Here is a 54,428-nt window from a genome sequence, read left to right as displayed (position 1 = left end):
TTCGAGCTTGTCGAGCGCGTTCACGCTGTCGAAGGCCTCGGCGTACAGCTCGATGGCGGTGAGCGCGGTGTAGCAGCCGGCGCAGCCCAGTGCGTGTTCCTTCAGGTGCGCCGGGTGCGGCGCGCTGTCGGTGCCCAGGAAGAAGCGGTCGCTGCCGCTGGTGGCCGCCTCGACCAGCGCCACGCGGTGCGTCTCGCGCTTGAGCACGGGCAGGCAGTAGTAGTGCGGGCGGATGCCGCCGGTGAAGATGGCGTTGCGGTTGTACAGCAGGTGGTGCGCCGTGATGGTGGCGGCCGTGAAGCGGTCGGCGTCGCGCACGTAGTGGGCGCCTTCCTTGGTGGTGAGGTGCTCGAACACCACCTTGAGCTCGGGGAAGTCGCGGCGCAGCGGAATCATCACGCGGTCGACGAACACGGCTTCGCGGTCGAACAGGTCGATGGCGGGGTCGGTCACCTCGCCGTGCACCAGCAGCAGCAGGCCGTGCTTCTGCATGGCCTCGAGCGTCTTGTAGGTCTTGCGGATGTCGGTCACGCCGGCATCGCTGTTGGTGGTGGCGCCGGCCGGGTAGAGCTTGAGCGCGCGCACGCCGGCAACGGCTGCCAGCGCGATTTCCTCGGGCGGCAGCTTGTCGGTCAGGTAGAGCGACATCACGGGCTCGAAGGCGATGCCTTCGGGCACGGCGGCAAGGATGCGTTCGCGATAGGCCACGGCCTGCGCGGCGGTGGTCACGGGGGGACGCAGGTTCGGCATGATCAGCGCGCGGCCGAACTGGCGGGCGCTGTGGGGAACGACGGCTTCGAGGGCGGCGCCATCGCGCACGTGCAGGTGCCAGTCGTCGGGGCGGGTGATCGTGAGGGTCGTGGGGGTGTCTGTCATGGCGGGGGGATTGTCGCATCGCCCCCCAGCAAATACTCGCGCACCAGAGCCCGCGCGCGGTGCAGCCGGCTCTTGACGGCGCCCGGCGGCTCGCCCAGCCGTTCGGCGATCTCGGCGATGGTGAGCTCCTCGAAATCGCGCAGCAGCACCACCTCGCGGTAGTGCGCGGGCAGCGACTCCAGCGCATGCGTCAGGTCCAGCCGCAGCGCGCCGTCGCTGCGGCTGGCGAGCTGGTGCTCGGCGGTTTCGTCGTCCAGCGGCTCGTGGCGGAACATGGCGCGCTGCAGCTTCAGGCACTCGCGCCGGATGACGGTGAAGAGCCACGCCGAGAACGCCGCGGCCGCCTTCAGCCCGCGCACCTTGCGCACGATCACCAGCAGCGACTCCTGCACGGCGTCGTCGACGTCGCTGGCCTGGCAATGGCGCCAGGCGTAGCGGCGCGCGTCGGTCTGGCAGGCCGCCAGCAGGCCCTCGATGGCGGCGGGGTCGCCGGTCTGCGCCGCGCGGACCAGCGCGGTGCGCTCGATGCTGGCAGCGGCGGCAGCGGCGGTCATGGGGTCAGCGCCCCTTGGCGGGCTTGCGCCCGACCATGGCGCACATCGGGCAGAAGCCGACCAGGCCGGTGAGCGCGAGCATGGCGCCCGCCAGCCCGGCGGCCACGGCGAGCGTGGAGCCCGCCGCGCCCCAGTTCATGGCGGCGAAGACCAGGCCGGCGAGGCCCATGGCGATGCGCAGCGCGCGTTCCCAGCCGGGGACATTCTTGACGTAGAGCATGGCGATTCCTTCGTTCCTTGGATGCATGAGGAAGACCCTCGGACACAAGGAGGCGTCGAACCCGCCAAACGGTTCGCGAAAAGTTCGGGGGAGCGCGAATTCTGTGCGCAGGCGAGAAACAGCTAGCGCAGGAACACCCGGCAGGTGCGCGAGCTCGCGGCCTGCACCCATTTGTAGAAATTGACCGAGCTGCGCGTGCCCTTGTTGGGCGGCCAGGGGTCGAACACGCGCAGCGTGGTGCCGCGCCCGCTCGGGTCGCTGTCGCCGCGGATGCCCGCGACCACCACCGTGTGGCCCGGCCGGCCGGCGCCTTGCGCATAACCCTTCGGGCCCCACAGCATGTCGAGCATGACCGGGCCCGCCTCCAGCGCGGCGCGCAGCGACTTGAGCGACCAGGGCGACGGCGCGCGCACCGTGAGGCCGTGCGCCTGCGCAAAGCGCTGCCCGCCGGCCATGCCGTCGTCGTGGGTATCGATGAAGGACTGCAGCGCGCCGTCGGTGGCGAGCAGGTCGCCGGGTGTGCGCGCCAGCACTGCGGCCACGGTGGAGCGGGTCATCATCGCGATGCCCGCGGCCCAGCACAGCGCGGCCTCGGGCGGCGGGATCAGCGCCACGGGGTGCAGGATGGGCGCGTCGCGCTCGCCGTCGAAGGCCACGTTCTGCGTGCACGGGCCGGCCTCGCCGTCTTCCACCAGCCAGTGCGCGGCCTGCAGGCGCAGCACGGCGGCGCGGGTGCGCGGACCGTAGTCGCCGTCGGTGACCAGCGCGGGGCTGGGCGAGAGCTTGCGGTTCAGCGCCTCCTGCAAACGGCGAACGTCGGCTCCGCGCCAACCCTGTTTCAGCATCATCAACGTGCTTTCTCTTTCTGCCGGCGCGCGCATGGCGGCCTCTGGAATTCGAGCGTCTGCATTGTCAAAACCCGGCGCCTCAGCGTCTATTCGCCGGATGGCGTAGCCGGTATGGAGGTGTACGCGGCGCCGCGGCGAACGGTTTCATCAGGGCGTCACCTTGGTCGCGCCACCTAGGTCACGCATATCGGCCACGTCATCCTCCGGCGCTAAAGTCGGCGCCGGGGTCCGCCGCGGGCCCGGGAGCCTCCATGCAGAACTGGCAAGAAGCCGACATCCTTTCCGTGCTCGACCGGTGTTGTGACCACTACGTGTTCCCGATGCTGGACAACGGCTACGTCTACCTCGCGGCCACGCGCCTGTCGCTGTACCGCTCGGCCGACGACTGGGCCATGGTCATCGAGGTGTTCGGCTTCTCGCCGAGGTCGGGCCTGCCCGACACGCACGTGCACACTTTCGCCAGCCGCCTGCACGACCGCGACACGGCCACGGCCTACGTGAACGCCGAGGCATACGCCAACTACCTGGCGAACAACCCGAACAACGAGTCGCGCTTCGTCCACCCCATCGATCCGGGCGGCTGGCTCGACGAGGACAGCGAGGAATGGGTGGCCAACGGCCCGCGCGAACTGGCGCTGCGCGGGCGCACGATGGCCGCGCCGTCGCTCGCGGACTGCGCGGCCCACGGCGTCGTTCCCATGGAAGAAGGCCGGCTGCACACCTTCGAGCTCTGCCGCATCCTCGCGGCCACGCACCGCGAGGAGGTGCTGGCCACGGAGGCCGAGCGCCGGGCCAGCGTGCGGCCGGAGATGCAGCAGATCCTGCAGCTCGAAGCGTGGCATCACCCCGACGTGGTCGACGAAGCGGCGCGGCCGGGCCATTCAGAGACGTTCCAGCAGCTGGCCCGGGTGCTGGTGACCGGCGACGCCGCGCACTACCGGCCCACGCAGGCGCCGAACACGCACTGGGAGAACTGGCCGGACGGCGGAACGCTCTAGCTAGCCCTTGCCGTCCGTGGTGTCCGTGGTGTCCGTCCAAAGCGACGGGCAGGCCTTCGGGCTCAGGCAGTTGCGCCCTTCCTGCGGCGGATCGATGCACAGGCCGGCCAGCGGACGCAGCACGGCCTCCACCGCCTGCGCCTCGCGCACGGTGCGCGCCGTCACGTCGTAAGGCTCGTCGGCATCGGCCATCGACAACTCCAGCCGGCCGGCGCGCAGCCACGCGAACACCGCCACGCCCGCGATGCGCACCTGCCCCGGTTGCCGCACCGGCAGGCCGTAGCCGTGCGCCGCGGAAACGAACTTCTTGAATTCGGTGCCGCTGTAGTGCACGCCGATCACGGGCTCGGGGTGGTCCGGCGGCAGGCGCTCCAGCGCAAGGCCCAGCCGCGCGAACACCTCGCACAGCTGCGCCTCGGACGCGACGGCCAGCGCCACGCGCAGGCAGTCGCCGTCGTTCGCATGGCCGCCGAAGGCCCGGCAGAAGCGGAAGAAGGAAAGGCTGCGTGCCCAGTCGCGCAAGGTCTCGCGCGAGTGCCGCTCGTGCAGGTACGCGTTCCAGCGTGAGTCGTCGGTGTTCATGAACCTTCGATGATCGCAGGCGCCGCCATCGCGCGGGCCAGGTCGGCCAGCCAGAGCGCATGCGCCTCGCCGCGCTGTTCGTCGGGCAGGCGCAGCAACGCCGAGGGATGCAGCGTGACGAACACCGGCAAGCCGTCGCCGCGCTCGTTCAGCCAGGCGCCGCGCTCGGCCTGCACCGCCACCGGCCGCCCGAGCAAGGCGCGCGCGGCCGTGGCGCCGAGCGCCACCAACGCCTTCGGGCGCACCAGCGAGATTTCGCTGTCGAGCCAGTGCGCGCAGGCCTCGGCCTCGCGCTGCCCTGCCGTCTTGTGGATGCGGCGCTTGCCGCGCAGTTCGTACTTGAAATGCTTGACGGCGTTGGCCAGGTACACGCTCTCGCGCGCCCAGCCCAGCTGCGCCATCGCGCGGTCGAGCAGCTGGCCGGCCGGGCCGACGAAGGGGCGGCCGGCCAGGTCCTCCTGGTCGCCGGGCTGTTCGCCCACGAGCATGTGGCCCGCGCCCAGCGGCCCCTCGCCGCACACCGCCTGCGTGGCGAACGCGCCGATGGGGCAGGCGCGGCAGGCGTGCGCCGCGGCGCGCAGCTCGCCCAGGTCGGCGGGCGCCACGCCGCCGGCCGGCAGCGGGTTCAGCAACAGGGGTGCGCGGATGCGGCGCGCGGGCGTGGCCGGCGCGTCGATCATCGATTGGCTGCGCGCGCCGGCCGCCTCGGCCAGCGGCTGGATCAGCGCGGCCTCCGGCAGGTTGTGCCAGTAGCGCCGCGGCATCTCGCGCCGCATCGTCGCGAGCTTCAGGCGCGCGGGGTTGAAGATGTTCTCGTAGTAGGTGAGCCAGAGCTGCTCGCCCGCGTCGGGCGGCGGCTTCTCGCGGCGGTCCGCGCCGTCGCGGAACGACAGCGCCTGGCCGTCCCACTCGACGCAGCGCGCCGGCGTGAGGATGGCCCAGCGCATCTGCGCGAAACGGCGCGCGAAGAACGGCGCATTGGCCTCCACGATGCGGTGATCGGGCTCGAACCACGCGACATGGCGTTCGCCGGCCTGTTCCTGTTCTGCATCCGAACCGGCCACGCGCGTGAACCGCACGAAGGCCCGCATCTTGTGGATGTCGCGGTGCACGGCCTTGGCCATCAGCTGCGCCTGCATCATGTCGGCGTCGATCGGGTCGTGGCGCAGGCCCGGCTCGTGCGCGAGCCGCCACAGCAGCCGGTACAGCAGCGCGAAGCGCTGCGCATCGCGGTGCAGGATCACGTCGGCGCACAGCGCGATGAAGGAGGCGGGCACGGGATGCCGCGCGGCGCCTGCTGCGGGAGGCAAGGGCGCGTCGCCGCCGGCCTCGCCGAACAGGTCGGCCGCGCCGCCGGGCGCACTGCCGTCGTGCCACTCGACGTGGTCCGGCGGCACTCCGGCCGCCAGCAGCTGCCGCGCGTGGCGGCGGAAGGCATCGAGGTCGATCGGGTCTTCGAGCCGCACCTGCATGACGCGTCCGTTCGGTTCAGAACAGCGAGGCCTGCGCAGCCTGTGCGGCAGCGGGTTGCGCCGCGGGCGCCGTGGCGGCCATCGCGCCCGCCGCCGGCCGGTGGCCGTCGGCCACCACGAACGGCAGCACCTTGCGCGCCGGCACGTGCAGCCGCCGCAGGTCGTCCACGCGCACCCGTCGCACGCGCCGCGCCTGCAGCAGCCGCTCGACCGCCTTCACGCCCAGCCCCGGCACGCGCAGCAGCATCTCGCGCGGCGCGTGGTTCAGGTCGACCGGAAAGCGATCGGCATGCGCCAGCGCCCAGGCCAGCTTGGGGTCGACGTCGAGCCGCAGCAGGCCGTCGGGCGCGGCCACGATCTCCTGGTGCTCGAAGCCGTAGAAGCGCATGAGCCAGTCGGCCTGGTACAGCCGGTGCTCGCGCATCAGCGGCGGCGCGGCCAGCGGCAGCGCGCGCGCCGCGTCGGGAATCGGGCTGAAGGCCGAGTAGTACACGCGCTTGAGCTTGTACGCGCCGTACAGCGTGGCGCTCGACGCGAGGATGTGGCGGTCGTCGGTGGCGTCGGCGCCCACGATCATCTGCGTGCTCTGCCCGGCGGGCGCGAACGGCGGCGGCTTCGCGGGCGCGGCCGACGCGCCGGGCAGCGCGCGAATGGGCACCACGCGGCGCGCCTCCTCGCGCGTGTCGTCGATGCGCAGGCGCAGCCGCGCCATCGAGCGGCGGATGGCGCTCTCGTCCTTCTCGGGCGCCAGCGCGCGCAGGCCTTCGGTGGTGGGCATCTCGACGTTGATGCTGAGCCGGTCGGCATAGCGCCCGGCGCGCGCGATCAGCTCGTCGCTGGCGTCGGGAATGGTCTTCAGGTGGATGTAGCCGCGAAAGTCGTGTTCCTCGCGCAGCAGGCGCGCCACCTCGACCACCTGCTCCATGGTGTGGTCGGGCGACTTGATGATGCCGCTGGACAGGAACAGGCCTTCGATGCAGTTGCGGCGGTAGAAGTCGAGCGTGAGCTGCACCACCTCCTCGACGCGAAAGCGCGCGCGCGGCACGTTGCTCGACGCGCGGTTCACGCAGTACAGGCAGTCGTACTGGCAGTGGTTGGTCAGCAGCACCTTCAGCAGCGAGATGCAGCGGCCGTCGGGCGCATAGCTGTGGCAGATGCCCGCCCCTTCGGTCGAGCCGATGCCGCGCCCGCCCAGCGAGTCGCGCGGCTGCGAGCCGCTGGACGCGCAGGAGGCGTCGTACTTGGCGGCGTCGGCCAGGATGGCGAGTTTGCGCTGGATGTCCACGGGGTTTCCTTGAGCGGAATGCTGTATGAATATACAGTCTTCGGCAAAGGCCGGGAACATGAAAAGACATACGTTTCACACGTTGCGCAGCCGCCGAACCTTGGGCTACCCTCCCCGGCAGATGTCCGACGACTCCACCGCACCCGCACCCGCCCCCGCGACCCACCGCGGCGCCACGGCACCCGCCGCCGGCCCGATGGCCGCCAACCTCGCCGACGGCGGCCTGGCCGCCAGGTTCACCACCCCCGACGGCGCGCCCGCCTTCGCGGTGCGCTGGCACGGCGCCGTGTACGCCTACCTCAACCAGTGCCCGCATGCCGGCGGCCCGCTCGACTTCGAAGGCCAGGTGCTCGAAAGCTCGGGCCGCTTCCTGATGTGCGCGCGCCACGGCGCCATCTTCGAGCCCGACACCGGCAAGTGCGTGGGCGGCCCGTGCCGCGGCGCACGGCTCACGCCGCTGGCGGTGCACGAGCAGGCGGACGGCAGCGTGTGGCTCGGCCACGCCGGATGAACTCAAGCTTTCAAGGAGATTCCATGCGCAACAAGTTCCACTCTCTCGCCCTGCCTGCAGCGGCGCTCGCCCTTGCGGGCCTCATGGCCGGCTGCGCCGGCATGCCGGCCGGCTCGGGCCCCGGCGGCAAGGCCTTCACCGGCATGCGCGTGACGTCCAGCGCCTTCGCCGACAACAGCGTCATTCCGGCCGACCACGGCGGCGCCGGCGACTGCGGCGGCAAGAACGTGTCGCTGCCCGTGGCCTGGAGCAACCTGCCGGCCAAGACCCGGTCGGTGGCCGTGCTGGTGTTCGACCCTGACGGCGCGGCCGGCCTGGGCGTGTCGCACTGGGTGGCCTACAACATCGCGGCCGATCGCGGCGAGCTCAAGGCGGGCGAAGGCCAGGCCGGCTCGAACTTCAACTTCACCATGGGCCCGAACGTGGCCGGCGCGCCCGCCTACCGCGGCATGTGCCCGCCGGTGGGCGACCGCCCGCACCACTACGTGCTGACCGTGGTCGCCTCCGACCTCGCACCGGGCGCGCTGCCGGCCGGCCTCGCGCGCGACGCGCTGCTGGCCGCGCTCAAGGGCCACGCACTGGGCGGGCAGAGCGTGGTGGGGCTGTACAGCCGCTGAGGGGGCGGTGCACCGACGCGCCCCGGGGGCCCCGAGCCCCTTTGGTGCGCACGGTTAATAGTTAAGATTCCAGCCCGCCGGCGCCCGCCGGCAATGGCCCCGCCGCTTTCCGAAAGCTCCACCGATGGTCTTGTCCGCCGCCGCGTCCGATGTCTCCCAGCCCACCGACGAGCTCGACGCCATGTTCGACCTGGCACCCGTCTCCCTCTGGATCGAGGACTACAGCGAACTCAAGCGCAAGCTCGACGGCTGGCGCGCCGAAGGCATCACCGACCTGGTGGCCTACCTGTCGGACGACCCGAAGCGCGTGAGCGACTGCATGGCGTTGCTGAAGGTGCTGCGCGTCAACCAGCACACGCTGAAGCTCTTTGCCGCCGACAGCCAGGACACCCTGCTCGGCGCGCTCGACCGCGTCTTCCGCGGCGACATGTCGGCCACCGTGGTGCACGAGCTCGACCAGCTCTGGCGCGGCGAGCTCACCTTCGAGAGCGAAACCGTCAACTACGCGCTGGACGGCCGCCGGCTCGACGTGCGCGTGCGCGCCCGCGTGCTGCCCGGCCACGAGCACGGCTGGGACCGCGTGCTGGTCTCGCTGGACGACATCACCGAGCGCGTGGCCGCGCAGCGCCTGCGCGACGAGAGCGCCATGTACGCGCGCAGCCTGTTCGACCGCTCGCCGGTGTCGCTGTGGGTGGAAGACTTCAGCGCGGTGCGCACGCTGATGCAGAACATCCGCGCGCGCGGCATCACCGACTTCGCCACCTTCATCAAGGTGCATCCCGAGTTCGTCACGCGCTGCATGCAGGAGATCCGCGTCGTCGACGTGAACCAGGAAACCCTGCGCATGTTCGGCGCGCCCGACCTGCAGACCCTGCTGGGCAACCTCTCGCGCATCTTCCGCGACGAGATGCGCGAGTCGTTCGCCGAGCAGCTGCAGGACCTGTGGAACGGCAAGACCGTGCAGCACCGCGAGGTGCTCAACTATTCGCTGTCGGGCGAAGTGCTGAACATCCACATGCAGTTCGCGGTGCAGGACGACCGGCTCGACAGCTGGGACCTGGTGCTGGTGTCGCTGGTGGACATCACCGCGCGCAAGAAGGCCGAGGCCTACCTCGAGTACCTCGGCAAGCACGACGTGCTCACGCAGCTGTGCAACCGCACCTACTACTCCGAGGAGCTCAACCGCCTGTCGCGCAAGGGCCCTTGGCCAGTGTCGATCGTGGCGATCGACCTGAACGGCCTGAAGCAGCTCAACGACCAGGAAGGCCATGCCGCCGGCGACTCGTTGCTGCGCCGCATGGGCGAGGTGCTCGACAAGGCCGTCGACCCGCCGGCCTGGCCCGCGCGCATCGGCGGCGACGAGTTCGCGGTGCTGCTGCCGCTGACCGACGAGCGCGGCGCCGAAGCCATGCGCGAGCGCATCCTCGCGCTGCTCGAGATGAACAACCAGTTCCACGCCGGGCAGAGCGGCCACGCGCTGAGCCTGGCGATCGGGCTCGCCACCTGCCATGCGGGGGAAACGCTGGAGTCGGCGCTGCAACGGGCCGACCGGGCCATGTACGACGACAAGGCGCGGTATTACGAGGCCGAGGGGAAAGAGCGTCGCGGAGCCTGAGGCGTGGGCTAATCTGCGGGACTGTCCACCCTGAAGCGAATCGATGCCACTTGACGCCCTTGCAGAAGCGCTGATCCGTCCCGTCGCCGAAGTCGTGCTGCAGCCCATCGCGGAGTGCGTGGCGCACGTGGCCGGTTACCTCACCGGCGTGGTGATCGTCCCGGTGGCCACGCTGGGCCACATGTTCGTCAAGCATCCCAAGGGAGAGTTCGACCTGCCGCCCGGGCGAAACTGGGCCCGGACACCCAACGGCCGCATCGTGCTGAGCGAGGATTGGGGCACTCTCGCAGGCATGTTCACCTGACTGCTGATCGGCGCGGCGGCACTCCTTGTCTACTGCACATCGGGCCCCTGAGCCGGCGCGTCGCCCGGCCCCCGCACCCGCTCCAGCACGAAGTCGATGAACGTCCGGATCGCCCGCGTGTGCTGGCGGTTCGGCATGTACAGCATGAACATCTGCGTGCCGAAGATGCTCAGGCGCCAGTCGTCCAGCGTGGTCACCACGTCGCCTTTGCGCACGTCTTCCTGCACCACGTAGTCGGGCACCAGCCCGATGCCCAGGCCCGCGAGGATGGCCTGGCGCAGGAATAGAAAGTTTTCCGAAATCAGCGTTGGCTCCAGGATCACCTCTCTTCGTGTCTCGCCCTGGTAGGCCGACACGCGCAGCTGCCGGCCGATGACGGCGGCCGTGACCACCGGCGCGCCCTGCAGCGCGTCGAGCTGCGTGGGCAGCGGGTGCTTCGCCGCGTAACCGGTCGAGGCGCAGGCCACGTAGCGCACCGGCCCCATCTCGCGCGCCACCAGGTTCTGCGGCGGCTCGGGAATCACGCGGATGGCGATGTCGACCTCGTCGCGCAGCAGGTCCTCGATGCGGTTCTCGAACACCACGTCGAGCACGATGCCGGGGAACTGGCGCTTGAAGTCGATCAGCCAGTCGGCCATCACCAGCTGCCCGTAGCCGCTGGGCACGCTCAGCCGCACGCGGCCCTGCAGGCCCTGGCCCAGCTCGGTGACCGATTCGCGCGCCGCCAGCAGCTCGCCCTGGATCGCCACGCCGTGCTGGTACAGCCGCAGGCCGATCTCGGTCGGCTCGGCGCGCCGGGTGGTGCGGCGCACCAGCTGCGCGCCCACCGAGCGCTCCAGCTGGTTCAGGTGGTAGCTGACGTTGGCGCGGGTCATCTTGAGCCGGCGGGCCGCCGCGCTCAGGTTGCCCGCATCGAGGATTTCCACCAGCAGGGTGAGCGATTGCAGGTCCATGCCAGCGATTGTGTCAAAAATTCTTTGACAGTCTGTCAACCGTCTATGCAATTGTCAAAGCCGGGCTACGGGCAAAGAATGCGGGGTTCACCCCCAGAGCCTCGGACCCCTCCCCTCGCATTCGCGCTGCAGGGTCCGCCACGCAAGAGACAAGCACATGGCCAACACAACCCCTAGCCCTTCCACGTCTTCCGGTCCCGTCACCTTCGAGCGTCACGGCGACGTGTTCGTGGTGACCATCGACAACCCGCCCGTCAACGCCCTGGGCGTGGACGTGCGCCGCGGCCTCGTGGCCGCCATCGACGCGGCGGAAGCCGACAGCGCCGCCCGTGCGGTGCTGATCGTCGGCGCCGGCCGCAACTTCATCGCCGGCGCGGACATCCGCGAGTTCGGCCAGACGCCGCAGCCGCCCTCGCTGCCCGAGGCCTGCCTGAAGATCGAGAACTGCAGCAAGCCGGTGATCGCCGCCATCCACGGCGCCGCGCTGGGCGGCGGGCTCGAAGTGGCGCTGGCGGCGCACTACCGCCTGGCCTCGCCCACCGCCAAGCTGGGCCTGCCCGAAGTGACGCTCGGCCTGCTGCCCGGCTCGGGCGGCACGCAGCGCACGCCGCGCCTGATCGGCGTGAAGCCCGCGCTCGAACTCATGCTGAGCGGGCGCCATGCGCTCGCCAAGGAAGCGCTGTCGCTCGGCCTCGTCGACCGCCTGGGCACCGACGCCGACGCGCGCGCCGAAGGCCTGGCCTATGCGAACGAGCTGATCGCCGCCAACGCCCCGGTGCGCCGCTCGCGCGAAGCCACCGGCCTGGCCGACACCGAAGCCAGCCGCGCCGCCCTGGAGGCCGCGCGCGCCGACACCGCCAAGAAGAGCCGCGGCCTGTTCTCGCCGATGAAGATCATCGAAGCCGTCGAAGGCGCGCTCACGCTGCCCTTCGACGAAGGCATGGCACTGGAGCGCAAGCTGTTCCTGCAGTGCATCGACAGCCCGCAGCGCGCCGGCCTGATCCACGCCTTCTTCGCAGAGCGCGAAGTGCTCAAGGCGCCCGAGACCCGCAGCGCCAAGCCGCGCAAGCTCGAAGCGGCCGGCATCGTCGGCGGCGGCACCATGGGCGCGGGCATTGCCGTGGCCATGCTGGACGCGGGCATGCCCGTGACCATGATCGAGCGCGACGAGCCCAGCCTGGCGCGCGGCCGCGCGCACGTGGAGAAGGTGTACGACGGCCTCATCGCCAAGGGCCGCATGACGCCCGAGGCCAAGGCGGCCGTGATGTCGCGCTTCAACGGCTCGACCTCTTACGACGCGCTCGCCAGCGTCGACATCGTGGTCGAGGCGGTGTTCGAAGAAATGGGTGTGAAGAAGGCCGTGTTCGCCGAGCTCGACCGCGTGTGCAAGCCCGGCGCCGTGCTGGCCACCAACACCTCGTACCTGGACATCGACGAAATCGCGGCCAGCGTCTCGCGCCCGCAGGACGTGGTGGGCCTGCACTTCTTCTCGCCGGCCAACATCATGAAGCTGCTGGAGATCGTGGTGCCCGCCAAGGTGAGCGCCGACGTGGTCGCCACCGGCTTCGAGCTCGCCAAGAAGCTCAAGAAGGTGCCGGTGCGCGCCGGCGTGTGCGACGGCTTCATCGGCAACCGCATCCTGGCCGTGTACCGCCAGGCCGCCGACCACATGATGGAAGACGGCGCCTCGCCGTACGAGATCGACGCGGCCGTGCGCAACTTCGGCTACCCGATGGGCCCGTTCCAGGTGTCCGACCTGGCCGGCGGCGACATCGGCTGGGCCACGCGCAAGCGCAAGGCCGCCACGCGCGACCCGCAGGCGCGCTACGTGCAGGTGGCCGACCGCATCTGCGAGCGCGGCTGGTTCGGCCAGAAGACGCAGCGCGGCTACTACCTGTACCCCGAAGGCGCGCGCGCCGGCCAGCCCGACCCCGAGGTGCTGGCCATCATCGACGCCGAGCGCGAGCGCGCCGGCATCACGCCGCGCAAGTTCACCGAAGAAGAAATCATGCGCCGCTACATGGCCGCCATGGTCAACGAAGGCGCCAACGTGGTGCTGCAGCGCATCGCGCTGCGCCCGCTCGACGTGGACGTGACCTTCCTCTACGGCTACGGCTTCCCGCGTTTTCGCGGCGGCCCCATGAAGTACGCCGACACGGTGGGCCTGCCCCAGGTGCTGGCCGACATCCGCGAGTTCGCCAAGGAAGACCCGATCTTCTGGAAGCCGTCGCCGCTGCTGGTCGAGCTGGTCGGGCGCGGCGCCGACTTCGCCAGCCTGAACCAATCCGAGTAATCCAACGTCAGCCGTCCAGGAGATATTCCCATGCGCGAAGCCGTCATCGTTTCCACCGCCCGCACCCCGCTCACCAAGGCGCACCGCGGCGAATTCAACATCACCTCCGGCGCCACGCTGGCGGCCTTCGCCGTGAAGGCGGCCGTGGAACGCTCGGGCCTCGACCCGGCGCTGATCGAGGACGCGATCCTCGGCTGCGGCTACCCCGAGGGCACCACGGGCCGCAACATCGCGCGCCAGAGCATCATCCGCGCGGGCCTGCCCATCAGCATCGCCGGCACCACGGTGAACCGCTTCTGCGCCTCGGGCCTGCAGGCCATCGCCATGGCGGCGGGCCGCATCGTGGTGGACGGCGCGCCGGCCATGATCGCGGGCGGCGTGGAGAGCATCTCGCAGATCCGCGGCCGCAGCCCCGGCGATGGCGGCGACCTCAGCCTGGACCCGTGGATCGTCGAGCACAAGCCCGAGCTCTACATGGCGATGATCGACACCGCCGACATCGTGGCCAAGCGCTACAACATCAGCCGCGAGGCGCAGGACCGCTTCTCGGCCGAAAGCCAGCGCAAGACCGAAGAAGCGCAACTGGCCGGGCGCTACAAGGACGAGATCGTGGCCTGCACCACCACGATGGCCGTGACCGACAAGGAAACGAAGGAAGTCACCCACCGCGAAGTCACCGCCACGGAAGACAACTGCAACCGCCGCGGCACCACCTACGAGGCACTGGCCAAGCTGAAGCCGGTGATGGGCGAGGACAAGTTCGTGACCGCCGGCAACGCCTCGCAGCTGTCCGACGGCGCATCGGCCTGCGTGCTGATGGAAGCCAAGGACGCCGAGCGCGCCAACCTCAAGCCGCTGGGTGCCTTCCGCGGCCTCGCGCTGGCCGGCTGCGAACCCGACGAGATGGGCATCGGCCCGGTCTTCGCGGTGCCCAAGCTGCTCGCGCGCCACGGCCTGACGGTCGACGACATCGACCTGTGGGAACTCAACGAAGCCTTCGCCTCGCAGTCGATCTACTGCCAGGACAAGCTGGGCATTCCGTCGGAACGCCTGAACGTGAACGGCGGCGCGATCTCCATCGGCCACCCCTTCGGCATGACCGGCGCGCGCCTCACGGGCCACGTGCTCATCGAAGGCAAGCGCCGCGGCGCCAAGTACGCCGTGGTCACGATGTGCATCGCCGGCGGCATGGGCGCCGCGGGCCTGTTCGAAATCTATTGAGGAGCGCGCGATGGACCTGAACTTCACGACCGAAGAAGAAGCCTTCCGCAGCGAAGTGCGCGCCTTCCTGGCCGACAAGCTGCCGGTGCGGCTGTCCGAGAAAGTGCGCGGCGGCAAGATCCTCGAGAAGGCCGACATGCAGGAATGGCACGCCATCCTGAATGCGCGCGGCTGGCTCGCCAACCACTGGCCCGAGCAGTACGGCGGGCCGGGCTGGACGGCGGTCGAGAAGTTCATCTTCGAGCACGAATGCGCGCTGGCGTTCGCGCCGCGCATCGTGCCCTTCGGCGTGAACATGCTCGGGCCGGTGCTCATCAAGTACGGCAACGAGACGCAGAAGAGCTACTGGCTGCCGCGCATCCTGGACGGCGCCGACTGGTGGTGCCAGGGCTACTCGGAACCCGGCGCGGGCTCCGACCTGGCCGCGGTGAAGACCTCGGCCGTGCGCGGCATCGACGCGCAGGGCGACCACTACATCGTGAACGGCCAGAAGACCTGGACCACGCTGGGCCAGCACGCCAACATGATCTTCTGCCTGGTGCGCACCAACCGCGAGGCGAAGAAGCAGGAAGGCATCAGCTTCCTGCTGATCGACATGACCTCGCCCGGCGTGGAAGTGCGCCCGATCATCACGCTCGACGGCGAGCACGAGGTGAACGAGGTGTTCTTCTCCGACGTGCGCGTGCCGGCCGAGAACCTCGTGGGCGAAGAGAACAAGGGCTGGACCTGCGCCAAGTTCCTGCTGACCTACGAGCGCACCAACATCGCGGGCGTGGGCTTCTCGGTGGCCGCGCTCGAACAACTCAAGGGCATTGCCGCCACGCAGACGAAAAACGGCAAGCCGCTGGCCGACGACCCGGCCTTCGCGGCGCGCCTGGCGCGCGTGGAGATCGACCTGGAGAACATGAAGACCACCAACCTGCGCGTGATCGCGGCGGTGGCCGGTGGCGGCGTGCCGGGCGCGGAGAGCTCGATGCTCAAGATCCGCGGCACCGAGATCCGCCAGGAAATCTCGTCGCTCGCGCGCCGCGCCATGGGCGTGTACGGCCGCCCCTTCATCGCCGAGGCGCTGAAGGACGGCTACACGGGAGAGACCTTCGGCCCCGGCTACGCGTCGGCCGCCGCCTCGCGCTACTTCAACAACCGCAAGCTGTCGATCTTCGGCGGCTCGAACGAAATCCAGAAGAACATCATCAGCAAGATGATCCTGGGCCTGTAAGGAGACATGCAATGAACTTCGAACACACCGAAGACCGGCGCATGCTCGCCGACAGCCTGAACCGCTTCATCAGCGAGCAGTACGCGTTCGACGCGCGCGACCGCATCGCGAAATCCGAGCACGGGTTCAGCAAGGAAATCTTCCAGCAGTTCGCCGAACTCGGCGTCATCGGCGCGCTGTTCAGCGAGGCCGACGGCGGCTTCGGCGGCGGCGGCTTCGACGTGGCCGTGGTCTTCGAGGCGCTGGGCCGCGGCCTGGTGATCGAGCCGCTGCTGGGCGCGGTGATGGTGGGCGAGGCGCTCGTCGTGGCCGGCAACGGCGCGCAGAAAGAGAAGCTCGGCGACATCATCAACGGCGTGAGCGTTGTGGCCTTCGCGCACGACGAAGCCGACACGCACTACGAACGCACGCGCGTGCAGACCCAAGCCGAGCGCAACGGCGATGGGTGGGTGCTGCACGGCGCCAAGGCCGTGGTGCCACAAGGCGAGCAGGCCGACCTGTTCCTGGTGTCGGCCCGCACCTCGGGCAACGTGGACGACGAGGCCGGCATCTCGCTGTTTCTCGTGCCCGCCAAGACCGCGGGCCTCATGGTGCGCGGCTGCCCGTCCATCGACGGCGGCCGCGTGGCCGAACTCGCGTTCGACGGCATGAAGCTGGGCGCCGACGCCTTGCTGGGCACCGAAGGCCAGGGCCACGCCACACTGGAACGCGCCATCGGCCGCGGCGTGCTGGCCCTGTGCGCCGAAGCGCTGGGCGCGATGGAAGCCGCCAAGGCCGCCACGCTGGAGTACCTGCGCACGCGCAAGCAGTTCGGCATTCTCATCGGCAGCTTCCAGGCCCTGCAGCACCGCATGGCCGACCTGCTGCTCGAAATCGAACAGGCGCGCTCGGCCGTCATCAACGCCGCGGCCGCCATCGACACCGGCGACCGCGTGACGCGCGAGCGCGCGCTGTCGGCAGCCAAGTTCAGCATCGGGCGCATCGGCGCGCTGGTGGCCGAGGAAAGCATCCAGATGCACGGCGGCATCGGCATGACCTGGGAGCTGCCCCTGCCCCACTACGCCAAGCGCCTCGTGATGATCGACCACCAGCTGGGCGACGAAGACCACCATCTGCAGCGCTACATCGCCCTGGGCAAGGAATCCGGCAAGGAGGTGGCGGCATGAGCGAAACCACCGCGAACAAGACCGTGCTGATCTCGCAGGAAGGCGCCGTGCGCATCCTGACCAACAGCAACCCCGGCGCACGCAACGCGATCACGCCCACGCTGTACGCCGAGCTGAGCGCCGCGCTGGCCGACGCCGAGCAAGACCCCGAAGTGGGCGCCATCGTCTTCACCGGCGCGGGCGACTTCTTCTGCTCCGGCGGCGACCTGAACCTGCTGGCCAAGCGCCGCGAGCTGCCGATGGCCGAGCGCCGCCAGATCCTGGAAGGCCTCAACAACCTGATTCGCGCGCTGCGCGATTGCGGCAAGCCCGTGATCGCGGCCGTCGAAGGCGGCGCGGCCGGCGCCGGCCTGTCGATGGCGCTGGCCTGCGACATGCTGGTGTCGGCGCGCGATGCGTTCTTCACCGTGGCCTACGTGAAGGTCGGCCTCACGCCCGACGGCGGCGCCACCGCCTTCCTGGCCGAGTTCGTCTCGCGCCAGGTGCTGACCGAGCTGTGCCTCACCGGCGACCGCATGACGGCCGAGCGCCTGAACCAGCTGGGCGCCGTGAACCGCCTGACCGACAAGGGCGCGGCGCTGGCCGAAGCCGTTGCGCTGGCGGCCAAGGTGGCCACCGGACCGCAACGCGCGACCACGCGCATCAAGACGCTGTGCCGCCAGGCGCACCACGCCACGCTCGAAGAGCAGCTCGACGCCGAGGCCGTGTTCATGGTCGAGTCGCAGGGCGATGCCGAGGCGGCCGAAGGCATCGGTGCGTTCCTGGGCAAGCGCAAGGCCGACTTCGTGGCGCTGCGTCACCAGGGCCACGAGGCCAAGGACGCGTCCTGACGCGGGCCCTGCCGCCTTTCTCCCATGCCTCGCACGCCGTGCGGGGCTTTCTCGTTTTCCGGAAGTCCTCGCCATGCCTTTGCTGAACTCCTCGCTGCCGCTTGCCGGCGTGCGCGTCCTCGATCTGTCCCGCATCCTGGCGGGCCCCTGGTGCGGCATGGTGCTGGCCGACATGGGCGCCGAGGTGATCAAGGTCGAGCACCCGGGCCGCGGCGACGACACGCGCGACTGGGGCCTGCGCGTGGGCAAGACCGAGACCGCCTACTTCAACAGCGTGAACCGCAACAAGCGCTCGGTCACGCTCGACCTGCAGACGCCCGAGGGCCAGCAGATCGCGCGCGACCTCGCCAAGCAGTGCGACGTGGTGATCCAGAACTTCAAGTTCGGCGGCATCGACAAGCTGGGCCTGGGCTACGAGCAGCTCAGCAAGGAGCAGCCGGGCCTCATCTACTGCTCGATTTCGGGCTACGACCGCACCGGCGCCGAAGCCGCGCGCCCGGGCTACGACCTGGTGGTGCAGGGCGAAGCGGGCCTGATGGCGCTGAACGGCGAGGCCGACCAGCCGCCGCTGAAGTTCGGCGTGGCCGTGGTCGACCTGTTCACCGGCATGTACTCGGCGCAGGCCGTCCTGGCGGCGCTGTACCAGCGCGAGAAGACCGGCAAGGGCCGGCACGTGGAGATGGCGCTGTTCGACTGCGGCCTGATGATCACCGCCTACTACGGCCTGGAAGCGCTGCTGATGGGCGAAGACCCGCCGCGCTACGGCAACTCGCACCCGTCGATCGTGCCCTACGGCGTGTTCGACGCGGCCGACGGCCCGCTGGTGATCACCGTGGGCAACAACGCGCAGTTCGCGCGCTTCTGCACCGAGGTGATCGAGCGGCCCGACCTCGCGGCCGACGAGCGCTTCAAGACCAACATCCTGCGTTCGGCCAACCGCGCGGCACTGCTGCCCGAGCTGCAGGCCGAGCTCGCCAGGCGCCCGCGCGACGGCCTGCTCGAGAAGCTCACCGCCTCGGGCATTCCCTGCGGCGAGGTGCTGGGCCTGCTGGAGGCGCTGAACTCGAAGCGCGCCACCGACGCCGGCCTTGTCACCACGCAGCCGCACCCGGTGGCCGGCACGGTCAATGTGCTGGCGCCGCCCTACCGTTTCGATGGCGAGCGCCTGCCGGTGCGCAGCGCGCCGCCCACCCTGGGCGAAGGCACGCACGACGTGCTGCAGTCCCTGCTCGGCCTGTCGGATGAAAAGCTGGCCGCGCTGAAAACAAGTGGCGTGGTCTGAAGCAAAGACGCGCCTGTCTGTCCGTTTGTGTATCCCTGAATGAAGAAGTCCATGGCCTCCCCCGTTTTCCGTTCCCTCCGCAATCCCGTTCGCCGTGCACTCCTTGCCCTGGCTCTTCCACTCATCGCCGGCGGCGCGTTCGCGCAAGCCTGGCCCAGCAAGCCGATCACGCTGATCGTGCCCTTCCCGCCCGGCGGCCCGACCGACGTGGCCTCGCGCATCGTGGCGCAGAAGATGTCCACCGCGCTCAAGCAGAACATCGTGATCGACAACCGCAGCGGCGCCTCGGGCACCGTGGGCGCGGCCACCGCGGCGCGCGCGCCGGCCGACGGCTACACCTTCGTGATGCTGGCCACGCCCACGCTGCTGGCCTCGCACCTGTACGGTCCCACCGGCGGCTACGACATCTTCAAGAGCTTCACGCCCGTGGGCTCGGTGTACGACCTGCCCATCGTGCTGGTGGTCAACCCCAAGTCGCTGCCTGAAGTGACGAGCCTGCAGGGCCTGATCGCCAAGGCCAAGGCCGAGGGCGGCAAGCTCAACTACACCACCGCCGGCGCCGGCAGCTTCGGCCACCTGACGACCGAGCAGCTGAAGACCATCGGCAAGTTCGACATGCAGCACGTGCCCTACCGCGGCAGCGCGCCGGCCGTGACCGACCTGATCGGCGGCCAGGTGCCCGCGATGTTCTCCGACCTCGTGGCCGTGATCCCGCACATCCGCGCGGGCAAGCTGACCGCCATCGCGGTGGGCTCGGGCAAGCGCGTGAGCCTGCTGCCCGAGGTGAAGACGGTGGCCGAGCAAGGCTTCCCGGGCTTCGACGCGACCTCGTGGGGCGGCCTGCTGGCACCCGCGGGCACGCCCAAGGACATCGTCGAGCGCATGAGCGCCGAGCTGAAGAAGGCACTGGCCGACAAGGAAGTGCAGGACAAGCTCGAGAGCGTGGGCTCCTTTGCCGCCTACCGCACGCCCGAGCAGACCGGCGAGCGCATGCGCCAGGACTTCGAGCGCTGGGGCAAGGTCATTCGCGACAACCACATCACGAACCAGTAAAACAGCAGGCGGCCCGGCCGCGCACCACCGGCATCAAGGAGACAGACATGACAGACACGCAGAGCCACAAGAACAACTACAAGACGCCGGTCGGCGCGCCGTTTCGCCCCGCATCCCCGGTTCGCAGCCTGGCGGACATCCACCGGCTCGAGGAGACGCCGTTGGCGCAGGCGCTCATGGTGCGCAGCACCTACGAGATCTTTCGCAACGCGGGCCATGCCTTCGGCGACAAGACCGCGCTGACCTTCCTGCGCACCGGCAACCCGGCCGACGCGCCCATCCGCTGGTCGTACGCCGAACTGCTCGCGCGGCTGCACCAGACCGCGAACATGCTGCACACGCTGGGCGTGGGGCCCGGCGACGCGGTGGCCGTGCTGCTGCCCGGTTGCCTCGAGTACCACCTGGCGCTGTGGGGTGGCGAGGCGGCCGGCATCGTGCAGCCGCTGAACCCGCTGCTGACCGACGAGAAGCTGGTGGCGCTGATGACCGCGGCGCGCGCCAAGGTGCTGATCGCCTACGGCTCTGACAGCGAGTCGGGCATGTGGTCGAAGGCGATGCGCCTGCGCGGCCAGGTACCCTCGCTGACCACCGTGCTGCGCGTGGCGCCGCACGACGAGGCGCCCGGCGCGGCCGGCGCGCTGCCCGAAGGGGTGGCCGAATTCGACGTGCTGCGCGCGGCGCAACCCGACGACCGGCTGGTGAGCGGCCGCGACATCGCGCCCGCCGACATCGCGGCCTACTTCCACACCGGCGGCACCACGGGTGCGCCCAAGCTCGCGCGCCACAGCCACGGCGCGCAGGTGTTCACCGCCTGGGCCAGCGTGCAGGTGGCGGGCATGAACGAGAACGGCATCTCCATCAACGGCTACCCGCTGTTCCATGTGGCGGGCGTGCTGCCGGCCTCGCTGGCTTCGCTGTCGGCGGGCGTGGAGGTGATCATTCCCACGCCCTCGCTGCTGCGCAACAAGGAGGTGCTGGCCAACTACTGGAAGCTGGTGGCGAAGTACCGGCCGACCTCGCTGTCGGCGGTGCCCACCATCCTCGCCGCGCTGGCCAACGTGCCGCTGGAGGGCGCGGACATCTCGTCGATCACCTACTGCCGCACCGGCGCGGCCGTGCTCTCGCCCGAACTCGCCGCGCGCTTCGAGCGCCTGTTCGGCCTGCACGTGCACGAGAGCCTGGGCATGACCGAGATGGCCGGCATCTCGACCATCACGCCGCCCGGCGTGGACGGGCCCGCGGGCTGCGTGGGCTTCAGGCTGCCGTACATGCAGATGCGCGTGGTGGCGCTCGACGAGAACGGCAATGCGAGCGACCGCGAAGTGGCGCCCGGCGAACAGGGCATGGTGCTGTTCAAGTCGCCCAACGTGTTCTCGGGCTTCGTGGACCCGGCCGACAACGCCAAGGCCTTCACGGCCGACGGCTGGCTCGCCACCGGCGACCTGGGCTGGATCGACAGCCAGGAGCGGCTCAACCTCACGGGCCGCTCGAAGGACCTGATCATCCGCAGCGGCCACAACATCGACCCCAAGACCATCGAGGACGCGCTGGGCGCGCACCCGGCCGTGCAGCTGTGCGCCGCCGTGGGCGCACCCGACGCCTATGCGGGCGAGCTGCCGGTGATCTTCGCGACGCTGGTGCCCGGCGCCTCGGCCACCGAGGAAGAACTGCTGGCCTTCACCGCCGCGCGCGTCGACGAGGCGCCGGCCAAGCCCAAGTGGGTGTCGGTGATCGAGACCATGCCGATGACCAACGTCGGAAAGATCTACAAGCCCGAGCTGCGGGCCATGGCCGCGCGCCAGGTGGTGGCCGCGACGGTGGCCGAGGTGTGCGCGGAACTCGGCGTGGCCGAAGGTGCGCGGCCGGTCGTGAAGACCGACGGCGAAAGCCTGGTGCGCGTGCTGATCGACGGCGCCGCCGCGGACCCGCTGGCCGCAGCGCTGCAGGAGCGGCTGCAGAAGGCGCTGGAGCCGCTGCCCTTCAAGACGCGCATCGCAGCGCAGTGACCTTTTTGAAACCTAGAAGCAGAGACAGAGACAAGCCATGACCTTGCGCCTTTCGAACCGCCGCGCCGTGCTGTGCGCCACCGCTTCGCTGGCCGCGCTGTGCGTGTTGCCCACCGCACAGGCGCAGAACACCTACCCGAACAAGCCGATCCGCATGGTCGTGCCCTTCGCCGCGGGCGGCGCCACCGACGTGCTGGCGCGCGTGCTGGGCCAGAAGATGTCGGCCGGCCTGGGCCAGCCCATCGTCATCGACAACAAGCCCGGCGCGGCCGGCATCATCGGCACCGACGCGGTGGCCAAGTCGCCGGCCGACGGCTACACCGTGGTGCTGTCGCTGAGCAACTCGCTGATGACCAACGAGTTCCTCTACGACAAGCTGCCCTACGACTCGCAGCGCGACCTCACGCTGGTCTACCAGATCGCGATGGCGCCGCTGGTGCTGGTGGTGCACCCCGGCGTGCCGGTGAAGACCGGCCCCGAGCTGCTGAAGCACGCCGCCGCCAACAAGGGCAAGCTGGCCTACGGCTCGTACGGCGTGGGCGCGTACCCGCACCTGGCCGGCGCGCACATGAGCCTGGCCACGCAGTCCGACATGAACCACGTCGCCTACAAGGGCGAGGCGCCGATGGTGCAGGACCTGATCGGCGGCCAGATCCAGATGGCCTACGCCAGCGCGCTGGTGGCCAAGCCGCACATCGAGTCCGGCAAGCTGCGCGCCGTGGGCGTGACTGGCGAACGCCGCATGAGCACGCTGCCCAACGTGCCCACGCTGGCCGAGCAAGGCCTGAAGGACGAGGCCTACCGCGTGACCGGCTGGCTCGCCATCGCGGTGCCCGCCAACACGCCCAAGCCCATCGTCAACCGCCTGGCGGAAGAGGTGCGCAAGGCCACGCAGCAACCCGACGTGCAACAGCGCGTCGCGGCCATGGGCTTCGAGCTGAAAGACAGCTCGCCCGAACTCTTCGCCGCCGCCTACAAGGCGGAACGGCCGGTGTGGGAGCGCCTGATCAAGCAGTCGGGCGCGCGCCTCGAATAAACCTCATCCATTCAATTTTTCATTCGTCATTCGAAGGAACAACCATGAAGATTCTTGTACCTGTCAAACGGGTCGTCGACTACAACGTGAAGGTGCGCGTGAAGAGCGACGGCACCGGGGTGGACATTGCCAACGTGAAGATGAGCATGAACCCCTTCGACGAGATCGCTGTCGAAGAAGCGGTTCGCCTGAAGGAAAAGGGCGTGGTCACGGAAGTGATCGCGGTTTCCTGCGGCGATGCGAAGTGCCAGGAAACGCTGCGCACGGCGATGGCCATCGGTGCCGATCGCGGCATCCTGGTCGAGACGACCGAAGAGCTGCAGCCCCTGGCGGTCGCCAAGCTGCTCAAGGCGCTGGTCGACAAGGAACAGCCCTCGCTGATCATCCTGGGCAAGCAAGCCATCGACGACGACGCCAACCAGACCGGCCAGATGCTGGCTGCATTGGCTGATCTGCCGCAAGCCACTTTCGCCTCCAAGGTCGAAGTCGCTGGCGACAAGGTCACCGTCTCTCGCGAAGTCGACGGCGGCATGGAAACGCTGAGCCTCACGCTGCCGGCCGTCATCACGACCGACCTGCGCCTGAACGAGCCGCGCTACGTCACCTTGCCCAACATCATGAAGGCCAAGAAGAAGCAGCTGGATGTCTTCAAGCCCGAAGACCTCGGCGTGGACGTCAAGCCCCGCCTGAAGACCCTCAAGGTCGCAGAGCCTCCGAAGCGCGGCGCCGGCATCAAGGTGCCCGACGTTGCAGCGCTGGTGGACAAACTGAAGAACGAAGCGAAGGTGATCTGAACATGACCGCACTTGTATCCCTCGTCGTGGCCGAACACGACCACGCCAGCATCAAGCCGGCCACTCTCAATACCGTGACCGCAGCACTGGCTTGCGGTGGTGAAGTTCATGTGCTGGTTGCAGGCGCGAACGCAGCAGAAGCCGCCAAGGCCGCAGCCCAGATCGCAGGCGTGACCAAGGTCATCGCTGCAGACAGCCCGAGCCTCGCTGAAAACCTCGCCGAGAACGTCGCAGCCCAAGTGCTGGCGATTGCGTCGAACTACAGCCACATCCTGTTCCCCTCGACCGCCAACGGCAAGAACGTGGCCCCCCGCGTGGCTGCCAAGCTGGACGTGGCCCAGATCAGCGACATCACCAAGGTCGACAGCCCCGACACGTTCGAGCGCCCGATCTACGCCGGCAACGCGATTGCCACGGTGCAGAGCAGTGACGCCACCAAGGTGATCACGGTCCGCACGACCGGCTTCGACGCCGCATCGGCCACCGGTGGCAGCGCAGCGATCGAAACCGCTGAAGGCGTCGCGGACAGCGGCAAGAGCGCCTTCGTCGGCCGCGAAGTCACGAAGAGCGAACGCCCCGAACTGACCGCCGCCAAGATCATCGTCTCCGGTGGCCGAGCCCTGGGCAGCGCCGAGAAGTTCACCGAAGTGATGGCGCCGCTGGCCGACAAGCTCAACGCAGGCCTCGGTGCCAGCCGCGCTGCGGTGGACGCGGGCTACGCCCCGAACGACTGGCAAGTGGGCCAGACGGGCAAGATCGTCGCCCCTCAGCTGTACATCGCCGCAGGCATCTCGGGCGCGATCCAGCATTTGGCCGGCATGAAGGACTCGAAGGTCATCGTCGCGATCAACAAGGACGAAGAAGCGCCGATCTTCTCGGTGGCCGACTACGGCCTCGTCGCCGACCTGTTCGTGGCCGTGCCCGAACTGGTCAAGGCGCTGTAAGCGGCACCGGTCCATGAAGACCCGCATCACCGAACTGCTGGGCATTCGCTACCCGATCATCCAGGGCGGCATGCAATGGGTGGGCCGCGCCGAGCTGGCGGCGGCCGTGTCGAACGCCGGGGGCCTGGGCGTGCTCACGGCGCTGACGCAGCCCACGCCCGACGACCTGCGCCAGGAAATCGCGCGCATGCGCACGATGACCGACAAGCCCTTCGGCGTGAACCTCACGATCCTGCCGTCGGTGAAGCCGCCGCCGTACGCCGAGTACGTGCAGGCCATCATCGACAGCGGCGTGAAGATCGTGGAGACCGCGGGCAACAGCCCGAAGGACTTCATCGAAGCGCTGAAGCGCCATGACGTGAAGATCGTGCACAAGTGCACCTCGGTGCGCCATGCGCTGTCGGCGGAACGCAATGGCGTCGATGCCGTGTCGGTCGACGGCTTCGAGTGCGCCGGCCATCCGGGCGAGGACGACGTGCCCGGCCTGGTGCTGTTGCCGATTGCGGCGCGCAAGCTGCGCATTCCGATCATCGCGTCGGGCGGCATTGCCGACGGACGCGGCATGGCGGCCGCGCTGGCGTTGGGCGCCGAGGGCATCAACATGGGCACGCGCTTCTGCGTGACCCAGGAGGCGCCGATCCACGAGAACATCAAGCAGGCGCTGGTCGACGCGACCGAGCGCGACACCAAGCTGATGTTCCGCACCATGCGCAACACCGCGCGCGTGTTCCGCAACGCCATCTCCGAAGAGGTGGTGGCCACGGAGAACCGGCCCGGCGGCTGCGAGTTCGAAGAGGTGCGCCCGCTGGTGGCGGGTGCGCGTGGACGTGCCGCGCTGGAGTCTGGCGAGGTGCACAACGGCGTGGTCTCGGCCGGCCAGTGCATCGGGCTGATCGACGACATTCCGACTTGTGCGGAACTGCTCGAGCGCATGGTGCGCGAGTGCCGCGAGCACCTGGACCGGGCGCGGTCCTGGATGGACTGAGTCTTTCTGCTCGCTTCCGGGGGGCGTTCACGCCGACGGGGTACCTTGCTCCGCGAATGTCCCCCGGGGCTGCGCCCCTCCTCCTTTATTTGGCTGCGCAAGGCACCCCATCGGCCTGAGCGTTCAGCGCAGTTGCGCACTGCACCGCACGGACCATGAGTCACGCGCGCGGCGCATTGCGGAAGCTGCATTTGTTGGCGATTGCCGAGACTTCCTGCGGCATGAAGCGGCTACTGCGCCAGCGCTCTTCTCTGAAGCGGATGCCCCTTTGCGCCCGCGGCAACGTGCTGCCTCTCGTGCTGCGCGAGCGTCCTGGAGCCATGTGCGTTCGCGCGGCTTGCAAGCTGCATGCGCGATGGTTCACCCTATGCTGTTAGCCTTGCATGGTCAGCAGGTCCTCTGCCGCGCCAACTCCGGCCATCGTGCCCAATCTAAAAGTGAATTCACCATGACCAGCCCGCTGTACAACGCCTCCGTTCCCGTCATGCAGCAGATGCTGCGCGCCCTGTCCGACGTGCTCAAGAAGGCCGAAGACCACGCGACGCAAAAAAATATCGATCCAAATGCGCTGCTGCAGACGCGGTTGTTTCCCGACATGTTTCCGCTGATACGCCAGGTCCAGATCGCCGCAGACTTCTCCAAGGGCATTGCCTCCCGCCTGGCTGGCGCCGAGGTGCCGTCTTGGCCCGACACCGAGGTCAGCTTCGCCGACCTGCAAGCGCTGATCGCCAAAGCTCTGGCCCATATCGGCTCCTTCGAGGCCGGGCAATTTGATTCAAGCGAGAGCCGCGAGATCGTCTTGCGCCCCGGCACTCCCAAGGAAAAGAAGCTGACCGCCAGCGCATATCTTCTGCACTACGGCCTGCCGCAGTTTTTCTTCCACGTGACCACCGCCTATGCCCTCTTGCGCCACAACGGCATTGAGATCGGCAAGCGCGACTACATGGGTGCCTACTGACCCAGGACTCACAGGAGTTCAGCCACTCGGGCCACTGCCGCCCGATGGCAACCAGAGCCTTCGTCGCTGCGCGATTTCAGCCGACTGTGGATGGAGGCTTTGTCTGCCCTGATTTTCTTGGCGCCTGGTCAAAGCTGACCACATGTCTGCTGCGTCGGTCTGTGAATCACACAGTCGACCCGTTGCGGGCGTTCGGCGTTGGTTTTCTGATGGCGGCCATGCAGCGGTTGCGGCCGGTGATGTCGGCCTGCTGGGTTCACGGTCTTGGTCACGCAGCGGTCATTCATGCGCCAGTGTCATCTCGACCCCGTGGCCTCTTTCAGGTACTGCCGACCTTGCCAGCCAGCCGGTACGTTCGCGACGCCTGCACGTCTGCCGACCTCGGCCAATTCGGCGTGAACCTGCTTGCGGCCTAAAGAACCCGCAGCACCTCGAACTGCTGTCGGATCGGAGCGGCCTGCATCGACACCTCATCGCCCTCGCACTTGCCCAGCATTGCCCTGGCCAAAGGGGCTTCGCTGCTGATGACCTGAACAAGCCGAGCGCCGCTGACCAACTTCATGCTGCCCCCATCCGGGCCGAGAAAGAGATGTTGCTGCTTGTCGTCGGCATCGACCAGGCAGACCAGCGAGCCGAGTTGTATGCCTTTGATGGCGTCGTAGGGACGCGGGTGGAATCGGCGCCAATTGGCCATCGCCTGGCGTATGGCTTCGGCGCGCCGAGCTTGGCCGGTGGCCAGGTAGGCGGCTTCGAGTCCCAATGTGTCGTATTTATTTTCGGCGATGTTTTCTTCGTGAGTCGCCGTTTCATGGGCTGCCCGCACGGCCTGTTCGGCTTGCAGCAGGTCTTCGGCGAGCCGTTCCAGCACCTGCTGTTGAAGCAAGAATTTATCCATGGCGAAAGGTCGGCATCTCGAACAAGCGGGGGGCGGGTTTTGATTATGAAGGGCTCCAGAAGCCTTCGACGCTGCTGTTGGCTGCAGGTCAACTTCAGCCATGGGCCCATCAGCGCCGTTCGCCGCCTGGTGTCGACCGGCAGCAGACAGTCTGAAGCGAACATCGAACGCAGCCACACCAAGGTCGACCGCAGCCGACACCAGCCCTTCGGACTTCTGCTTATCCACCGCCCGTCTCTCACGAAAGCTCAGTAGCACGCCCCCGCACATCCATCTGCAATCCGCCAGAGCGGTCGACCCGCCAACCCCACAGCCGCACTCATCGTGCGCAGGGCGTCGGGTGCTCCCCGCAGCGAAATAAAGGAGGAGCCCGAAGGGCGGGGGACATTCGCGGAGGGGAGTACCCGGCGGCCTGTGCACCCGCCCTGAAAGCCGCTCAGGAAAGCCCCGCCAGCTAAGGAAACCCCCGATGCATGAGTGGTCATCGACCCCCTAGCATCGGTCACAGTTTCCCTGTCGAGGTGTACGGAACGCGTCCCGGCGTCCGCCCGGTGACATGGCGTCCTGCCTCACTGACCTTCCGCGATGACAACTCCACCCGAGTCCGGCCCCACGCTGGACGCCGCAAGCCCCCTCCCCCCCGACATTCCAGCCGCCGACGAACCCACCAAGGTTCCCCTTGCCATCGAGGACTGGCTCACCGTCCTCATCATGGGCGCGCTGGCGCTCATCACCTTCGCCAACGTGCTGGTGCGCTACTTCACCGACTCGTCCTTCGCGTGGACCGAAGAGTTCTCGGTCTTCCTCATGATCATGCTGGCCATGGTCGCGGGCTGCGGCGCGGTGGCACGCGACCGGCACATCCGCATCGAGTACTTCTCGGAGAGCGGCTCCATGGCACGGCGCAAGCGGCTCGCGCAGTTCGGCGCACTCATGATCGCCATCCTGTTCCTGCTGATCGGCACGCTCAGCCTGCGCATGGTGTGGGACGACTACCGCTTCGAGGAGACCACGCCGGGCATCGGGCTGCCGGCCTGGTGGTACTCGATCTGGCTGCCGATCGTGTCCTATGCGATTGCACTGCGCGCCGTGGGCCTCATGGTGCGCCGCGGCCGCAAGACCAACTACGCCTCGGACAGCAAAGGCGCCGCCAAGTGATCGCCACCCTGCTCTTCGTTGCCTTCGTCGCCATGATGCTGGTGGGCGTGCCCATCGGCGCCGCGCTGGGCCTGGCGGGCGCGGCCTGCATCGCGCTGGCCAACGGCGATGCCCAGTGGTTCGGCCTGCTGGCCGTGCCGCAGAACTTCTACGCCGGCCTGGGCAAGTACCCGCTGCTGGCCATTCCGATGTTCGTGCTGGTCGGCTCCATCTTCGACCGCTCGGGCGTGGCACTGCGGCTGGTGAACTTCGCCATTGCCATCGTGGGGCGCGGCCCGGGCATGCTGCCGCTGGTGACCATTGCGGTGGCGATGTTCATGGGCGGCATCTCGGGCTCGGGTCCGGCCACGGCCGCCGCGGTGGGCGGCGTGATGATCGCGGCCATGGCGCGCGCGGGCTACCCGAAGCCTTTCGCGGCCAGCGTGGTGGGCGCCGCCGCGGCAACCGACATCCTGATCCCGCCCTCGGTGGCCTTCATCGTCTACTCGGTGCTGGTGCCCAATGCTTCGGTGCCCGCGCTGTTCGCGGCCGGCATGATCCCGGGCATCCTGGCCGGCCTCGCGCTCATGGTTCCGGCCGTGTGGCTGGCGCGCAAGCACCACATGGGCACGCTCGAAGCCGCGCTGCCGCGCCCGCCGTTCTGGAGGAGCCTGCGCGAAGCCAGCTGGGGCCTGGCGGCGCCGGTGCTCATTCTGGGCGGCATGCGCCTGGGCTGGTTCACGCCCACCGAGGCGGCCGTGGTGGCGGTGTTCTACGGGCTGTTCGTGGGCATGGTGGTGCACCGCACGATCAAGGTCCGCGACCTGTTCGTGATCCTGCGCGAGTCGGGCGAGCTGTCGGCCGTGATCCTGATCGTGGTGTCGCTCGCGGGCATCTTCGCGTACTCGCTGTCGACGCTGGGCGTGATCGATCCGGTGGCCCATGCCATCGTGAACTCGGGCCTGGGCGAATACGGGGTGCTGGCGCTGCTGATCCTGCTGCTGATCACGGTCGGCATGTTCCTGGACGGCGTGTCGATCTTCCTGATCTTCGTGCCGCTGCTGTGGCCGATCGTGCAGTACTACAAGTGGGACCCGGTGTGGTTCGGCGTGATCCTCACGCTGAAGGTGGCGCTGGGCCAGTTCACGCCGCCGCTCGCGGTGAACCTCATGGTGTCGTGCCGCATCGCCGGCGTGCGCATGGAGGAGACCGTGCGCTGGGTCGGCTGGCTGCTGTTCTCGATGTTCGTGGTGATGGTGCTGGTCATCGCCTTTCCGCAACTCGCGCTGTGGCTGCCGCACAAGCTCGGCTACTGATCCGTTTCTGTCCGCTCTTCAAAAAACCACCAGGAGACCTCTCATGAAATTCCGCCGCACCCTGCTCGGCCTCGCTGCCGCAGCCACCGCCCTGGGCATGTTCTCGTCCGGCGCCATGGCACAGGCCGCCTACAAGCCCGAATACAAGATGTCGCTGGTGCTCGGCCCGCCCACGCCCTGGGGCCAGGCCGGGAAGATCTGGGCCGACATGGTGAAGGAGCGCACGCAGGGCCGCATCAACATCAAGCTGTACCCGGGCGTGTCGCTCATTCAGGGCGACCAGACGCGCGAGTTCAGCGCGCTGCGCCAGGGCGTGATCGACATGGCCGTGGGCTCGACCATCAACTGGTCGCCGCAGGTCAAGCAGCTCAACTTGTTCTCCATGCCCTTCCTGATGCCCGACTACGCGGCCATCGATGCGCTCACGCAGGGCGAGGTCGGCAAGGACATGTTCAAGACCCTCGACAAGGCCGGCGTGGTGCCGCTCGCCTGGGGCGAGAACGGCTTCCGCGAGATCACCAACTCCAAGCGGCCGATCAAGTCGCCGGCCGACGTCAAGGGCATGAAGATCCGCGTGGTCGGCTCGCCCATCTACTCCGACATGTTCACCGCGCTGGGCGCCAATCCCACGCAGATGAGCTGGGCCGATGCGCAGCCCGCGCTCGCCAGCGGCGCGGTCGACGGCCAGGAGAACCCGCTGTTCCTTTTCACGGTGCTGAAGATGCAGAACGTGGGCCAGAAGTTCGTCACCACCTGGGGCTACGTGGCCGACCCGCTGGTGTTCGTGGTGAACAAGGAAATCTGGGCCTCGTGGACGCCGGCCGACCAGGCCATCGTGCGCCAGGCCGCCGTCGACGCGGGCAAGGAAGAAATCGCCATCGCGCGCAAGGGCCTGGTGGAAGCCGACAAGCCCGTGCTCAAGGACATTGCCGGCATGGGCGTGACCGTGACCAGCCTCACGCCGGCCGAGCGCGACGCGTTCGTGAAGGCCACGCGCCCGGTGTACGACAAGTGGAAGCCGACCGTGGGCGCCGACCTGGTGGCCAAGGCCGAGCAGGCGATCGCCGCGCGCAAGAAGTAAGCGGGAACCGCGAACCGCGGGCGCCTCAGTGGCCCTGGCCCCGGTAACGGCTGGGGTTGGCGCCCGCCATCTTCTTCATCAGCCGCCGCAGCGCCGTGGCGTCCTGGTAGCCCACGGCGCCGGCCACCTGCTCGACCGTCATGCGGCTGGTTTCGAGCAGCGCGCGGGCCCGCCGCAGCCGCACGCCCTGCACCAAGGCCTGCGTGCTCTTGCCGGTGGCCTTCTCGATGTGGCGCGCGAGCGTTCGCTGCGACATGCAGAACTCGCGCGCCAGCACGCTCACCGAAGGCGCGTCCGGCAAGGCCGACTCCACCCGCGCGGTGAGCCGCGCCACCAGTTCGTTGCCGTTGGCCAGCACCTCCGTCACGATGAACGGCGACTGCGCTTGGCGCCCGTCGATCAGCAGCATGCGCGAGACCAGGTCGGTGAGCGCGCTGCCGCAGCGCTCGCGCAGCAGGTGCAGCATCAGGTCGGTCTGCGCGAACGCGGCGCCCGCCGTGACCACGGGGCCGTCGGCGCACACCATGCGGTCGGCATCGACCGTGCAGCCCGGCGCCATGCGCGCGAGCAGCGGCGCGTACCACCACGACGTGGTCGCGCGCCGGCCCTGAAGCAGCCCCGCGGCGTTCAGCAGGAACACGGCCGAGCATGAAGCCGCGACCTGCCCACCCGCCTTGGCGTGGCGCACGAGGCCCGCAATGGCCTTGGCCGCGTCGTCGGTCTCCAGGCACTGGCGGATCTCGCCGGGCGTGTTGAGGCCGAGCCCCGGCACCACCCACGTCGAGCGGTCGTCGCGCGGGCGCACCGGCAGGCGCGTGGTGTCGAGCGTCATGCCGGCCTGCAGCTTCACCGGGCCGCCCTGCACCGAGCACAGCCGCCACCGCGGCGGCGCAACGCCCGCACGCGCGGCCACGGCCCGTGCGGCGCCGAGAATGTCGAGCGTGACCGCGACGCTGGAGTTGAAGGCGCCGGGGAGCACCAGGACGGTGAAATCGTGCATGTCGATGGTTGTCCGATAACGCCCTGAAACAGTCAAATTGGACACTGTCATTCTGGCGATGCGAGCGGCCCAATACAAGCCTCTCAGTTTCCATCGGGCCGCCAAGGCCGAGCGCACATGCCCACCCTCTTCGTGAAGATTCCCCAAGGCTCGTTTCCCGGCGAGAGCCGCTCCACCCTGGTCCGCAAGCTCAACGACGCAGCGGCCGCCGCCGAGCAGATGCCCGACGATCCCCGTGCGCGCGCCATGTGCTGGGTGCTCGTCGACGAAGCCGCCGCCGGCGCATGGACCTGCGGCGGCGTGGACCTGAGCGCGCAACTGCTGCCGTGCACCGTGCTCGCGCACCTGCCCGCCGGTGTGCTCGACGATGCATCGCGCAGCCGCTTCACCGCCCATGTGCACGCCGCGTTCCAAGAGGCGCTGCCGGCGGACGACAAGCGCCGCCTCGCCACCTCGGTGGTGATGAGCGAAGTGCCCGACGGCGCCTGGGGCGTGGGCGGCGAGGTCTGGCGGCTGCCCGACTTCGCGCGCGCCGCGGGCTATGCGCATCTGCAGCATCTCGTCCACCCGGCGCCGGCGCTCTGAACGACGAAGGAGACACCCATGGCACCCACGCGTTCCCTGGACCAGGACGACCCGCTCGAGGACTTCACCCCGCGCCAGATCACCCTCGACGGCATCGGGAAGAAGGTTCATGTCACCGGCCATGGCCCCGCGGTGGTCGTGATGACCGAGATGCCCGGCATCAGCCCGCACGTCGCGCGCTTCGCCCGCTGGGTGCGCGACGCCGGCTTCACGGTCTACATGCCCTCGCTGTTCGGGCGCGACGGCGCGGTGCCCGGCGCCGAGGAAGGCACCCTGGTGTTCAGGCGCGCCTGCGTGAGCGCCGAGTTCCGCGCCTTCGCATCGAACGCGTCGAGCCCCGTGACGCGATGGCTGCGCGCGCTCGCGCGGCTCGCGCACGAGGAATGCGGCGGGCCGGGCGTGGGCGCCATCGGCATGTGCTTCACCGGCAACTTCGCGCTCTCGATGATGATGGAGCCGGCCATGCTCGCGCCGGTGGTGTGCCAGCCTTCGCTGCCGCTGGACGACCCCGCCGGCATGAACGTGGCGGCCGACGAACTGGCCGCCGTGCGCCAGCGCCTGGAGCGCGAAGACCTGACGGTGATGGCCTACCGCTTCGACGGCGACAGGTTCTGCAAGGCCGAGCGCTTCGCGGCCTTCTCGCAGGCACTGGGCGAACGCTTCGTCGCGCGCGTGCTGCCCGACAGCGCGGCCAACCCGAACACGCCGCCCTTCTTCGCGCAGGTGGTGGCCAGCCCGCACAGCGTGGTCACGGCGCACCTGATCGACGAAGCGGGGCAGCCGACGCTGGCGGCGCGCGACGAGATCCTGGCGTTCTTCGCGCGGCGGCTGGTGGGCGCACCGTTGTAAGCCCGTGCCTCACCGCCGACAATGCACCCGCGATCCGATGCCCGCGCCGCGCGATGCACTGGCTTCGCGTTCTTTTCTTCGGTTCTTCTCGTTGGACTCGCCCTCTTGACCGCCAGCTTCATTGCCTCGAAAGCCCATGCCGCCGACGCCACCGCACCCGGCGGCGGCACGGTGCACACGCTGATCATCGACACCGACCCCGGTGCCGACGACGTGATCGCGCTGCTCTTCGCCATGGCCTCGCCCGAGCAACTGAAGATCCAGGCACTGACCACCGTGGCCGGCAACGTGCCGCTGGCCAAGACCTCGCGCAATGCGCGGCTCGCGCGCGAGTGGGCCGGGCGGCCCGACATTCCGGTCTATGCCGGCGCGCCGCGGCCCCTGCTGCGCACGCCGATCCATGCGGCCGACATCCACGGCAGCGAAGGCATCACCGGCGTCAAGGTGCACGCGCCGAGCCAGCCGCTGGCGGACGGCAATGCGGTCGACTACCTGATCCGAACGCTGCGCGCGGCGCCCGAAAAAAGCGTGACGCTCGCCATGCTCGGGCCCGAGACCAACCTCGCGCTGGCGCTGACGCAGGCCCCCGACATCACGCGCGGCCTGCGCGAGCTGGTGCTCATGGGCGGCGCGCACTTCAACGGCGGCAACATCACGCCGACCGCGGAGTTCAATGTCTTCGCCGACCCGCATGCGGCCGAGATCGTGCTGAAGAGCGGCGTGCCGATCACCATGCTGCCGCTCGATCTGACGCACAAGGTGCTGACCAGCCCCGAGCGCATCGCGACGCTGCGCGGCATCGGCAACCAGGCCGGCCGGACGGTGGCCGACATCCTCGACGCCTACGTGCAGCACGACATGCAGTACTACGGCCTGACCGGCGGCCCGGTGCACGACGCCACCGTGGTCGCCTACCTGCTGCAGCCCTCGCTGTTCAAGGGCCGGAAGGTGAACGTGGAGGTCGACAGCCGCGAGGGCCTCGGCTTCGGCCAGACGGTGGTCGACTGGTACGGCGGCCTGAAGAAGCCCGCCAACGTGACCTGGATCGCCGAGGGCGACGCGCAGGGGTTCTTCGATCTGCTGACGCAGCGCATCGCCCGCCTGCTCTGAGCCGCGTCGCCTTTGGGGGGACGTTGACGGGGACGGCATGCGCGGCGCACCATCGCGTATCCGTCACCTGCGCTGCGCCAGGCGGCGGACTCGCCGGGGAGACATGGCCCGCTCTGGGAAGGGTGCGGCAGCACGCCGCCCAGCGCCTTCGAGGAGGTCTCTCTCATGGCTGAAAGCGACAAGCTGTTCTCGGGCTCGATCCCGAAGTTCTACGACACGCTGATGGTCCCGCTGATCTTCGCGGGCTATGCCACCGACATGGCGGCGCTCGTCGCGGCCTCCTCGCCCGGCTCGGTGCTGGAGACGGCGGCCGGCAGCGGCGTGGTCACGCGGGCGCTGGCGCCCCTGCTCGGCGCCAACGCGCGCTACGTGGTGAGCGACCTCAACCAGCCCATGCTCGACTATGCCGCCACCCGACTGGGGTCTGACAGCCGCATCGAATGGCGGCAGGCGGACGCGCTGCAGCTGCCATTCGAGGATGCCTCGTTCGATGTGGTCTGCTGCCAGTTCGGCGCGATGTTCTTCCCCGACCGGGTCGCCGGCTACGCCGAGGCGCGCCGGGTGCTGAGGCCCGGTGGGCGCTTCGTCTTCAGTGTCTGGGACCGCATCGAAGAGAACGCCTTCGCCGACGAGGTCACCCATGCCGTCGCCACGGTGTTTCCGCACGACCCGCCGCGGTTCCTCGCCCGCACACCGCACGGCTACCACGACATCGCGTTGATCCGCGCGGATGTGGGCCGCGCAGGGTTCGCCAGCATCGGGATCGAGACGCACGAGAAAGTGAGCCGCGCGCCCTCGGCACGTGAGGTCGCCACCGCCTATTGCCAGGGAACGCCGCTGCGCGGCGAAATCGAGGCGCGCGACGCCGGCTTGCTTCAGCTCGCCACGGACCGCGCAACGGAGGCGATCGCCGGTCGCCATGGCGAAGGCCCGGTCGCCGGCAAAATCCAGGCGCATGTGATCGTGGCGACGGGATAGCGGAGCCCGGCGCACGCGCGTCATGCGGTCATTTCGCGCCGCCTTTCGCGCACTTCATCGCATCCACATGGACCTTGCGGCGGCGCGCGGCAACCATGCGCACTCCACCGACCCCGTCCAGGAGATCCGCGATGCGCACCGTTTTCCGCCAGGTCCTGCTGCTCGCCTCGGGCTTGCTGCTGTCGTTCCAGCTCATGGCCGCCGAAGCCGGCTGGCGCTCATTGAGTCTTCCGGGCGGGGCACCGGACGCCGCGCCCACCATGGTCGCGCTCTACTACCCGACACAGGCCGCCGCCCGCGCCATTCCGATGGGACCGTTCACGGTACGCGTGGCCATCCAGGCGCCGCCCGAGGAGCGCTTCAAGGGACTGATCGTGTTGAGCCATGGCGTCGGCGGCACCGAACTGGGCCACACCAGCCTGGCCGAAGCGCTCGCGCGGAGCGGCTACCTGGTCGCGGCCATCCGCCATCCGGGGGACAACTGGCAGGACGGCGCACTGCTGCAGCAAGGCGCGGCGGCCTACTTCACGCAACGGCCGCGGCAGATCTCCCACGTGATCGACGTGCTGTTGAAAGACCCGCTGTGGAAGGACAGGATCGCCGGCGACGCACAAGGCCCTCGCATCGGCGCATTGGGTCATTCGGCCGGCGGCTACACGGTGCTGGCGCTCGCCGGCGGGCAGGTCGACCTGTCGCGCATCGCCGGCCATTGCGCGAGCGAGCGCGCCGCCGACCCGATCTTTTGCGGCGTCGGGCGCAATGCCGGCGCGCCAGCCAGCACGGCGACGGCCCCGATGTCGCCAATGCTGTTGCCTTCGCTGCGCGACCCCCGGGTCCGGGCGATCGTGGCGATGGCCCCGGCCGGCGCACCCTTCACGGCCGCTTCGCTCGCGGACATCCGCGTGCCCACGCGGATCTACGAGGCGCAGCAGGACCGCTTTCTCGTTCCGCGCTTCCATGCCGAATGGGTCGCGCAGAACATGCCCGACGCCGAACTCCAGCGGATTCCCGACGCCTGGCATTTCGCCTTCATGGACACTCCCTCCAGTGCGATCCCGACCGACGACGGGGATGTCCGGGCCGATCCGCCGGGCTTCGACCGCAAGGCGCTGCTGGTGCGGCTGGGCAGCGAGATTCCGGCGTTCTTCGACAAGGTGCTTGCGGCGGGCCCCGGCACGAAATAGATCGCGTGCACAGCGCCCGCCACCAATGAAAAAGGGGCCGCGCTCTTGAAGCGCGGCCCCTTTTGACCGAACCCGGCAGCGGCTCGTCAGTGCTGCAGGATCTTGTTCAGGAAGTCCTTGGTGCGCGGCTGGCGGTTCTCGGGATGGTTGAAGAACTCGTCCTTCGGGCAGTCTTCCAGGATCTTGCCGCCCACGTCGATGAAGATCACGCGGCTCGCCACCTTGCGGGCGAAGGCCATTTCGTGCGTGACCACCATCATGGTCATGCCTTCCTTGGCCAGGCTCACCATCACGTCGAGCACTTCGCCGACCATCTCGGGGTCGAGCGCCGAGGTGGGTTCGTCGAACAGCATCACCATCGGGTCCATCGACAGGGCACGGGCGATGGCCACGCGCTGCTGCTGGCCGCCGGACAGCTGGCCGGGGAACTTGTCCTTGTGCGCCATCAGGCCCACGCGGTCGAGCATCTTCATGCCGCGGGTCTTGGCTTCCTCGGGCGAGCGGCCCAGCACCTTGATCTGAGCGATCGTGAGGTTCTCGGTCACCGACAGGTGCGGGAACAGCTCGAAGTGCTGGAACACCATGCCGACCTTGGAGCGCAGCTTGGGCAGGTTGGTCTTGGGGTCGTGCAGCGGGATGCCATTGACGGTGATCTCGCCCTTCTGGAAGGGCTCGAGCGCGTTCACGGTCTTGATGAGGGTGGACTTGCCCGAGCCCGAAGGCCCGCACACCACCACCACGTCGCCCTTGGAGATGCTCACCGAACAATCGTTGAGCACCTGCACCGGGCCGTACCACTTCGATACGTTCTTGATTTCAATCATTTTTTCGGACATTTCTTTCTCTCCGGTTCAGCACGCGGGTCAGCGAATGATGGCGATTTTCTTGTGCAGGCGCTTCACCAGCCAGGAAAGGGCGTAGCACATGACAAAGTAGACGACGGCCGCCAGCAGGTAGGCCTCGATGGGGCGGCCGAAGTTCTTGCCGGCCGTCTCGAAGCCCTTGAGCATGTCGTAGGCGCCGATGGCGTAGACCAGCGAGGTGTCCTGGAACAGGATGATGGTCTGCGTGAGCAGCACCGGCAGCATGTTGCGGAACGCCTGCGGCAGCACCACGAGACGCATGTTCTGGCCGTAGGTCATGCCCACGGCCTGGCCGGCGTTGACCTGGCCGCGCGGGATCGACTGGATGCCCGCGCGCATGATCTCGCTGAAGTAGGCCGCCTCGAACGCGACGAAGGTGATCACGGCCGAGATTTCGGAACGGTAGTTGGAGCCCACCGAGCCGAACAGCGAATAGAACGACGCCGGCACCAGCAGGAAGAACCACAGGATCACCATCACCAGCGGGATGCTTCGCATGCCGTTGACGTACAGGGCCGCGGGCGCATCGAGCCACTTCTTGCCCGACAGGCGCATGAGCGCCAGCAGGGTGCCGAAGATCACGCCGCCGATCGTGGCCACCACCGTCAGCATGATGCTGAAGTAGAAGCCCTTGACGACGAAGTTGCTGATGACGTCCCAGTTGTAGAAGGACAGGTCCAGATTCATGTCAGTGTCCTCCGCCGCCGGCGCTGGCCGAGACGATGAAGCCCGGCACGCGGGTCTTCTTCTCGATGTAGGCCATGAGCCGGTTGATGATGAGCGCCGACACCACGTAGCACGCCGTCACCGCAAGGTAGACCTCGATGCCGCGCGAGGTTTCTTCCTGCGCCTGCATGGCGAACATGGTGAGTTCGGTGACCGACACGGCGAACGCGACGGACGAATTCTTGAAGATGTTCATCGTCTCGCTCGTGAGAGGCGGCAGGATGATGCGGTACGCCATGGGCAGGATCACGTAGCGGTAGTACTGTGGCGTGGTGAACCCCACCGCCATGCCCGCGTAGCGCTGGCCCTTGGGCAGCGCCTGGATGCCCGAGCGCACCTGCTCGGCAATGCGTGCGGAAGTGAAGAAGCCCAGCGCCAGCACCACGAGGATGAAGCTCGGCACGCCCTTCATGACGGGAATCAGCGCCGGAATCACGTGGTACCAGAGGAAGATCTGCACCAGCAGCGGGATGTTGCGGAACAGCTCCACCCAGGCGTTGCCCAGGCGCACCAGCCACGGGCTGTCGGGCAGCGTGCGGATGATGCCGACCAGCGAGCCGAGTACCAGCGCGACGATCAGCGCCAGCAATGCAACCGACACCGTCCAGCCCCAGGCCGACAGCATCCATTGCAGGTAAGTCGGGTAATCCCCCCCGGGGTCTTGCAGGAAGACCTGCCAATCCCAGTTGCCCATGTTCATTCACTCCTTCAGCACTTAGAAAACCTGTCCCTTGAAAAGAAACGCCCACCGTGAAAGGTGGGCGTCATTCACGCAGCGACGCGCCGCTTATTCCTTGGTGACGTACTCTTCAGCCGGCTTGTCGTTCGGGTTGGCCCAAGCGTTCTTGGTGGCTTCGCCCAGCGGCAGGTTGATGGTCACGCCAGCGGGCGGGATCGGCTTGAGGAACCACTTGTCGTACAGCTTGGTCAGCTCGCCCGACTTGGCCTGTGCCTTGATGCTGTCGTCCACGGCCTTCTTGAAGGCCGGGTCGTCCTTGCGGATCATGATGCCGATGGGCTCGACGGCCAGCACGTCCGACAGGATCTTGTAGTCCTTGGGCGACTTCGACTTGGCGGCCAGGGCAGCCAGGATCGAGCCGTCCATCACGAAGGCGTCGGCGCGGCCGGTTTCCAGCAGCAGGAAGCTGTCGGAGTGGTCCTTGCCGTAGACCTCCTTGAAGGTCAGGTTCTCGGCACGCTTTTGCTTGCGCACGGTCTGCAGCGGCGTGGTGCCGGTGGTGGTGGCGACCGTCTTGTCCTTCAGGTCGGCCAGCGAGTTGATGCCCGAGTTGGCCTTGACGACGATCTTGGTTTCTTCGACGTAGGTGGTCACGCCGAAAGCCACGTCCTTCTGGCGGGTGGCGTTGTTGGTGGTCGAGCCGCACTCGATGTCCACGGTGCCGTTCTGCACGAGCGGAATGCGGTTCTGCGAGGTCACGGGCTGGTACTTGACTTCGAGCTTCTTGCCGGCGGCCTTCTCGAGGTCCTTGATGATGTTGGCGCAGACGTCGTAGTGGAAGCCGGTGTACTGGCCGTTGCCCAGCGTGTAGGACAGGCCGGAGGATTCGCGCACGCCTTCAGTGATGACGCCCGAGGCCTTGATCTTGGCCAGGGTGTCATTGGCCTGAGCCATCGCGCCGCCGGCGGCCAGTGCCGCAATTGCCAATGCCAATACTTGTTTTTTCATACGTAAGACTCCTGAGGGTGACTGAAACAGATACAACTAAATTCTAGACATTCACATTTTGCGTGATACCCGGACCAACCCGGTGCATCTGCGCGCGCACTGCACCGCGACGGCGCATGAGGGCGCCAGCCTGGTGCGATCCTGCCTCCTGGCATTGTCCGACTTTCACTAAGCAGCCTTTGTGCCCGGGGCAGCGCCCGACGGCTCGGCGGCCGGTGGAACCGGCGCGGCCGTGAGGCGCACCGGCTGGGTGAGATTCTCCGGCACGAGCAGCGCCTCCATCTCGGCGCGCGTCATGATGCCCAGCGACTCGGCCACGAGATCGATCGGGCCGCCCGTGGCCAGCGCGGTCTTGGCGATGAGCGCGGCCTTTTCGTAGCCGATGAGCGGATTGAGCGCGGTGACCAGCGTGACCGACTCGCGCACCCTCTTGGCGAGGAACTCCCGGTTGGCCTCGATGCCTTCGACGCAGTTCTTCTGCAGCGTGTTGCAGGCCTTGCCCAGGTGCTGGATGCTCTTGAACAGGCTCCAGCCCATGATCGGCTCGAAGGCATTGAGCTGCAGCTGGCCGGCCTCCGAAGCCATCGTGACGGTGATGTCGTTGCCGATGACCTCGAACGCCACCTGGTTCATCACCTCCGGGATCACCGGATTGACCTTGCCCGGCATGATCGACGAGCCCGCCTGCCGCGCCGGCAGCCTGATTTCGCCGAAGCCGGCCTGCGGGCCGCTGGACAGCAGGCGCAGGTCGTTGCAGGTCTTGCTGAGCTTGGTGGCCACGCGCTTGAGAACGCCCGACAGCTGCACGAAGGCCCCCGTGTCCTGGGTGGCTTCGATGAGGTTGGCGGCCTGCTTGAGCGGCACGCCGGTCTGCTCGGCAAGGTACTGGCAGGCCAGGTTGGCATAGCCGAGCGGCGCGTTGATGCCGGTGCCGATGGCGGTGGCGCCGAGGTTGATTTCCTCGATCAGCGCGCGCGCCTCGCCCAGGCGGGCCTCGTCCTCGCCGATCATGATCGCGTAGGTCAGGAACTCCTGGCCCAGCGTCATGGGCACGGCGTCCTGCAGCTGGGTGCGGCCGATCTTCAGGATGTCCTTGAACTCCAGCGCCTTGGCCTCGAAGCTCTTGCGCAGCGAGGCCATGGCCTCGAGCAGCCGCCCGATGGCGAACCACAGCGCCAGCCGCACCGCCGTGGGGTACACGTCGTTGGTGCTCTGCGAGGCGTTGACGTGGTCGTTGGGGTGCAGCACGTCGTAGCGCGCCTTCTCGTGGCCCAGCTTTTCCAGCGCGAGGTTGCAGATGACCTCGTTGGCGTTCATGTTGGTCGAGGTGCCCGCGCCGCCCTGGATGACGTCGACCACGAACTCGTCGAGCAGCTTGCCGTCGATGATGTCCTCGCAGGCCAGGATGATGGCCGCCGCGCGGTCGCGGTCGATGGCGCCCAGGTCGGCGTTGGCGCGCGTGGCGGCCTTCTTCACGTAGGCCAGCGCGCGCACCAGGTCGGGCATGGCCGAGATGCGCGTGCCGGAGATGGCGAAGTTCTCGACGGCCCGCGCCGTGTGCACGCCCCAGTAGGCGATGGCGGGGATCTGCTTCTCGCCGAGGAAGTCGTGCTCTGTCCTGAAATTGGCGCTCATACAGGTTCCTCGGCTAAAAAAAAGCACGCGATTGACGCGTGCCGAAGATGTTGCTTGTGACAGCGGCGAAAAAGCAGCCGCGACTGTAGTGGCGCCCGGCTCGGGGCGCCAATGCCGTATGCGGGGAGGGCCATGCGCGGCATTTATAGATTGTGCGGTGCACAAATTCTGGACCATCAGCCCGGCGGCTGGGTGCCCACCAGGTACGACCACAGCGCATCGGCCGTGCGCTTGGGCTGCAGGGCGCCGTCCACCGGCACGGTCTTGGCGGCGGCGCGGCCGGTGCCGGTCTTCACGGGGGCCGGCGCGGTGGGGCGCTCGCGGTAGGCGCGGATTTCCATCGTCGCCTCCAGGCTGTCGATCTCGGGCGGCAGCGCGCTCACAAGCTTGCGCGCCTTGATTTCCTTGCGCACCGCGCTCTGCGGCAGGAAGGCGATGCCATGGCCTTCGAGCGCCATCACCTTCAGGCCTTCGGCCATGTCGGTCTCGTACACGCGGTCGAGGTGGATGGCGGTGCCCGACTCCTTGAGCAACTGGTCGACCACGCGGCCCAGGTAGGCGCCCGGCGCATAGCCCAGGTACGGCAGCGGCTGGCCGGGGCGGCCCGGCAGCCGGTAGCGCGGCGCGCCGTCGGCATCGGCCTTGACCCAGGGCGCCACGGTTTCCTCGCCCAGGCTGACCATCTCGTACTTGTTGGCGTCCAGCTGCAGCGGCTGCGAGGGGTGGTGGTAGGCAATGAGCAGGTCGCAGCTGCCTTCGACCAGCCGCAGCACCGCGTCGTGCACGTTGAGCGCGATGAGCCGGCTCTTCATGGGCCCGAAGTGCTCGCGCAGCGTGGTGACCCAGGCCGGGAAGAAGGTGAAGGCCAGCGTGTGCGGCACGGCGAACTCGATCACGTCCTGCCCCGCGGCCGAGTGCCCGCGCAGCATGGCGCGCGTGCTCTGCAGCGACTGCAGCATCTCGATGGCCTGGCTGTAGAGCGTCTGCCCCGCCGGCGTGAGCCGCGTCGGGTACGAACTGCGGTCGACCAGGTCGGTGCCGGCCCAGCCTTCGAGCGCCTGGATGCGGCGCGAGAACGCCGGCTGGGTCACATGCCTCAATTGAGCCGAGCGGCTGAAGCTGCGGGTCTCAGCCAGGCTGATGAAGTCTTCTAGCCACTTTGTTTCCATACGCGGCGATTATGCGAGCGCCGCGCCATACTGGGTGCCCCTCCCTTTTCCGCACGCGCCGCCCCTGCCATGCCCTCAGCCGACGACCTGCTTGCGCTCAGCGCCACCGAACTCTCCCGCCGCATCGCCTCGCGCGACGTCTCCTGCCGCGAAGTGATGCAGGCCTCGCTGGCCCGCATCGAGGCGCTGAACCCGCGCTTCAACGCCATCGTCTCGCTGCGCGACACGGCGCAGGTGCTGGCCGAAGCCGGCGAGCGCGACGCCGAACTGGCGCGCGGCGAGCGGCGCGGCTGGATGCACGGCTTTCCGCTGGCCGTGAAGGACCTGAGCCACGCCGCCGGCCTGCCGACCTCGATGGGTTCGCCGCTGTCGCCGCGTTCGCCGGCGCGCACCGACAGCCTGCACGCGGCGCGCGCCAGGGCGGCCGGCGCCGTCGTCATCGGCAAGACCAACACGCCCGAGTTCGGGCTGGGCTCGCACACCTACAACACCGTGTTCGGCATCACGCGCAACGCCTATGCGCCCGAGCGCAGCGCGGGCGGCAGCAGCGGCGGCGCGGCCGTGGCGCTGGCCCTGGGCATGCTGCCCGTGGCGGACGGCAGCGACATGATGGGCTCGCTGCGCAACCCGGCGGCCTTCAACAACGTGATCGGCATGCGGCCTTCGCGCGGGCGCGTGCCGGGCAACCCCGACGACGAGCTGTTCTTCCAGCAACTGGCCACCGACGGCCCGATGGCGCGCACCGTCGAAGACGCGGCGCGGCTGCTGGCGGTGCAGTCAGGCTTCGACGCGCGCGTGCCGCTGTCGTCCGAGCACGCCCTGCCCTCGCCCGACACGCTGCAGCTGGAAGGCGACGGCAAGGGCCTGCGCATCGGCTGGCTGGGCAGCATCTGGCCCGACCTGCCGCTGGCGCCCGGCGTGCGCGAGCTCGGCGAGAAGGCGCTCGACACCTTCCGCACCATCGGCTGCAGCGTGGAGCCCTGCACGCTCGACGTGCCGCGCGAGCACAACTGGAGTGCCTGGCTGCGGCTGCGGCAACTGCTGGTGGGCGGCAAGCTGGGCGCCTACATGAGCGACCCGAAGCTGTTCGCGCAGCTCAAGCCCGAGGCGCAATGGGAAATCGAGCAGAGCCGGCACCTCGACGCGGCCTCGCTGTACCAGGCGTCGCTGTACCGCTCGAACGTGTACCGCGCGTTCGTGAAACTGTTCGAGCGCTTCGACTTCGTGGTGGCGCCCACGGCGCAGGTGTTCCCGTTCGACGCCGAGCTGCACTGGCCCGACGAAGTCGCGGGCGTGAAGAGCGACACCTACCACCGCTGGATGGAGATCGTCACGCCGTTCACGCTGGCGGGGTTGCCGACCTTGAATGTGCGCGCGGGGTTCGGTGAAGGCGGCCTGCCGATGGGGCTGCAGCTGGCGGGGCCGATCCATGCGGACCTCGATGTGCTGCGGCTCGGGCATGCGTACGACCAGGCGTGCGGCTGGGCCTCGCACCGTCCACCAGTATTGGCTTGACTCCCTCCCCTCCCGGGGGAGGGCGGGGGTGGGCGCAAGCGGCGCGTCCATCGGGCGCCCTGCCCGCCCCCGTCCCAGCCTTCCCCAAAGAGGGGAAGGAGAAGGGAAAAGGCGCAAGCCCGTCAGATCGGCGTAACGACGCCGCGCCCCGCGAAGTGCCCTTCGGCATTCGCGAGGAAGTGGTCGACCGACTTCTGCGTGGCCTCGGGCGACCAGCCCGCCACGTGCGGCGTCAGCAGCACGTTGTCCAGCCCGACCAGCGGCTCGGGGCGCTTCGGTTCGCTCTCGTACACGTCGACGCCCGCGCCCGCGATGCGCTTCTCGCGCAGCGCCGCGGCCAGCGCCTCGGTGTCGACCACGCTGCCGCGGCCGATGCTCACCAGGTAGCCGCGCGGCCCCAGCGCGTCGAGCACTTCGGCATTCACCATGTGCCGGGTCGCCGGTCCGCCCGGCGCGACCAGCACCAGAAAGTCGGCCCAGGCCGCGAGCGACTTCAGGTCGCCGAAGTAGCGGTGCGCCGAGCCTTCGCGCGGCTTGCGGTTGTGATAGCCGACCTCCATGTCGAAGGCCGCCGCCCGCTTGGCGATCTTCTGGCCGATGGTGCCCAGCCCCAGGATGCCCAGCTTCTTGCCCGACACGTTCGCCGGCTGCTCGATGGCGTCGCGCCACACGCCTTCGCGGCAGATCCGGTCGAGCATGCGGAAGTCGCGCACGATGCCGATCAGCAGGCCGAAGGCGTGGTCGGCCACGCAGTCGTCGTTGGTGCCCGCGCCGTTGGCCGTGGCGATGCCGCGCGCACGCGTCGCCTCCAGCGGCACGCCTTCGTAGCCCGCGCCCATGCAGCAGATCAGCTCCAGCGCGGGCATGGCCGCGATTTCCTCGGGCGTGATGCCGATCACGCCGATGGTCAGCACCGCGCGGAATTTCTTGCCGTGCTCGGCGATGGCGGCGGCGCGCTCGGCGGGGCCGAAGGCATAGGTCATGTCGTAGACCTCGGCAATCTGGGCCTGGTGGGCGCTCGACAGGCCGTTGAGCACCAGCAGGGGAATCTTGGTCGACACGTGAGAGCTCCTGGAATCGATGAAAAAGAATTGAATGATCGCGCTAGAGAAGCGGCGCCGCTTCGCTCTTCTGCAAAGCCCACATCTGGGCGTAGCGGCCCTGCCGGGCCAGCAGCTCGGCATGCGTGCCGCGCTCGACGATCACGCCGCTTTCGAGCACCAGGATCTCGTGCGCGTCGACCACCGTCGACAGCCGGTGCGCAATGACCAGCGTGGTCTTGTCCTGCGCGGCGCTCTTCAGTTCCGACTGGATGGCGCGCTCGTTAGCCGAGTCGAGCGCCGAGGTGGCCTCGTCGAAGATCACGATGGGCGGGTTCTTCAGCAGCGTGCGCGCAATGGCCACGCGCTGCTTCTCGCCGCCGGAGAGCTTCAGGCCGCGCTCGCCCACCGTGGTGTCGTAGCCCCTGGGCGTGGCCGAGATGAAGTCGTGGATGCGCGCGGCGCGCGCGGCGTTTTCCACCTCGTCGCGCGTGGCGCCCGGGCGGCCGTAGGCGATGTTGTATTCGACCGTGTCGTTGAACAGCACCGTGTCCTGCGGCACGATGCCGATGGCACGCCGCACGCTGGACTGCTGCACCTCGCGGATGTCTTCGCCGCCGATGGTGATGCGGCCTTGCTGCACGTCGTAGAAGCGGTAGAGCAGCCGCGCCAGCGTCGACTTGCCCGAGCCCGAGGGGCCGACCACGGCCACCGTCTTGCCGGCCGGGATCTCGAAGCTCACGTGCTTCAGGATCGGCCGGGCGGGTTCGTAGGCAAAGCTCACGTCCTCGAAGCGCACGGTGGCGTCGGTGCCGGCCAGCGGCTGCGCGCCGGGCGCATCGCGCACCTCGCGGTCTTTCTCCATCAGCACGAACATCTTGTCGAGGTCGGTCAGGCTCTGCTTGATCTCGCGGTAGATCACGCCCAGGAAGTTCAGCGGAATGTAGAGCTGGATCATGAAGGCGTTGACCATCACCAGGTCGCCCAGCGTCATGCGCCCCTCGACCACGCCCGAGGTGGCGCGCCACAGCATCAGCACCAGGCTCACGGCAATCAGCGCCTGCTGGCCGGTGTTGAGCATGCTCAGCGTGCGCTGGCTCTTGATGGCGGCCTTGCGGTAGCGGTCGAGGCTGGCGTCGTAGCGTTTGGCCTCGAAGTCCTCGTTGTTGAAGTACTTGACGGTTTCGTAGTTCAGCAGCGAATCGACCGCGCGGCTCTGCGCCACCGAGTCGAGCTCGTTCATGGTCTTGCGGAACTGGGTGCGCCACTCGGTCACCGTGACGGTGAAGCCGATGTACAGCACCAGCGCGGCCGCGGTGATCCAGACGAACAGCGAGTCGAACTTCACGCCCAGGATGGTGAGCACCAGCACCAGCTCGATGATGGTGGGCACGATGCTGTAGAGCGACATCGAGATCAGCGAGTGCACGCCGCGCGTGCCGCGCTCGATGTCGCGCGTCATGCCGCCGGTCTGGCGCTCCAGGTGAAAGCGCAGGCTCAGCGAGTGCAGGTGCTGGAACACCTCCAGCGCAATGCGCCGCGCCGTGCCCTCGGTGGCCTTGGCGAAGATCAGCTCGCGCAGCTCGCCGAACAGCGAGGTCGAGAAGCGCAGCAGGCCGTAGGCCAGCAGCAGCCCGAGGGGCACGATGAGCAGCGCCTGGGCCAAGTCGGGAGCACCCGGCTTTGGCGTCATCGTGTCGACCAGGTTCTTCAGCAGCACCGGCACGCCCACGTTGGCCACCTTGGCGCCCACCATGAAGGCCAGCGCGGCCGCCACGCGCCATTTGTATTGCCAGAGGTAAGGAAACAGGCGCCGCAGCGTCGCCCAGTCGGAGCGGTCGCCGCGCTCCGGCGGGTGGCCGGACACGGTGTGGGAAGGGACGGGCGTGGGGGGGAGGGCTTCGCCGCTGCGGCGCATGGAGGACAATCGTGGTTGCTTGTTTGTTCCAGATTGTGCCCATGTCAGATACTTCCAGTGCCGCCGCCGCTGCCACCCTCAAGAGCCTGCCCACCGACATGGAGCTGGTGCTCAAGGTCATCCCGATGCCGGCGGACTGCAACGTCAACGGCGACATCTTCGGCGGCTGGGTCATGGCGCAGTGCGACCTGGCCGGCTCGGTGATCCCGGCGCGCTACGCCAAGGGCCGCCAGGCCACGGTGGCCGTCAACGAATTCATCTTCAAGCAGCCGGTGCGCCTGGGCGACATTCTTTCGTTCTATTCGAAGCTGGTGCGCATCGGCCGCACCTCGGTCACGGTCACGGTCGAGGTGTTCGCTGAGCGCTTCCGGGCGCAGGGCGAGTACATCAAGGTGACGCAGGCGACCTTCACCTACGTGGCGATCGACGACAGCGGCCGTCCGCGGCCGATCGAGAAGCCGGCCGAACAGCCCGGCGAGTAAGCAGTTGAGCGGCTCGGCGGCCGAGCGACTGAGCAGCCGCCCCGTCAAACGCCCGGGTCGCGCACCCGCTCGAAGCGCTCGAATTCCCGGTTGATCCAGCGCCCGTTGCGGCGCTCCACGCGGCGGATGTACACCGTCTGCACCACGTCGCGGGTGTGGGCGTCGATCTCGAGCGGGCCGCGCGGGCTGTCCAGCGCCAGGCCGCGGAAGGCGTCCACCAGCCTGTCGCCACTGGCCCCGCGCGCCGCCGGCGAGCTCCATGCCGCGTCGATGGCGGCCAGCGCATCGTGCGCCGCCACCGCGAAATAGCCCGGGCGCAGGTGATTGCCGTACTCCGTCTGGAAGGCGCTCGTGAAGCGGCGGTTGGCCGGCGCGTCGTGCGCAAACGAATAGTGGTGGCTGGTGACCAGCCCGTCGGCCAGCTCGCCCATGCCTTCGAGGTAGTTGTCGTCGGTGGCGTCGCCGGTGGCCAGCAGGCGGATGCCGGTGTCGGCCATGCCACGGTCGCGCCAGAACTTGAGGAAGCTCGCCGGCATCTGCCCCGAAGGCAGGAAGAAGAACACCGCCTGCGGCTTCAGCTCGCGCAGCCGCAGCATGTAGGCCGAGTAGTCGAGCGTGGCCAGCGGCACCCGCAGCATCGCGCCGACCCGGCCGCCGCCCGCGGTGATGCCCGAGACGAAGGCGCTCTCGGCATCGACGCCCGAGGCGTAGTCGGCCACCACCGTGCAGACGTCGCGCAGCCCCTGCTGGAGCGCCCAGCGCGCCAGCGGCAGCGTGACCTGGCCGATGGTGAACGACACCCGCACCGCGAACGGGCAGCGCGCCGTGATGCCCGAGGAGGCCGCGTTCATCACCACGAGCGGGAGCCTGGCCTGCGCGGCGACGGCGCCCACCGCGTAGGCGTTGGAGCTGAAATCCAGGCCCGTCAGCAGGTCGACGCGCTCGCCTTCGACCAGCTCCTGCGCATGGCGGCGCGCCTGCTCGGGCGCGCTGCCGGCCACGTCGCGCCGCAGCAGCTCGACCGGCCGGCCCGCGACATGCTGGTTGTGCGCCGCCAGCCAGACAGCCATGCCCGCATCGAACTGCCGGCCGCCGCCCGCATAAGGCCCGCTCCACGAACCGATGACGCCGATGCGCAAGGGGCGCACGCGCGCCAGCGACAGCGCGGGCACCATGGCGGCGCCCGCAAGAAAACCCAAAGTACGCCGGCGCGTGAACTCGCTTGCTACTTTTTCAGTAGCAGCACTCGCCCGTTGGCCGGGCGTTGCAGACGTTTTATTCTCGAAAACTTGCACGCCGGCCAGTGTAAGCGCGCGAGCTTGCGCTCGCTTTCCTTTGCTTCTCTCGCGCGCGGAACGCTCAGACCTTCGAGAAATCGGGCTTGCGCTTTTCCATGAATGCGCCGAAAGCCTCGCGCGCCGCGGGTTCGCGCAGCATGCGGCCGAAGCTCGCGCCCTCCTCGCCCATGCGTTCCAGCACGGCGGGCATCTGCGCCTTCTTCAGCAGGCGCTTGGTTTCGACCAGCGCGGTCAGCGGCTTGGCGGCCAGCTTGCGTGCCTGGATCTGTGCAATGGCATTGGCCTCGGTCGGCGGCACCACGCGGTTGACCAGGCCCACCTCGAGCGCGGCCTCGGCCATGAAGGGTTCGCCCAGCAGCAGCGCCTCGGCCGCGCGGTGGTAACCCAGCATCTGCGGCACCAGCAGGCTCGAAGCGGCTTCGGGGCACAGGCCCAGGTTCACGAAAGGCATCGAGAAGGCGGCGTTGTCGCCCGCGTAGACCAGGTCGCAATGGAACAGCATGGTGGTGCCGATGCCCACGGCCGGGCCGCACACCGACGCGACGATGGGCTTGGGAAAGGTCGCGATGCCGCGCAAAAAGCGGAACACCGGCGAATCCTGCGTCGACGGCGGGCCGTTGAGGAAGTCGCCGATGTCGTTGCCGGCGCTGAAGATGGTCGGGTCGCCCTGCAGCAGCACGCAGCGCACGGCGGCATCGCCCTCGGCGGTGGCCAGCGCGTCGGCCAGCTCGCCGTACATGCTGCTGGTGATCGAGTTCTTCTTGTCGACGCGGTTGAAAGTGATGGTCATCACACCGGCTTCGGTGTGGACGAGGATGTCGCTCATGGGAAAGGTCCTTGGGTAAAACGGGTGGCGCCGCTCAGGCGGAAAGTGCTTCGCGCACGAAATCGAGGCGGTCCTGGCCCCAGAACATGTCGCCGCCGACGAACATGGTGGGCGCGCCGAACACGCCGCGCTCCACGGCTTCCTGCGTGACGGCCTTCAGGCGGTCCTTGGTGTCCTGCGCGCCGGCCAGCGCGAGCAGGCCCGCGGCGTCGAAGCCCGCATTCTGCAAGACCGCGCCGACCGTCGCCGGGTCGTTCATGTTTTTCGGCTCGACCCACATCGCATGGAACACCGCGTCCACGTACGCGCCGAAGCGTGCCGGCTCGCTCATCTGGAGGCCGGTGGCGCCACGCATCAGCAGCAGCGTGTTGACCGGAAAGTGCGGGTTGTGCACGAAGGGCACGCCGTAGCGCCTGGCGAAGCGCTGCAGGTCGGCGTTCATGTACGGGCCCTTGGGCTTGATGTCGGCCGGCGAGTGGTTGCCCGTGGCCTGGAACACGCCGCCCAGCAGCATCGGCTTCCAGACCAGCTCGGCGCCGGTGTCGGCGCACACGTGCGGCAGCTGCGCGGCGGCCAGGTAGGCGGCGGGGCTGCCGAAGTCGAAATAGAAGTCCACGAATTTGGTCACGGGCGTTGTCTCCTGCTCGGTGTTTTCTTCAGAACTTCTCGGACCACGGGCGCAGGTCGATCTCGTGCGTCCAGGCGTCGCGCGGCTGCGAATGCAGCATCCAGTAGGTGTCGGCGATGTGGTCGGGGTTCAGGATGCCGTCGCTCTCCTTCAGCGCATAGCGCTCGGGGAAGTTGCTGCGGATGAACTCGGTGTCGATGGCGCCGTCGACCACCACGTGCGCGACGTGGATGCCCTGCGGCCCGAGCTCGCGCGCCATCGACTGGGCCAGCGCGCGCAGGGCCATCTTGGCGCCGGAGAAGGCGCCGAAGTTCGCCGCGCCGCGCAGCGAGGCCGTGGCGCCCGTGAAGACGATCGTGCCGCGATGGCCGCCGTTCGGCAGTTCGCGCGCCACCATCCGCTTGGCCACTTCGCGCCCGTTGAGAAAGCCCGAGAAGCAGGCCATTTCCCACACCTTGAAGTACTTGCGCGCGCTCTCCGTGAGGATGCTCTCGGGCACGTTGGCGCCGATGTTGAACACCAGCACCTCGATCGGCCCGATGGTCGACTCGATCTGCTCGACCAGCGCGACCACTTCTTCCTCCTTGCGCGCGTCGCAGGCGAAGGCATGCGCCTTGCCGCCGTCGGCCTCGATCTGCGCCACCAGCGGCTGCAGCTTGTCGAGGCTGCGCCGGGTCACGCAGGTGGCATAGCCTTCGCGTGCGAAGCGCCGGGCAATGGCGCCGCCGGTGGCATCGCCCGCGCCGACGATCAGTGCGGCCTTGGTCTGCGCCATGACGCTCACTCCTTGTAGTAGACGATCTGGTTCGACGTGGCGAGCAGCATGCCGCTCTCGCTCCACAGCTGCGCCGCCTGATCGAAGAAGCCGTTGCTGAACTGCTGCCCCGTGGCGCTGCCCAGCAGGTAGCCCGTGCCCACCTCGGCCAGCTGCGCCGCGTTGGCGTGGAAGTAGGTGGTGATCGACACCGTGCCCGCCGGCACCGGCGTGGCGCGGCGCAGCCACACTCGCGGGTAGAACAGGTCGCTCATGGCCGCGAGCGAGGTGAAGTCCAGCGCCCGGGGTTGCGCGTCGCGCAGCCAGAGCCGGCTTTCGCTGTGGTGGCCGCTGCCGTCCCACTTCGAGGGAATGCTGCCGCTGACCGGGCGCATCTCGTACTGGCGCACCCAGGCCACGCCCGACGGGCCGATGGTGATCCGCTCGACCGCCTCGGCCCTGGGCACCTCGGGCATCGGCAGGTCGTTCTCGCCCCAGGTCTCGCGGCGCACCGCGGTGATCACGGTGGCGGTGGTCGTCATGTGGGGCGCGCCGCTGGCGCCGGCCTGCGTGATCTGCACCGTCCAGTGCTGCGTCGAGCGGTTGGTGCGCACGGCCGTGGCCTGGATGTCGAACGCGCCGGCCTCGAGCGCCGCCGCGTAGTTCACCGTGAGCGCGATCGGCGCGCCCAGCAGGTCGGGATGCCTCAGCACCGCCTGCAGCGCGAGCGCCGCCGTGGTGCCGCCGAAGGGCCCGACCATGTTCCAGTAGTCGGGGCTGGTCATGCCCGTGAAGTGCCCCACGCGGATGTCGCTGTGGTGGAGCTCCAGGGCTTTGTCGAAGGGGTGCGTGGGGGTCATGGTCGGCAGTGTGCCTTCGGTGGTCGCGCTCGGGCAGTCGTGTGCGGGACGCCGGCGTGCTGCACTGCAGTACGCGCGGCGAGCATGCTCAGACGCGCTCGAAGATGCCGGCCGCGCCCTGCCCCATGCCCACGCACATCGTGACCATGCCGTACTTCAGGTTCTCGCGGCGCAGCGCGTGCACCACGGTGGCCGCGCGGATGGCACCGGTCGCACCCAGCGGGTGGCCCAGCGCAATGGCGCCACCCATCGGGTTGACCTTCGACGGATCGAGCCCCAGCGTGTTGATGACGGCGAGCGACTGCGCGGCGAAGGCTTCGTTGAGCTCGAACCAGTCGATGTCCTCGTGCTTCAGCCCGGCGTAGCGCAGCGCGGCCGGAATGGCCTCGATCGGGCCGATGCCCATGATCTCGGGCGGCACGCCCTTGCTGGCGAAGCTCACGAAGCGCGCGAGCGGCGTGAGACCGTACTGCTTCACGGCCTTCTCGCTCGCCAGGATCAGCGCGCCGGCGCCGTCCGAGGTCTGCGAGCTGTTGCCGGCCGTGACCGTGCCGCGCGCGGCGAACACGGTGCGCAGCTTGGCCAGGCCCTCGATGCTGGTGTCGGGGCGCGCGCCTTCGTCGAGGTTGACGGTGCGCGTCTTGGCGATCGACTCGCCGGTCTCCAGGTTCGGCGTGCGGTCGGTCACTTCGATCGGCGTGATCTCGTCGGCGAACTTGCCGGCCTTCTGCGCGGCCAGCGCCTTCTGGTGCGAAGCCAGCGCGAATTCGTCCTGCGCCTCGCGGCTCACCTTCCACTGCTGCGCGACCTTCTCGGCCGTGAGGCCCATGCCGTAGGCAATGCCCACGTCGCCTTCGCGCTCGAAGATCGAGGGCGAGAGCGAAGGCGAATTGCCCATCATGGGCACCATGCTCATGCTCTCGACACCGGCCGCGATCATCACGTCGGCCTCGCCCACGCGGATGCGGTCGGCGGCCATCTGCACGGCCGAGAGGCCGGATGCGCAGAAGCGGTTGACGGTGATGCCGCCGACGCTGGTCGGCAGGCCCGCGAGCACGGCGCCGATGCGCGCCACGTTCAGGCCTTGCTGCGACTCGGGAATGGCGCAGCCGCAGATGATGTCTTCGATGGCCTTGGGGTCGAGGCTGGGCACGGCGGCCAGCGCGGCGCGCAGCGTGGTGGCCAGCAGGTCGTCGGGGCGGTAGTTGCGGAAGTAGCCGCGGTGCGACTTGCCGATGGGCGTGCGGGTGGCGGAGACGATGTAGGCGTCTTGGACTTGTTTCATGGCTTGAGATTCCTGGTGTCTTGTATGGCTCGTTCGTCCGATGGGACGGCGGCTTGCTGTCTTGCCCCCTCTCCCGCTTGCGGGAGAGGGTTGGGGTGAGGGCTGTCTTCCTGCAGCGCCCGCAGGATCCGCTCCCGCACCGCGTCTGTCTGCGTCAGCACTTCGTGGTTCCAGAATCGCAACACGCGATAGCCCTGGGCTTCGATGAAACGTGTGCGGTTCTCGTCGTGGGCAGCTGCGTCCACATGCTGGCCACCGTCCAGCTCCACGACCAGCTTTGCTTCGAGGCAGGCGAAGTCCGCAAAGTACGGGCCGATCGGGCGCTGGCGCCGGAACTTGTGTTCGGCGAGACGGCGGTCGCGCAGGTGGTACCAGAGCAGGGCCTCGGCGTCGGTCGGGGTTTCGCGAAGGCTGCGTGCCCTCACCCTAACCCTCTCCCGCAAGCGGGAGAGGGGACCGGCAGCGCCTTGGTCTTCGCTCATGGTCCTTGCAAGCGTCAGTTGCGAACGGGCTTCCCCGTGCTCAACATCCCCATGATCCGCTCCTGCGTCTTCGGATGCACGATCAACGAGCAGAACGCCTTGCGCTCCAGCGTCATCAGGTACTCCTCGGTCACGAGCGAGCCCGCGTCCACGTCGCCGCCCGTCACCACGTTGGCGATCAGGCTCGCAATGTGGAAGTCGTGCGCGCTGATGAAGCCGCCGTCGCGCATGTTCACCAGCTGCCCCTTGATCGTCGCGGCACCGCTGCGCCCCGCCACGCGGAAGGTGCGGCGCAGCGGCGGGCGGTAGCCGGCGTCGGCCATGGCCTTGGCCTGCTGCAGCGCCACGTACAGCAGCTCGTCTTTGTTCGCCACGATCACGTCGCTGTCGAGCAGGTAGCCGAGCTTCTTCGAGTCGAGCGCGCCGGTGCCCACCTTGGCCATCGCGGCGGCGGTGAAGCCTTCGGTCAGGAACGGCAGCAGGTCGGTGCCCGTCGAAGCCGC

55 protein-coding genes (2 of these 55 running past the window's edge) are annotated in these 54,428 nt (G+C 68.6%); 29 read left to right on the top strand and 26 right to left on the bottom strand.

The window, feature by feature from the left end; translation table 11 throughout:
• From pyrC to BM004_RS00930, 4 genes are all read right to left on the bottom strand, one after another.
• Positions 1–876 carry the 5' portion of a dihydroorotase gene (pyrC, locus tag BM004_RS00945; protein WP_093210711.1) on the bottom strand. The gene continues 165 nt to the left of window position 1, outside the view, so 876 of the gene's 1,041 nt are visible here — the first part of the coding sequence; the start codon lies at positions 874–876; the stop codon falls past the left edge of the window.
• The gene (locus BM004_RS00940; protein WP_093210709.1) at positions 873–1,430 is read right to left on the bottom strand and encodes an RNA polymerase sigma factor; all 558 of its coding nucleotides are present in this window, start codon (positions 1,428–1,430) and stop codon (positions 873–875) included. Before BM004_RS00940 ends, pyrC begins: the two co-directional genes overlap by 4 nt.
• 4 nt (positions 1,431–1,434) lie before the next feature.
• Positions 1,435–1,650: a YgaP family membrane protein gene (locus tag BM004_RS00935; RefSeq protein ID WP_093126302.1), complete on the bottom strand. Its 216-nt coding sequence runs from the start codon at positions 1,648–1,650 to the stop codon at positions 1,435–1,437.
• Positions 1,651–1,772: 122 nt separating this feature from the next.
• Positions 1,773–2,498, bottom strand: coding sequence for a peptidoglycan-binding protein (locus BM004_RS00930; protein ID WP_177206302.1), 726 nt, complete (start codon positions 2,496–2,498; stop codon positions 1,773–1,775).
• A 251-nt stretch (positions 2,499–2,749) separates the two neighbouring features.
• Between BM004_RS00930 and BM004_RS00925 the strand changes: the two genes are divergently transcribed.
• Positions 2,750–3,496, top strand: a complete 747-nt coding sequence (locus tag BM004_RS00925) for a DUF7003 family protein (RefSeq protein WP_093210705.1) — start codon at positions 2,750–2,752, stop codon at positions 3,494–3,496.
• Here the strand turns inward: BM004_RS00925 and BM004_RS00920 are convergent, their stop codons facing one another.
• From BM004_RS00920 to BM004_RS00910, 3 genes are read right to left on the bottom strand one after another with little or no spacing between them, the layout of a single operon-like run.
• Positions 3,497–4,078 (bottom strand): hypothetical protein, encoded by a 582-nt coding sequence (locus BM004_RS00920; protein ID WP_093210703.1) that lies wholly within the window; start codon positions 4,076–4,078, stop codon positions 3,497–3,499. It abuts the gene before it with no gap.
• The gene (locus tag BM004_RS00915) at positions 4,075–5,550 is read right to left on the bottom strand and encodes a UdgX family uracil-DNA binding protein (protein WP_093210701.1); all 1,476 of its coding nucleotides are present in this window, start codon (positions 5,548–5,550) and stop codon (positions 4,075–4,077) included. Before BM004_RS00915 ends, BM004_RS00920 begins: the two co-directional genes overlap by 4 nt.
• A gap of 16 nt (positions 5,551–5,566) precedes the next feature.
• Positions 5,567–6,835, bottom strand: coding sequence for a putative DNA modification/repair radical SAM protein (locus tag BM004_RS00910; RefSeq protein WP_093210699.1), 1,269 nt, complete (start codon positions 6,833–6,835; stop codon positions 5,567–5,569).
• 121 nt (positions 6,836–6,956) lie between these two features.
• Between BM004_RS00910 and BM004_RS00905 the strand changes: the two genes are divergently transcribed.
• From BM004_RS00905 to BM004_RS00890, 4 genes are all read left to right on the top strand, one after another.
• Positions 6,957–7,346: a Rieske (2Fe-2S) protein gene (locus tag BM004_RS00905; protein ID WP_371268827.1), complete on the top strand. Its 390-nt coding sequence runs from the start codon at positions 6,957–6,959 to the stop codon at positions 7,344–7,346.
• 23 nt (positions 7,347–7,369) lie between these two features.
• Complete coding sequence (locus tag BM004_RS00900; RefSeq protein WP_093126321.1) at positions 7,370–7,963, top strand: YbhB/YbcL family Raf kinase inhibitor-like protein; 594 nt, start codon at positions 7,370–7,372, stop codon at positions 7,961–7,963.
• 124 nt (positions 7,964–8,087) lie between these two features.
• A complete protein-coding gene (locus BM004_RS00895) occupies positions 8,088–9,578 on the top strand; it encodes a sensor domain-containing diguanylate cyclase (protein ID WP_177206293.1) in 1,491 nt (496 codons plus the stop codon).
• 43 nt (positions 9,579–9,621) lie between these two features.
• On the top strand, positions 9,622–9,882 hold the full coding sequence (locus tag BM004_RS00890) for a hypothetical protein (protein WP_093210697.1): 261 nt from the start codon (positions 9,622–9,624) through the stop codon (positions 9,880–9,882).
• Positions 9,883–9,911: 29 nt separating this feature from the next.
• On the opposite strand, the gene BM004_RS00885 is transcribed toward BM004_RS00890, so the two are convergent.
• Complete coding sequence (locus BM004_RS00885) at positions 9,912–10,835, bottom strand: LysR family transcriptional regulator (protein WP_093126326.1); 924 nt, start codon at positions 10,833–10,835, stop codon at positions 9,912–9,914.
• A 157-nt stretch (positions 10,836–10,992) separates the two neighbouring features.
• Here BM004_RS00885 and BM004_RS00880 point away from each other — a divergent pair, with 157 nt between their 5' ends.
• From BM004_RS00880 to BM004_RS40540, 14 genes are all read left to right on the top strand, one after another.
• A complete protein-coding gene (locus BM004_RS00880; protein ID WP_093210695.1) occupies positions 10,993–13,128 on the top strand; it encodes a 3-hydroxyacyl-CoA dehydrogenase NAD-binding domain-containing protein in 2,136 nt (711 codons plus the stop codon).
• Between the two features lie 30 nt (positions 13,129–13,158).
• Positions 13,159–14,349, top strand: coding sequence for an acetyl-CoA C-acyltransferase (locus tag BM004_RS00875; protein WP_093210693.1), 1,191 nt, complete (start codon positions 13,159–13,161; stop codon positions 14,347–14,349).
• A gap of 10 nt (positions 14,350–14,359) precedes the next feature.
• Positions 14,360–15,568, top strand: coding sequence for an acyl-CoA dehydrogenase family protein (locus BM004_RS00870; protein WP_093210691.1), 1,209 nt, complete (start codon positions 14,360–14,362; stop codon positions 15,566–15,568).
• 11 nt (positions 15,569–15,579) lie between these two features.
• A complete protein-coding gene (locus BM004_RS00865; RefSeq protein WP_093210689.1) occupies positions 15,580–16,734 on the top strand; it encodes an acyl-CoA dehydrogenase family protein in 1,155 nt (384 codons plus the stop codon).
• Entirely contained in the window at positions 16,731–17,564 is an 834-nt protein-coding gene (locus BM004_RS00860; protein ID WP_093126340.1) for an oxepin-CoA hydrolase, alternative type, read from the top strand. Before BM004_RS00865 ends, BM004_RS00860 begins: the two co-directional genes overlap by 4 nt.
• A gap of 73 nt (positions 17,565–17,637) precedes the next feature.
• On the top strand, positions 17,638–18,846 hold the full coding sequence (locus BM004_RS00855) for a CaiB/BaiF CoA transferase family protein (RefSeq protein ID WP_093210687.1): 1,209 nt from the start codon (positions 17,638–17,640) through the stop codon (positions 18,844–18,846).
• Between the two features lie 51 nt (positions 18,847–18,897).
• Positions 18,898–19,899 (top strand): Bug family tripartite tricarboxylate transporter substrate binding protein, encoded by a 1,002-nt coding sequence (locus BM004_RS00850; RefSeq protein ID WP_093126345.1) that lies wholly within the window; start codon positions 18,898–18,900, stop codon positions 19,897–19,899.
• Between the two features lie 47 nt (positions 19,900–19,946).
• The gene (locus BM004_RS00845) at positions 19,947–21,905 is read left to right on the top strand and encodes an acyl-CoA synthetase (RefSeq protein ID WP_093210685.1); all 1,959 of its coding nucleotides are present in this window, start codon (positions 19,947–19,949) and stop codon (positions 21,903–21,905) included.
• 37 nt (positions 21,906–21,942) lie between these two features.
• Entirely contained in the window at positions 21,943–22,941 is a 999-nt protein-coding gene (locus BM004_RS00840; protein WP_093210683.1) for a Bug family tripartite tricarboxylate transporter substrate binding protein, read from the top strand.
• 44 nt (positions 22,942–22,985) lie between these two features.
• Positions 22,986–23,735 (top strand): electron transfer flavoprotein subunit beta/FixA family protein, encoded by a 750-nt coding sequence (locus tag BM004_RS00835; RefSeq protein ID WP_093130120.1) that lies wholly within the window; start codon positions 22,986–22,988, stop codon positions 23,733–23,735.
• A 2-nt stretch (positions 23,736–23,737) separates the two neighbouring features.
• Complete coding sequence (locus BM004_RS00830) at positions 23,738–24,679, top strand: electron transfer flavoprotein subunit alpha/FixB family protein (RefSeq protein ID WP_093210681.1); 942 nt, start codon at positions 23,738–23,740, stop codon at positions 24,677–24,679.
• A 13-nt stretch (positions 24,680–24,692) separates the two neighbouring features.
• Entirely contained in the window at positions 24,693–25,664 is a 972-nt protein-coding gene (locus BM004_RS00825) for an NAD(P)H-dependent flavin oxidoreductase (RefSeq protein ID WP_093210679.1), read from the top strand.
• A 448-nt stretch (positions 25,665–26,112) separates the two neighbouring features.
• Positions 26,113–26,622: a DUF1993 domain-containing protein gene (locus BM004_RS00820; protein ID WP_093126362.1), complete on the top strand. Its 510-nt coding sequence runs from the start codon at positions 26,113–26,115 to the stop codon at positions 26,620–26,622.
• A gap of 44 nt (positions 26,623–26,666) precedes the next feature.
• Positions 26,667–27,038, top strand: a complete 372-nt coding sequence (locus BM004_RS40540; protein WP_143072388.1) for a hypothetical protein — start codon at positions 26,667–26,669, stop codon at positions 27,036–27,038.
• On the opposite strand, the gene BM004_RS00815 is transcribed toward BM004_RS40540, so the two are convergent.
• Positions 27,035–27,517 carry a GreA/GreB family elongation factor gene (locus BM004_RS00815; protein WP_093210677.1) on the bottom strand — a complete coding sequence of 161 codons (483 nt, stop codon included), beginning with the start codon at positions 27,515–27,517 and terminating at the stop codon, positions 27,035–27,037. The two genes, BM004_RS40540 and BM004_RS00815, sit on opposite strands and share 4 nt — an antisense overlap.
• 585 nt (positions 27,518–28,102) lie before the next feature.
• Here BM004_RS00815 and BM004_RS00810 point away from each other — a divergent pair.
• Genes BM004_RS00810 through BM004_RS00800 form a run of 3 tightly spaced genes read left to right on the top strand, consistent with a single transcriptional unit; the run spans position 28,103 to position 31,051 of the window.
• On the top strand, positions 28,103–28,675 hold the full coding sequence (locus BM004_RS00810) for a TRAP transporter small permease (protein ID WP_093210675.1): 573 nt from the start codon (positions 28,103–28,105) through the stop codon (positions 28,673–28,675).
• Entirely contained in the window at positions 28,672–29,970 is a 1,299-nt protein-coding gene (locus tag BM004_RS00805; RefSeq protein ID WP_093210673.1) for a TRAP transporter large permease, read from the top strand. Before BM004_RS00810 ends, BM004_RS00805 begins: the two co-directional genes overlap by 4 nt.
• Before the next feature lie 43 nt (positions 29,971–30,013).
• Complete coding sequence (locus BM004_RS00800) at positions 30,014–31,051, top strand: DctP family TRAP transporter solute-binding subunit (protein WP_093210671.1); 1,038 nt, start codon at positions 30,014–30,016, stop codon at positions 31,049–31,051.
• A gap of 25 nt (positions 31,052–31,076) precedes the next feature.
• Here BM004_RS00800 and BM004_RS00795 read toward each other — a convergent pair whose 3' ends face one another.
• On the bottom strand, positions 31,077–32,051 hold the full coding sequence (locus BM004_RS00795; RefSeq protein WP_093210669.1) for a GlxA family transcriptional regulator: 975 nt from the start codon (positions 32,049–32,051) through the stop codon (positions 31,077–31,079).
• Between the two features lie 117 nt (positions 32,052–32,168).
• Between BM004_RS00795 and BM004_RS00790 the strand changes: the two genes are divergently transcribed.
• From BM004_RS00790 to BM004_RS00770, 5 genes are all read left to right on the top strand, one after another.
• Positions 32,169–32,636: a tautomerase family protein gene (locus tag BM004_RS00790; RefSeq protein WP_093210667.1), complete on the top strand. Its 468-nt coding sequence runs from the start codon at positions 32,169–32,171 to the stop codon at positions 32,634–32,636.
• Between the two features lie 18 nt (positions 32,637–32,654).
• The gene (locus tag BM004_RS00785) at positions 32,655–33,485 is read left to right on the top strand and encodes a dienelactone hydrolase family protein (RefSeq protein ID WP_093210665.1); all 831 of its coding nucleotides are present in this window, start codon (positions 32,655–32,657) and stop codon (positions 33,483–33,485) included.
• Between the two features lie 21 nt (positions 33,486–33,506).
• A complete protein-coding gene (locus BM004_RS00780; protein ID WP_256219736.1) occupies positions 33,507–34,595 on the top strand; it encodes a nucleoside hydrolase in 1,089 nt (362 codons plus the stop codon).
• 165 nt (positions 34,596–34,760) lie between these two features.
• Complete coding sequence (locus BM004_RS00775; RefSeq protein WP_093210661.1) at positions 34,761–35,573, top strand: class I SAM-dependent methyltransferase; 813 nt, start codon at positions 34,761–34,763, stop codon at positions 35,571–35,573.
• 131 nt (positions 35,574–35,704) lie between these two features.
• On the top strand, positions 35,705–36,757 hold the full coding sequence (locus tag BM004_RS00770) for an alpha/beta hydrolase family protein (RefSeq protein ID WP_093210659.1): 1,053 nt from the start codon (positions 35,705–35,707) through the stop codon (positions 36,755–36,757).
• Between the two features lie 86 nt (positions 36,758–36,843).
• On the opposite strand, the gene BM004_RS00765 is transcribed toward BM004_RS00770, so the two are convergent.
• The 6 genes from BM004_RS00765 to BM004_RS00740 form a co-directional block, all read right to left on the bottom strand.
• Positions 36,844–37,581, bottom strand: coding sequence for an amino acid ABC transporter ATP-binding protein (locus tag BM004_RS00765; RefSeq protein WP_093126387.1), 738 nt, complete (start codon positions 37,579–37,581; stop codon positions 36,844–36,846).
• A 39-nt stretch (positions 37,582–37,620) separates the two neighbouring features.
• Positions 37,621–38,307 carry an amino acid ABC transporter permease gene (locus tag BM004_RS00760; RefSeq protein ID WP_093126390.1) on the bottom strand — a complete coding sequence of 229 codons (687 nt, stop codon included), beginning with the start codon at positions 38,305–38,307 and terminating at the stop codon, positions 37,621–37,623.
• A 1-nt stretch (position 38,308) separates the two neighbouring features.
• A complete protein-coding gene (locus tag BM004_RS00755; protein ID WP_093126831.1) occupies positions 38,309–39,040 on the bottom strand; it encodes an amino acid ABC transporter permease in 732 nt (243 codons plus the stop codon).
• Between the two features lie 93 nt (positions 39,041–39,133).
• A complete protein-coding gene (locus BM004_RS00750; RefSeq protein ID WP_093126394.1) occupies positions 39,134–40,033 on the bottom strand; it encodes an amino acid ABC transporter substrate-binding protein in 900 nt (299 codons plus the stop codon).
• 168 nt (positions 40,034–40,201) lie between these two features.
• The gene (locus BM004_RS00745; protein ID WP_093126397.1) at positions 40,202–41,668 is read right to left on the bottom strand and encodes an aspartate ammonia-lyase; all 1,467 of its coding nucleotides are present in this window, start codon (positions 41,666–41,668) and stop codon (positions 40,202–40,204) included.
• Positions 41,669–41,844: 176 nt separating this feature from the next.
• Positions 41,845–42,837 carry a LysR substrate-binding domain-containing protein gene (locus BM004_RS00740; RefSeq protein WP_093126399.1) on the bottom strand — a complete coding sequence of 331 codons (993 nt, stop codon included), beginning with the start codon at positions 42,835–42,837 and terminating at the stop codon, positions 41,845–41,847.
• 69 nt (positions 42,838–42,906) lie between these two features.
• Between BM004_RS00740 and BM004_RS00735 the strand changes: the two genes are divergently transcribed.
• On the top strand, positions 42,907–44,352 hold the full coding sequence (locus BM004_RS00735) for an amidase (RefSeq protein WP_093126402.1): 1,446 nt from the start codon (positions 42,907–42,909) through the stop codon (positions 44,350–44,352).
• 122 nt (positions 44,353–44,474) lie between these two features.
• On the opposite strand, the gene BM004_RS00730 is transcribed toward BM004_RS00735, so the two are convergent.
• Positions 44,475–45,413 (bottom strand): 2-hydroxyacid dehydrogenase, encoded by a 939-nt coding sequence (locus BM004_RS00730; RefSeq protein WP_093126405.1) that lies wholly within the window; start codon positions 45,411–45,413, stop codon positions 44,475–44,477.
• Positions 45,414–45,456: 43 nt separating this feature from the next.
• Positions 45,457–47,310: an ABCB family ABC transporter ATP-binding protein/permease gene (locus BM004_RS00725; protein WP_093210657.1), complete on the bottom strand. Its 1,854-nt coding sequence runs from the start codon at positions 47,308–47,310 to the stop codon at positions 45,457–45,459.
• Between the two features lie 41 nt (positions 47,311–47,351).
• Here BM004_RS00725 and BM004_RS00720 point away from each other — a divergent pair, with 41 nt between their 5' ends.
• On the top strand, positions 47,352–47,792 hold the full coding sequence (locus BM004_RS00720) for an acyl-CoA thioesterase (protein WP_093126834.1): 441 nt from the start codon (positions 47,352–47,354) through the stop codon (positions 47,790–47,792).
• Between the two features lie 44 nt (positions 47,793–47,836).
• Here the strand turns inward: BM004_RS00720 and BM004_RS00715 are convergent, their stop codons facing one another.
• From BM004_RS00715 to BM004_RS00680, 8 genes are all read right to left on the bottom strand, one after another.
• Complete coding sequence (locus BM004_RS00715; protein WP_256219735.1) at positions 47,837–48,967, bottom strand: ABC transporter substrate-binding protein; 1,131 nt, start codon at positions 48,965–48,967, stop codon at positions 47,837–47,839.
• A gap of 184 nt (positions 48,968–49,151) precedes the next feature.
• A complete protein-coding gene (locus tag BM004_RS00710; RefSeq protein WP_093210655.1) occupies positions 49,152–49,916 on the bottom strand; it encodes an enoyl-CoA hydratase in 765 nt (254 codons plus the stop codon).
• 34 nt (positions 49,917–49,950) lie between these two features.
• Positions 49,951–50,544, bottom strand: a complete 594-nt coding sequence (locus tag BM004_RS00705) for a 2-hydroxychromene-2-carboxylate isomerase (RefSeq protein WP_093210653.1) — start codon at positions 50,542–50,544, stop codon at positions 49,951–49,953.
• Positions 50,545–50,572: 28 nt separating this feature from the next.
• Positions 50,573–51,319: an SDR family oxidoreductase gene (locus BM004_RS00700; RefSeq protein WP_093126415.1), complete on the bottom strand. Its 747-nt coding sequence runs from the start codon at positions 51,317–51,319 to the stop codon at positions 50,573–50,575.
• Positions 51,320–51,324: 5 nt separating this feature from the next.
• The gene (locus tag BM004_RS00695) at positions 51,325–52,158 is read right to left on the bottom strand and encodes an acyl-CoA thioesterase (protein ID WP_093210651.1); all 834 of its coding nucleotides are present in this window, start codon (positions 52,156–52,158) and stop codon (positions 51,325–51,327) included.
• 88 nt (positions 52,159–52,246) lie between these two features.
• Positions 52,247–53,443: an acetyl-CoA C-acyltransferase gene (locus BM004_RS00690; RefSeq protein WP_093210649.1), complete on the bottom strand. Its 1,197-nt coding sequence runs from the start codon at positions 53,441–53,443 to the stop codon at positions 52,247–52,249.
• Entirely contained in the window at positions 53,440–53,925 is a 486-nt protein-coding gene (locus BM004_RS00685) for an endonuclease domain-containing protein (protein WP_093210647.1), read from the bottom strand. The genes BM004_RS00690 and BM004_RS00685 overlap by 4 nt, the downstream gene beginning before the upstream one ends.
• Before the next feature lie 14 nt (positions 53,926–53,939).
• On the bottom strand, positions 53,940–54,428 hold the 3' end of the coding sequence (locus BM004_RS00680; protein ID WP_093210645.1) for a 3-hydroxyacyl-CoA dehydrogenase/enoyl-CoA hydratase family protein. Its footprint extends 1,947 nt past the window's final position; 489 of the gene's 2,436 nt are visible here — the last part of the coding sequence; the start codon falls outside the window, past its right edge; the stop codon is at positions 53,940–53,942.

It is taken from the genome of Variovorax sp. OK212 (assembly GCF_900112425.1).
Taxonomy (GTDB): domain Bacteria; phylum Pseudomonadota; class Gammaproteobacteria; order Burkholderiales; family Burkholderiaceae_C; genus Variovorax.
The sequence above is the reverse complement of the archived record's forward strand: the minus strand, read 5'-3'. Positions and strand labels throughout refer to the sequence as shown.

What these genes read in the sequence shown, in the direction of transcription:
- BM004_RS00940 (WP_093210709.1), bottom strand. Translation starts at nt 1,430, where the DNA reads ATGACCGCCGCTGCCGCCGCTGCCAGCATCGAGCGCACCGCGCTGGTC.
- BM004_RS00935 (WP_093126302.1), bottom strand. Translation starts at nt 1,650, where the DNA reads ATGCTCTACGTCAAGAATGTCCCCGGCTGGGAACGCGCGCTGCGCATC.
- BM004_RS00930 (WP_177206302.1), bottom strand. Translation starts at nt 2,498, where the DNA reads ATGATGCTGAAACAGGGTTGGCGCGGAGCCGACGTTCGCCGTTTGCAG.
- BM004_RS00925 (WP_093210705.1), top strand. Translation starts at nt 2,750, where the DNA reads ATGCAGAACTGGCAAGAAGCCGACATCCTTTCCGTGCTCGACCGGTGT.
- BM004_RS00920 (WP_093210703.1), bottom strand. Translation starts at nt 4,078, where the DNA reads ATGAACACCGACGACTCACGCTGGAACGCGTACCTGCACGAGCGGCAC.
- BM004_RS00915 (WP_093210701.1), bottom strand. Translation starts at nt 5,550, where the DNA reads ATGCAGGTGCGGCTCGAAGACCCGATCGACCTCGATGCCTTCCGCCGC.
- BM004_RS00905 (WP_371268827.1), top strand. Translation starts at nt 6,957, where the DNA reads ATGTCCGACGACTCCACCGCACCCGCACCCGCCCCCGCGACCCACCGC.
- BM004_RS00900 (WP_093126321.1), top strand. Translation starts at nt 7,370, where the DNA reads ATGCGCAACAAGTTCCACTCTCTCGCCCTGCCTGCAGCGGCGCTCGCC.
- BM004_RS00895 (WP_177206293.1), top strand. Translation starts at nt 8,088, where the DNA reads ATGGTCTTGTCCGCCGCCGCGTCCGATGTCTCCCAGCCCACCGACGAG.
- BM004_RS00890 (WP_093210697.1), top strand. Translation starts at nt 9,622, where the DNA reads ATGCCACTTGACGCCCTTGCAGAAGCGCTGATCCGTCCCGTCGCCGAA.
- BM004_RS00885 (WP_093126326.1), bottom strand. Translation starts at nt 10,835, where the DNA reads ATGGACCTGCAATCGCTCACCCTGCTGGTGGAAATCCTCGATGCGGGC.
- BM004_RS00880 (WP_093210695.1), top strand. Translation starts at nt 10,993, where the DNA reads ATGGCCAACACAACCCCTAGCCCTTCCACGTCTTCCGGTCCCGTCACC.
- BM004_RS00875 (WP_093210693.1), top strand. Translation starts at nt 13,159, where the DNA reads ATGCGCGAAGCCGTCATCGTTTCCACCGCCCGCACCCCGCTCACCAAG.
- BM004_RS00870 (WP_093210691.1), top strand. Translation starts at nt 14,360, where the DNA reads ATGGACCTGAACTTCACGACCGAAGAAGAAGCCTTCCGCAGCGAAGTG.
- BM004_RS00865 (WP_093210689.1), top strand. Translation starts at nt 15,580, where the DNA reads ATGAACTTCGAACACACCGAAGACCGGCGCATGCTCGCCGACAGCCTG.
- BM004_RS00860 (WP_093126340.1), top strand. Translation starts at nt 16,731, where the DNA reads ATGAGCGAAACCACCGCGAACAAGACCGTGCTGATCTCGCAGGAAGGC.
- BM004_RS00855 (WP_093210687.1), top strand. Translation starts at nt 17,638, where the DNA reads ATGCCTTTGCTGAACTCCTCGCTGCCGCTTGCCGGCGTGCGCGTCCTC.
- BM004_RS00850 (WP_093126345.1), top strand. Translation starts at nt 18,898, where the DNA reads ATGGCCTCCCCCGTTTTCCGTTCCCTCCGCAATCCCGTTCGCCGTGCA.
- BM004_RS00845 (WP_093210685.1), top strand. Translation starts at nt 19,947, where the DNA reads ATGACAGACACGCAGAGCCACAAGAACAACTACAAGACGCCGGTCGGC.
- BM004_RS00840 (WP_093210683.1), top strand. Translation starts at nt 21,943, where the DNA reads ATGACCTTGCGCCTTTCGAACCGCCGCGCCGTGCTGTGCGCCACCGCT.
- BM004_RS00835 (WP_093130120.1), top strand. Translation starts at nt 22,986, where the DNA reads ATGAAGATTCTTGTACCTGTCAAACGGGTCGTCGACTACAACGTGAAG.
- BM004_RS00830 (WP_093210681.1), top strand. Translation starts at nt 23,738, where the DNA reads ATGACCGCACTTGTATCCCTCGTCGTGGCCGAACACGACCACGCCAGC.
- BM004_RS00825 (WP_093210679.1), top strand. Translation starts at nt 24,693, where the DNA reads ATGAAGACCCGCATCACCGAACTGCTGGGCATTCGCTACCCGATCATC.
- BM004_RS00820 (WP_093126362.1), top strand. Translation starts at nt 26,113, where the DNA reads ATGACCAGCCCGCTGTACAACGCCTCCGTTCCCGTCATGCAGCAGATG.
- BM004_RS40540 (WP_143072388.1), top strand. Translation starts at nt 26,667, where the DNA reads ATGGCAACCAGAGCCTTCGTCGCTGCGCGATTTCAGCCGACTGTGGAT.
- BM004_RS00815 (WP_093210677.1), bottom strand. Translation starts at nt 27,517, where the DNA reads ATGGATAAATTCTTGCTTCAACAGCAGGTGCTGGAACGGCTCGCCGAA.
- BM004_RS00810 (WP_093210675.1), top strand. Translation starts at nt 28,103, where the DNA reads ATGACAACTCCACCCGAGTCCGGCCCCACGCTGGACGCCGCAAGCCCC.
- BM004_RS00800 (WP_093210671.1), top strand. Translation starts at nt 30,014, where the DNA reads ATGAAATTCCGCCGCACCCTGCTCGGCCTCGCTGCCGCAGCCACCGCC.
- BM004_RS00795 (WP_093210669.1), bottom strand. Translation starts at nt 32,051, where the DNA reads ATGCACGATTTCACCGTCCTGGTGCTCCCCGGCGCCTTCAACTCCAGC.
- BM004_RS00790 (WP_093210667.1), top strand. Translation starts at nt 32,169, where the DNA reads ATGCCCACCCTCTTCGTGAAGATTCCCCAAGGCTCGTTTCCCGGCGAG.
- BM004_RS00785 (WP_093210665.1), top strand. Translation starts at nt 32,655, where the DNA reads ATGGCACCCACGCGTTCCCTGGACCAGGACGACCCGCTCGAGGACTTC.
- BM004_RS00780 (WP_256219736.1), top strand. Translation starts at nt 33,507, where the DNA reads ATGCACCCGCGATCCGATGCCCGCGCCGCGCGATGCACTGGCTTCGCG.
- BM004_RS00775 (WP_093210661.1), top strand. Translation starts at nt 34,761, where the DNA reads ATGGCTGAAAGCGACAAGCTGTTCTCGGGCTCGATCCCGAAGTTCTAC.
- BM004_RS00770 (WP_093210659.1), top strand. Translation starts at nt 35,705, where the DNA reads ATGCGCACCGTTTTCCGCCAGGTCCTGCTGCTCGCCTCGGGCTTGCTG.
- BM004_RS00765 (WP_093126387.1), bottom strand. Translation starts at nt 37,581, where the DNA reads ATGATTGAAATCAAGAACGTATCGAAGTGGTACGGCCCGGTGCAGGTG.
- BM004_RS00760 (WP_093126390.1), bottom strand. Translation starts at nt 38,307, where the DNA reads ATGAATCTGGACCTGTCCTTCTACAACTGGGACGTCATCAGCAACTTC.
- BM004_RS00755 (WP_093126831.1), bottom strand. Translation starts at nt 39,040, where the DNA reads ATGGGCAACTGGGATTGGCAGGTCTTCCTGCAAGACCCCGGGGGGGAT.
- BM004_RS00750 (WP_093126394.1), bottom strand. Translation starts at nt 40,033, where the DNA reads ATGAAAAAACAAGTATTGGCATTGGCAATTGCGGCACTGGCCGCCGGC.
- BM004_RS00745 (WP_093126397.1), bottom strand. Translation starts at nt 41,668, where the DNA reads ATGAGCGCCAATTTCAGGACAGAGCACGACTTCCTCGGCGAGAAGCAG.
- BM004_RS00740 (WP_093126399.1), bottom strand. Translation starts at nt 42,837, where the DNA reads ATGGAAACAAAGTGGCTAGAAGACTTCATCAGCCTGGCTGAGACCCGC.
- BM004_RS00735 (WP_093126402.1), top strand. Translation starts at nt 42,907, where the DNA reads ATGCCCTCAGCCGACGACCTGCTTGCGCTCAGCGCCACCGAACTCTCC.
- BM004_RS00725 (WP_093210657.1), bottom strand. Translation starts at nt 47,310, where the DNA reads ATGCGCCGCAGCGGCGAAGCCCTCCCCCCCACGCCCGTCCCTTCCCAC.
- BM004_RS00720 (WP_093126834.1), top strand. Translation starts at nt 47,352, where the DNA reads ATGTCAGATACTTCCAGTGCCGCCGCCGCTGCCACCCTCAAGAGCCTG.
- BM004_RS00715 (WP_256219735.1), bottom strand. Translation starts at nt 48,967, where the DNA reads ATGGTGCCCGCGCTGTCGCTGGCGCGCGTGCGCCCCTTGCGCATCGGC.
- BM004_RS00710 (WP_093210655.1), bottom strand. Translation starts at nt 49,916, where the DNA reads ATGAGCGACATCCTCGTCCACACCGAAGCCGGTGTGATGACCATCACT.
- BM004_RS00700 (WP_093126415.1), bottom strand. Translation starts at nt 51,319, where the DNA reads ATGGCGCAGACCAAGGCCGCACTGATCGTCGGCGCGGGCGATGCCACC.
- BM004_RS00695 (WP_093210651.1), bottom strand. Translation starts at nt 52,158, where the DNA reads ATGACCCCCACGCACCCCTTCGACAAAGCCCTGGAGCTCCACCACAGC.
- BM004_RS00690 (WP_093210649.1), bottom strand. Translation starts at nt 53,443, where the DNA reads ATGAAACAAGTCCAAGACGCCTACATCGTCTCCGCCACCCGCACGCCC.
- BM004_RS00685 (WP_093210647.1), bottom strand. Translation starts at nt 53,925, where the DNA reads ATGAGCGAAGACCAAGGCGCTGCCGGTCCCCTCTCCCGCTTGCGGGAG.